This is a genomic window from Bacillus cereus group sp. N11, from assembly GCF_016483605.1.
GTDB classification, from domain to species: Bacteria; Bacillota; Bacilli; order Bacillales; family Bacillaceae_G; genus Bacillus_A; species Bacillus_A toyonensis.
Genome location: NZ_JAEHBN010000001.1, coordinates 288,358 through 345,418 on the forward strand (window position 1 = coordinate 288,358; position 57,061 = coordinate 345,418).

The window sequence follows — 57,061 nt, forward strand, 5'->3', positions numbered from 1 at the left end:
AAATAAACTGAATATTTAATATTATATTTAAAAAGCCTCGTACAATTTAGTACGAGGCTCATTTTACTTATTCAAATGATTATTAGATTGGTCATTCTGTTCTTTTCTTAGTTCTTGTTCTTCATCTTTTGGTAATTGCTTGTCATTATCTTTAATTGGATTCGTTTCTCTATTTTCAATCATATCATTCGGAACTTGTGGCATCACGCGGCCAACAATTGCTGCTAATTCATCCAGTATACCTTCGCCAGTTTTCCCTTTTTTAATTTGCTTTCCAATTTGTTTCAGCCGTTCATACGTATCAACATCAGCTACAACGACTGCATTCGCACCATCCGGATCGTTTTTTAAACTTTCTGCAACAGAGTACTTAATTGACTCAACACGAGTTCGGTCTAGTTTCGCTTTTACATCAATACCTACAATAGCATATTTTCCAACAACTACTGCTGTTGCATCATTCACACCTGGCACACTTGCCGCTAAAGATGCTAAATGATCCGCTGCTTTTTCATTTGGCTTATTTGATTTGTTTGTATAATTAACATTTTTCATTGAGACATTTTTTTGTTCTGGCTTTTCATTTGGATTGTCTTTTTTTCCAATACTGCATCCAGTTATAAAAAAGCAAAGCATCAACACATATATTAGAATTTTCATTCTTTTCACCACTTTACTATTAAGGTTTAATCATAAATTTTTTCAACAGCTTGCATTTTTTTCACTTTTTCTTCTGCTCCGCTATTCGCATTGATGAAAATTTGATACGTATCTTTCCCTAACGTTCCAACAAATTCATAGCAAAGTACTTCATTATGCAAATCATTTACTACGACTGCTTTTCGCTCTTCCATCACTTTCACATCAGGGTTAATTTTCTTCCTTGCTTCTGCTGCAGTTAGCTTGGCAGACGGAATTGTTCGTTTTTGATGTGATGCTAAATATTCTTTTGCAGAAAATCCAACGATAGATCCGTCGTCTAAAGCAATTTTCATTTGGATTGCTTCCGGATAGATCCGTACGCCATTCTCATTTACTACATAAGTAAACACGCCGATAGTATCATATTGGGAACTATCATAAAGCTCCATATTATTAAACTTATGATCCTTTAAAAACGTCAATCCTTTACTTCCTGCATCGTTTAAACTAATTTTCTGTTCTTTAATTTCTCGATTATTCATTACCCAAATTGGATATCCGCCTTTTCCGGTAATATCCATGTAAAACTCATTATTCGTTGCAGAGTCTTTAATCTTCACACTATAGAATGATTCTTTCGCACCTTTTCCACTTTTCTCTACATCGACTTTTTCATTTCCTTTTAAATTTAAAAATGATTTTGCGATTTTTGCTGCTTCATCTTTAGAAATTGCTTTTCCTTCTGCTTCAAATCCACCTTTTTTATTTTTTTGTGCACTTGTAAAGGTCGGTCCGAAGTTTGTAGAAGAGTATGATGTTACGTTTTTCTCTACAGTTTTTAATCCATCAATAATTGTGTTATCTGCTGGATCGCGATTTGATGCAAGTGCCATTTCAACATCCATCCAGCGTAAATTATTTTTCAAAACAAGATGTTGTACTTTCCTTAGTTCATCTTGTATATTTCCCGCATTTGAATATAAAGTTTGCAACGTTTTATATTCTTGTTCATTTAACGGCTCTTTTTCTAAATCACGAATGGCTGCACGGTAACTAAAATCACCGATATTTGCTAAAAACTCTTCCGTTTTATTAAACGGCATTAATGTTAACGGGAGTTGTCCTACATCTGAACGAGCTTCAGATGTTAAACGCCATACATCTGCTAATGCAGGTGATAAAGATGAGCGTGAATTCATCGCAAGTGTTGTACCAATTTTATCGTGTAATAAATCAACTTCGTATGCTAAATCATGGAATGCTCGTTGATAACTATTTTCCGCTCGAATTAAAACCGCATTTTTCTCTTGGTGCTCTTTATAGCCCCAATATCCTGTTCCAACTACACCAACTGTTAATAATACAATGATAATACCTCTTAACATTATCCCACCTCCGCTCTATTTACAGAAAATATGTTTACCAATTTTTTTAATTTGTGGACGAGTCCAAATCCATTTACTTGTCGCAGTATCTGGGTTGAAATAATATAAAGCATTTCCTGTTGGATCCCATCCGTTTATCGCATCTAAAACCGCTTTTTTTGCTGTTTCATTTGGCGTTAAATATATTTGTCCATCTGCTACCGCTGTAAATGCTCTAGGCTCAAAGATTACACCTGAAACAGTATTGGGGAATGACGCACTTGTAACACGATTTAAAATAACAGCAGCTACTGCAACTTGTCCTAAATACGGTTCACCACGTGATTCCCCGTATACTGCATTTGCCATAAGCTGAATATCATTTTGAGAATAACCGTTCGGAACATTTGTCCCTTTATTTTGAGATGGTTTATTCTCTTGTGCAGAGCCACCACTATTTCCTTTATTCGTTGTCGTCCCTTTATTAGCAGTTGACTTATCATACTTTGTTGCCTTTACGAGCATTTGCTTCGTTTTAGCTCCAGCTAAACCATCAACGGGTAATCCGAATTTCTCTTGAAAATTCCGAAGTGCCCAGTATGTACCCCATCCGAAAACACCATCCACTTTTCCCGTATAAAACCCGTTATATTTCAAACGAGATTGCAGTTCAATGACATCTTCGCCAGATGCTCCTCTTTGAATGACTTGATTAGAAAAAGCTTCTACATTCTTTAGTTGTATACTACTGACCATTAAAGACAGTCCTATGAACGCAAGTAAAACTGCTATTTTAAAAATAGCTTTTTGGCGCATAATTTTCCCTCCTTAATTACAGAAATGATTTCTTGGTTATGTTTTGTAAAAGCCTCGCTTTTATGTAAAGAAGACAAAAAAATCCAAACTTATATCGTTGAAAGAATATGTAAACAATATACAAAAAGGAGAAAAGGAGTTCATTATGAAGCAATTGTTAAAGCGTATCGCATTCGTCATTCTTTTATTAACAACATGTTTAAATATATATACCGGGTCATCGATTGTTCATGCACAACCGCCTTATGCAAAATGGGGTAAACTTGCTGTAGAAAAGACGAAAGAACAATATCCGAAAGCAGAGATTGTTGATTATCTTCATATAGGTAGAAAACCAAAAACGGTTCAAATAACTGTTGAAAAGTTTAAATTGTGGCTACGTGAAGATGGAAAAGAATATGGTGTTTTTGTTGATGTAGAATTTGAAACGAAGACAGAGAAATTTATAAAGTTGTCGTTTCAGAAGACGAGTAGATAAAGTAAAACTTTAATCAGTGGGGGGGTTGTTCATCTCCCACTGATTATTAGTTGAACCAATCGGGCTTTTACGGGCAGTTGATCCCCCATCTAACTTCTTTGCTTTCGCTGAATTTTGAGGTGGGGGTCTTACTGCCCCGTTAATGCGGGATAAAATGAAACCCCACTGTTAAAAACGGAAACAGTGGGGCTCCTTGCATTTCTAAAATTCTTTCCTAAAGTTTCGATTCCCTAAAAATCTTACCAATATACAAATAGCGCCAATTACAACCGCTATCCCTATACTGTATAAAAGTACTTTACCATACCCACCTATTCTTGGATCTAAAAACGGATATGGATACCAATTCACGATTGGGCCACGTATTAAGCTATATACAACGTAAAAAAACGGGAATAAAAGCCAACTTGCAGATTGTTTCCAAGTGATTTTCTTAATAGGTGGATTTAAAATCCAATCTAAAAGCATTGCAATCGGCATGATATAATGTAGCACTGTATTTACCCATGGTATTGCCGTTTGAAGTGACTCTTCTAATCCTCTTAATAGCAAAAAATAAATGAGTCCTGTCGTAAGTATGTATACCGTTGCCGCACCTCGAAGTATACTAAATTGTTCTGAGCGACCAAATGTAGCTGTTCCGATACTGCTTAAAAGGAGAATACATACAACTAAAATGTTACTTTCAATCGTAAAGAAACTAAAAAAATTAACTGGATTGAACGGTTTCAATTGTGCCCTGAGTATGAATTGCGTAATAATGGCACTACATGCTAGAAGACTTAAACATAGTCTAAATAAAGATAAAGTTTTTTCATCCCTCATACATTCCCTCCTTTTCTTATATATAATTGGAATTTCCCTGTACATGCTCAATAAATAATTTTAATGGAACGAGCCCACGTTTTGGCATATGACTACTTATAATAGCTACTACTTCTAACTGAGGAATGATAACGATGTATTGTCCGCCGTACCCCATAGCGAAATATATACAATACGATATGTGAAATCTTTCGTTATGTAATACCCACCAGTGATATCCATATGCGCCGACATGTTCATATGTTTCAAATTGCGCCCTACTTGACTCTTCTAACCATTTCGCTGATACAATTTCTTTCTCATTCCAATATCCATTTTGCAAACATAGTTTTCCTAATTTTAATAAATCGGTAGATTTCATTTTCATACCGAAGCCGCCGACATATATACCTTGCGGATCTTGTTGCCACTCATATTCGCTAATTTCTAATGGCTCAAATAAATATCTTTTCGCAAACTGCTCTGTCGACATCCCAGTAGCTTCTTGAATAATATAGCTAAGTAAATGTGAAGAACCTGAATTATAATTCATTTTTGTAGCAGGTTCTTCAATTATTGGCTTTTCTAATATGTACTGTACCCAGTTCTCTGATTCTACAAAGTCATTTGGGAATACTACTCCATTCCCAAACTCTTTCCAATCCTCACCAGTAGTCATTGTTAATAAGTGATACAGCGTTAAATCATGTTTTTCCCCAGGTACATTTTCAATCCACTCTGTAATCGGTGTATGTATATCATTTATATAGCCCTTATCAATTGCAATACCAATTAATAAAGATACGATACTTTTTGTAATCGAATTTATTTTATATAAGTTATTTGCACATTCGGGTGTTTTATAATACTCAGTTGTTAATTCCCCTTTTTGATAAATAAGAAATGTATTCACTTTTTTCTTTTCAAATTTATTTTGTAGTTGCTTAAAATCCAAAAATCTTACCTCCATTAAAATAGTTACTTCATTTATTATATCTTGTTCCTTTTATTAAAACATAATTGTGCTCAAATAAAAAAATAAGCTTATCAGCCATAATTAGCTGACAAGCTTATTCCTATAATTTCGTACGAACATTCCAAAGTTCAGGGAAGAACTGTTGATCAAGTACTCGTTTTAAATAAGATACACCTGAAGATCCGCCAGTTCCCATTTTATTTCCGATAATGCGTTCTACCGTTTTCATATGACGGAAACGCCATTGTTGTAGCCAATCTTCGATATCAATTAATTTTTCAGCAAGCTGATATAGATCCCAATATTTCTTCACGTCCGCATACACTTCTATCCAAGCCGCTTCTACAGTTGCATCTTCTTCGTAAGGCTGCGTAATATCACGATTCAACACATCTTTATGAATTGGGAAGCCTTCTTTAACAAGCGCCTGTATCGCAACATCATACAAACTTGGTGCGTGTAGCGCTTTATGAAGACTAGCGTGTAATTCTGGATCTTTTTCATAAATCTTTAATGCATGTGGTGTTTTATAACCAAGTGCGTACTCAATCATTCGATATTGATACGATTGAAAGCCTGAAGCTTGACCGAGTGAATCACGGAATTCAATATACTCAGATGGCGTTAATGTCGCAAGAATATCCCAAGATTGAATAATTTGCGATTGAATTTTTGATACACGTGCTAACATTTTAAATGCCGGTGCTAATTTATCGTTTTTAATCGATTCAATTGCTGCATTTAGTTCATGTAAAATAAGCTTCATCCAAAGCTCACTAGCTTGGTGAATAACGATAAATAACATTTCATCATGATGGTCTGATAATCTCTTTTGAGAAGATAGTAAACTATCTAATTGTAAATACTCACCATACGTCATATTTTCCTTAAAATCCGTGTGAATCCCTTTTTCCATAATTACCTTTTCGTTTTCTTTCATATTAGTCAAACACCCCTTTTATATGTTTCTACTTATATTGGTCTAATGACAGCTCGAACTGGACTTCCATCTGCATCTGTTAACGCTAGTGGTAATGCAATTAATTCGTAATCGCCGTCTGCTACATGATCTAGTACGACATTTTCTAAAATATGAATTCCATATTTAAACAATTGATGATGTGCTGCTAGTTCTTTATCATCTAACGGATCAACTGATGGTACATCCACTCCGATTAAACGAATTCCCTTATCAGAAAGAAACGGTGCAATATCAGCACGTAAATGCGGGATCACATCTGGGAATTCTTCTGCTTTACCATGTGAAGATGTACGTAATAATAGTCGTTCTACACCTTCTAAATGAAAACTTTCTAATTCTTTTTTTCCGATGCTTTCAAGGTTAGAAACGTCAATGATTCGCGTAGGTCCGACATAAACTTGAACATCTAAATCTATTACTTTCTTTCCGTCATTATCAAAATGAAAAGGCGCATCAATATGAGTACCTGTATGAATACTCATCGTTAACTTTCCGACGTTTACTGAACCGCTCTCTTCTTTTGACCATGAAACTTCATACGAGAACGGTGTATCTCCTGGCCAAGTTGCAATATCATTATTTAATGGCTGTGAAATATCAATCCACTTTGATGTTTGCATTCTTATGCCACAACCTCTCGTTTATTTTCAAATTGTTTATACTCTTTCTCTTTCATAACTTTCTTTAAAATTTGAACAGAATTCCATACTTCTTCATACGTATTGTATAAAGCTACTGGCGCAAGTCTTATCCCATTTGGTGCTCTGAAATCTGGAATTACTCCATTTGCCTTTAGTGCTTTACAGATACGCGCTGCTTCCGCATGCTCTAAATAAATATGTCCACCTCGTTTTTCATCCTCTAACGGGTTTCCAATTGTAAATCCGAAATCTTTTAATTCATGATCAATTAAATCCAGCATGTATCTCGTAATATGTAAAGATTTCTTACGTAAACGTTCCATACCAGCATCTTTGAAAATTTCAAGAGAACCAATTAATGGTGCTATACTTAATACGTGAGGTGTACCAATTTGATAAGCACCTGCATGATCAGCAGCTGTTAATGTATGCTCCATATCAAACTGTTTATCTTTTCTAGAACTAAACCATCCAGACAATCCTGGCAGTCTATTAAAATGTTTACTATTTACATAAAGGCCTGCAACACCACCCGGCCCTGCATTTAAATATTTATAATTGCACCATACAGCGAAATCAACATCCCACTCTTTAAAATGATGTGGAATAGAACCAATTGAATGACATAAATCAAATCCAATATGAATGCCGCGTTTATGAGCTTCCGCTGTTAAACGTTTCATATCAAGAATTTGACCACTTCTATATAAAACTGAAGGTAATAAAATTAAAGCGATATCATCTTCCATTGCCTGAATAATATCTTCTTCAGAAAGTGTTCGACCATCTTGGCTTTTCACTCTTACTAAATGCTCATCTGGCTCTAAGCCTTTTAAACGAATTTGACTTTGAAGTGCATAAATATCTGACGGGAAAGTTAATTCATCCGCAAGAATTTTTGTACGTATTCCTTTCGGCTCATAAAACGTCGCAATAACTTGGTGTATATTCGCAGTCGTAGAACCGGTTACAATAGTTTCTTCTGGTAAAGCTCCAATAAGAGGTGCCGTCAGTTCACCTAATTTCTCCGAAAGGAAAAACCATGGATGTTCGCCTTCTGTCCAGCCATCAATGCCATACTCTTTCCATGAATCTAGTAAAGTAAGTAACGATTTTTCTGCTCTTTTCGAAAGTAGTCCTAATGAGTTTCCATCTAAATATATAGTTCCTTCTTTTTTATAGAATTCAGTTTGAAAATCTTTCAGTTCATCATGTTTATCACACTCAAGCGCATACTCATAAGTTGGTTGAAATGGTTCTTTATACATGGTGTCACCTTCTCTTAATTTTCTTTTTATTCTAACTAATTGAAATATATCACCTTAGTTGATATAACGTCAATGATATTATGTCAGTTGACTTTACATACTATCTTCTTTTACAATACAATTATATTTTCAGATATTTCAGTATAAAGAGGTGATTCTTTGAAAAACACTACTCTTTCAACAAGAAAACACCGCTCCTTAGAAACAAAAAAGAAACTATTACATTCGGGTTACACTATTTTTATTACTAATGGATTTCAGAAAACGACAATCACGCAAATTATTAAACATGCAGAAACTGGTTATGGAACAGCATATGTATACTTTAAAAACAAAGATGATCTCCTTATCGTGTTAATGGAAGATGTTATGAATCGTTTTTATAATATTGCTGGACGCTCTTTCTTCCCTCAAACGAAAGCAGCAGCACGTGACTTGATTCAAAATCAAGTTAGAGCATTCCTACAATTAGCAGAAGAAGAACGAGCTATTTTGCAAGTTGTCGAAGAAGCAATCGGATTATCAAAAGAGATACGTCAAAAATGGGGTGAGATTCGCGAACGCTTTATAAAAAGTATTTCGCAGGATATTACTTACTCTCAAGAAAGTGGATTAGCGCATCCTGAATTAAATAAAGAGCTCGTGGCACGCGGTTGGTTCGCAATGAATGAAATGTTTCTTTGGACTATTGTACAAAATAACAAAGAAGTAAAACTAGAAGAAATAGTGTATACATTAACGGAGATGTATACAACGGGATTATATAAATAGCGCACTTCACATATTTAAAGTGTGCTATTTTTTCTTAAAATCATCATTCTAACTATAAATAGAATAGCCTATTATAATAATTGCGAGTATGTATGTGATTATTATAATCATAAAAATACAACCTGTTTTATTTTATTGTTTTAACCTACTCACAATTCCAATAATAAACTTATACTCAGCTCTACTTTTCCTTACTTTCTTAAAGCCCTCTTTCGTATCAAAAATAAAACACGTTTTCCGAAACCAAACACGGACATAAAATGATTCAAAATAAATAGGTCTCACAATTCCTTTTTCCTCAAATTCAGTACCGTCTGTATTTTCGGTCTCTGTTCGAACGAACCATCTATTCCCGATACCAATTTCAATATACTTCACATACTAACCTCCTTTAGGGAATTTCCCGTCTAACTATTTTATTATTTCCCTGGGAAGCGCACATTCCGACAGAACATGAGCTCAAAAAGAAAAAGCAGATTACAAAAATCTACTTTTATAGATTAAATTTTTGCATTCGTTTATAAAATGTACTACGGGGTACATCCAATAGTTTTGCGGCTAACGAAACATTTCCGTTCGTCTTTTGAAGCGCTTCAATCATACTATCATGCTGTATTCTTTCACGGAAACTTAATGTATGTTCTTCATTATTTTCTGTTTGCAACTGGGATTGTCTTTCACTTCCCATCATTGTTTGTATCAAAAAAGCGACTTGTTTTTCGCATATTTCCCGTCCTTGCGACAAAATGTAAATGCGTTCTAATACATTTACTAGTTCTCGAATATTTCCGGGCCATGTATGTTGTAAAAATTGATTGCAAATACTCTTTGGAAATACAACATTCCAATTCTTCCGTTCGCAAAAGTGTTGTATAAAATATGGAATATCCTCTTTTCTTTCTAGTAACGATGGAACATATAACGGATAAACGTGCAAACGATAATATAAATCTTGACGGAATTTCCCTTCTTCTACTAACCGTAGTAAATCTTTATGTGTGGCAGTAATAATACGAATATTTACTGGTACCTCTTTTGAACTTCCTATTGGAGTTATTGTGCGTTCTTGTAAAACACGCAATAAGGCTACTTGCATCTCTGATGGTACTTCACCAACTTCATCTAAAAACAATGTTCCTCCATTCGCTTGTTCAAATTTCCCTTTATATCCTTGACGTCGCGCACCTGTAAACGCACCTTCAGTATAACCGAACAATTCACTTTCCATTAATTCTTTAGGCAAAGAACCGCAGTTAACAGCTATAAAGGGCCCGTCTTTTCTTGGACTATTTTCATGAATCGCTCTCGCAACATATTCCTTTCCTACTCCTGTCTCGCCACATACATACACACTAGCATCAGTCGGTGAAACAAGCTTAATTTCTTCTAGTGTGTGTTGAAATGCTTTGCTTGTCCCGGTAACTCCTGAAAAAGTAATTCCTTTTATAAATGTGAAAGCAGAATATGTATTCATTTGTTTGTTTTCCTTTAAATACATACATTTCCCGATCATTCTTTCATTACTATATACTGGTATCTCTAATTTAGTTTCCAATCCATAGCGCATTAAATCTTCAAGTTTCATTCTTGACCAATTAGTTACTCGTTTCCGAACGCTCTTACTCGCAGAAACGATAACATCACGATGATTACAAATAACTACTTGTTCATCACTATCAATGACATCTAAAAAACGATGAATTAAGTGTAATTCATTTTGATGAACTCTTATGCTACATTCACGTTCTATCGCATGTGCAATTGAAGTTACCATACCGAGCATATATGGATGCGAAAATTCAATTGGACAGGAGAAATCTAGAACACCAATTAATTTCAAGTCATCGTTATGAATGGGAGCAGCCGCACAACTCCAGCTATGAGATGCCACGGAGTAATGTTCAGTACCACTTATCATAATAGCTTCTTCAATTTCTAATGCTGTTCCTATTGCGTTTGTCCCCACAGCTGCTTCCGTCCATTTTACACCTTCAATAAAATTAATATGTTTCGCTCGCTTTAACGTTTGTTTATTTCCACTTAAGGATAGAACATAACCATCTGGATCGATTAATAATGCCATCATTTGTAGTTCATCAATGATTTTTCTCATATTTTGTATTTGAGGTAATGCTATATCAAGGAAAATTTCACTCTTTTTCTTTTGTTCTTGAAAAATATTAGAAGACGAAATTTTCTGACCTTTATTCATATGAGGATTCACATTTGCTTGTTTACATCGATGCCATGACTCTGAAATTCTTTCGTTTATACGGTTCGAATCAAGGACTCCTTTATCAATAAACTTTTTCCATGTATGTAAGTAAAACGGTGAAGCTAACATTGTATCATCTCCCTTTTAATTGTTTTGGAGATTTATTCCGCATTAACGGGCAGTAAGACCCCCACCTCAAAATTCAGCTAGAGCAAAGAAGTTAGGTGGGGGTCAGGCTGCCCGTTAAAGCCTGATTGGTTTAACTAATAATTAGTGAGGGATGAATAACACCTCCACTGATTAAAGTTTCACTTTATAAAACATACTTTTATTATAAAACTGAATAAAAGCGTTTTCAATACAACTAGAAAGACGACACAAATATGTTAATAATTTGAATATTTTAATGCATTTCTTTATTCTTTTTTAGTAGCACTATATTTTGTATAATAGACGCAAAGAAAATACATAACCAAAACCATTTTTGTGGATTACCATTTATAAAGAAAACAATCACGGCTATTGCAAATAAAATAGCGGCTGATAAACTAATATATAATTTCGTTCTGACCTGCATTAGTCTTAACCCCCATTATTTTACAGTACATACTAACTCTTCATTTTTCATCTCTACTATGTACTCTTGTAAAACATATTCTTTCCCGCCATAGTTTTCATACCATTCATGTATTCTTCTAACATGCATCTCGTCACTTCTAATTTTCGATTCTATTTCTTTATACTGTTCATAACTATCATATTCCCATATGGCAAATACTTCAGACGTACCATTCTTATTATCTTTCATCCAGCGTCCTATTAGCCTAGAACCATGCTTTAATTGATTAGGTAAGTTTGTGTTATTGAAATGATCATTAAATACTTCTATGAATTCATTTTTCACTACATAGTACTTCCTTCTGTAAAACATACTTCTTCACCTCTTTTATGAAAAGTATCAGTAAACCTTCCCATCACTACCGTATTATAATACTTTCCATCCGATAGTCTTTTGTCATTTTTCAAAATGCCTTCTACTTCAAAACCTAATTTTTTATAAAGATGAATAGCTTTCTCGTTTGTCTCTAATACTTGTAAAGATATTTTATTTACTGCATTTTCGTCAGCCCATTTAATAGATTGTTGTAATAGGCTCTTACCCATTCTATATCCCCAAAACTCTTTTAAAATGCAAACACCAAACTCCACTTTATGAGATAATCTCTTAAAATTTGATCCTTCACACCTTGAAAATCCAACGATTCGATTGTGCACTTCTGCAACTAAAAAGAGATTCTTCGTCTCTTCACTATCTGTTTTTATTATTTTTTGAAACCCTAGGTCATCTATAAATCCCTCTCCAGCATCTCTATCCATATTTTCAGTTTCTCCATCAATCTGAACTCTAATTTTCGATAACTGGTCAGCATCTTTCTCAGCTGCAGAACGAATTGTATAAGTTAATCCATTTATATGAAACTCTTGCTCTTTTACAATCATGTCAAACTCCTTTCAAATGAATATAATGGCGCTATTACAACTTGTTTACCTTGTTTCTCAAAGTCCTGAACAGTTTCTTTACTAGCCTTTTCGTCAGTTATAATAAGGTCAATTTCTTTTAGAGACTCTCCTCTTATAAAACAATCTATTCCAAGTTTATTATGCGGAGCTAAACAAATATTTCTTCTAGCAATTTCACTTACTCTTTTACTAAAATAAGCAACTTCAGGTGTTGCAGTGCTAATACCTTGTAATGAAATGCCTCCACCTGTAGAGAAATAAAGATCAATAGAAAATCTACTTATCAATTCAGAGGCAAGTGTATCAGTAATATTTCCTGAAGGTTTTACTTTTCCGCCAATTAAATACGTATCAATATTCTTATATTCTCTTAGATGACCCGCTATTTCTATAGAATTCGTAATAACTGTAAATGATACTTCCGGTAAATATTTCAGCATAGCATTATGAATGGAAGTCCCACCAATAAAAATTGAATCACCTTCTTGTATATATAATGCCGCAACCTTTGCAATTGTGTCCTCATATATTGAGCTATCACTATAACGTTTAGCTGGTTCCGCAGCTAAGTTCCTCACTCGCGTAAGTTCAATTGCACCTCCGTGCGTTCTTTTTAATAAACCATCCTTTTCCATAATAGACAAATCTCTTCTTATAGAATCAATAGACATATCAAATCTTTCCGCAATATCCTTTGCGATTACTCTTCCATCTGTACTAAGTAGTTCTAAAATTTTCTCCCGACGTTCTTCAGTAAACATGTTATCACCACCGTTATTGAAGATTCAGAAATTTGAACTTTATGTTAATTATATGCACGTTTCTTCCGTTTCACAATATTTTCAATCCTTTTTCTTCCGTCTTTATGCAGGTTTTCTCTCTTTTTCTATTTTGTTAACTTTACATAAAATAAATGCACATTTGCATATTCTACTAAAAGACTTCTATTTATTTCCTTACTCATGTAAAATTATTCCTATGTTTTACTTTTTAATACAGAAAGGAATTACTATGAAATCTTTAATTAAAGTAACTTGTACAGCATTATTATTTACAGGAATATTAACAGGATGTAATAGCAATACTACACCAAAACAAGAAAAAAGCACTCTCGAAAAAAATGCAATGCACTATGGAGAAATAGTTAAAAACGAATACTATAGAGCAACAGTTGAAAATGCAAAATTTGAAAAAATAGACAAAGAGTGGCGCCTTACTACTCGTGTTATGATTAATAATGTTCGAGACGATGGACAAACTATTGATCTTTCGAAAATAAAATATTTCATACAAGATGAAAAAACTGGTCAGAAATATGAAGGTGAAGCTCATCCGATAGATGACGAGCACTATAAAAATGTTCCACACAAATTTTCTTTAACTACTGACGTTGTATTTGAAATGAAAACTTCTCCTAAAGACTTAAATAACATGTATTTGTATATTGATAGTAAAGTTGCTCCATTAACAAATACATATTGGAAGCTTGAGAATCTAGCATCAAAATAAAAAAAACAGTCTTTATTGACTGTTTTTTTATTGTTGAACTTGTAAATACCATCTAAAGGAACTCTCTTTATTATTAGTTAATATACATGTAACTTAATCATTTTTTCTCAAGGAATACATCTGCTGCACAAATCGTCACTTCTCTAAATGGATAGTCAAATAAAACACCTAGTTCAAAACCATCTTCAGTAAGAGCTATTTCATGATATAGCCACCAAGCACTTTCAAAGTTTTCTGGCATAGAACACTTTGTTACTCCTATAAAAGTCACTTCAAGTTTATCAAATTCACTAAAAGTACCACTGCAATCTAATACGATAGACAAAGTATCTTCTGATTTTCTCTTTACTACTTTAATGACACTATCATGTAGTGACATCTCATGTAGCTGAGCGACATGAGACGGAAGTTTTTTCTTAATGGAATTAAAATGTTTTAAGTATGATTGATCTAATTGTTCCATTCTTGCCTCATAATCTGCTGTCCACTCTAACAAAAGTTTCTTTAATTCATTAGGTAGATATACTGAATCAAACATGTTGTTATGAATGTATGGATGTAGTGTTTCAGGAAGATAGTGTAATAAATCTTCTTTCCTTTCTTCTACTTCGTCTTTCAAACTTTGTATATAATCGGGATCTATGTCTTTCCATTCTTCTATTGACTCTATGAAATGCACAAATCCTGAAATTTGCATTTCTTTATACCAATCTTTTGTGAAATATTTCAATTACATCTCTCCTAAAACATTTTATCATCCAAGAAAAGCAATGTATCCGCTTATTATATCATTCCAATAACCATTTTTTCTAAAGAAAAAATGTAAAAATGTAAATATTCCGCCTATTATTTCTAAAACTTCAGAATATTTACAAAAATAAGAAATTAGAATACATTTTAGTTGTACAAGATTCACCTGTACAAAAATCTAAACAAAAAGGGATGGTTATATGTTGAAGAAATTAGTAGCAGGAACATTAGTAGCGGGTTTTGCATTAACTGGCGGACTAGGCGTAGCAAGTGCTGAAGAAAAAGGTAACACAATTAAGTCATTTGATTATTTAAAAGTGGATGAACAGAATGTTACTTCATTTGCAAAATTAAGTGATCAGGATAAGAAAGACATCCAAATTACTATGGTATTACCAGAGCAAAATGAAAATGGAGATTGGCTAGCTTATGGTTTTACTAGTAGAGAAACATTGGATGCTTATATTGAAAAAGATAAAAAAGTACTTAAAAATAAAATTAATCCTTTAGGTAGTGGTGCTGGTAGTACTGATTTTTATGAACATAAAGATAAAGGTGGCCAATATATTTACTGGAGCAGCGGCTTTAAAAACTTACCATCTAGCTGGAACGACAGAATTTCTTCTGTAAGTACAGCGTCACCATCTGCAAGTTATTCAACGACACTTTGGGAGCATACTTCTACACAAGGATATGGAAAAGGTGTTTTATTTAAACACGCTGATTGGTATGGTAAAACTGCTAATTTAGCTGCTGATTGGAACGATATAACTTCAGCTATTGAAATTAAATAGTAAAAATTCAAACCACTATTCTCTCATTCATTTAGAGAATAGTGGTTTATTATATTTTCATTTAAACATGTACAGCATGTCCTACCGCCTGCAATAAAGCTTCATGAATTGCCTCAGATAAAGTTGGATGTGCTGCAATATAACCTCTCATAATATCAGCGGTAACTTCTGTATGAATCATTACGGTGCCTTGACCAATTAGTTCAGTTGCACGAGGACCGATAATAGAAATCCCTACAATTTCTTGATATTTAGGTTCCACAATGACTTTTACTTTCCCCATTTGTTCTCCTAAAATAAGAGCTTTTCCGTTCGCTGTAAAAGGAAATTCTCCGATAAGAATATCACCATATTGTTCTCTTGCACCTTTTTCACTTAAACCGACGCTAGCTATTTCTGGAGCTGTGTATATACAACGAGGCACAGCATGATAGTTTACTTTCACATCTTCTCCGCTCACATGTAATGCCGCTGTCGTTCCTTCATGAAAGGCTACGTGAGCAAGCTGTATTCCTCCAATAATATCACCGGCTGCGTAAATATGTGATACGTTCGTTTGCATATGCTCATTTACAGTAATCCCTTTATTTGAAAATTGAACTCCTGCTTTTTCTAATCCTAAATCTTGTACACGAGGTTTTCTACCAACAGAAACGAGAACAAATTCTGGAGTTACTTCATGCATACTTCCTTCGTATTCAAACGAAGCCTGTTTCTTATAATTGTTTAATCCCTTTAAAGCTGCTCCTGTGAAAATTTCTACACCATCATTTTCTAGTTTCTCTCTTAAAATGCTTGCGATATCTTCATCCTCACCAGGTAGTAATTGCGGTGCCATTTCAACAATCATTACTTTCGTTCCAAGACGACTATATATACTAGCAAATTCGCAACCTATTACGCCGCCCCCAACAATAAGTAATGAAGCTGGTATGTTTTCAAGAGACATCGCATGACTACTATTTAAAATCCATTCCCCGTCGAATGGAGCAAAAGGTAATTCAGTAGGTTCTGAACCTGCCGCAATAATGAATTGTTCTCCAACCACTATTGCTTCCTTATTCCCCTGCATAACTCGCAGACGATGATCCGTTTCAAATTTCCCTTTCCCCTTTATAACTTTAATTTTATTTTTCTTCATTAAATATTGTATTCCTTGTACGAGCTGCACAACAATTTGTGATTTTCTCGTCTGTATTTGATTCCAATCAATTGATATACTTCGTTTGTCTACTAATACACCAAAACGTTGCGCATGATTAACAATATTGTATACTTCAGCACTTTCTAACAAAGATTTCGTAGGCATGCACCCGACATTTAAACAAGTTCCACCAAGATCAGCTTCATCAATAAGAGTGACATCTTTCCCAGTTTGAGCTGCGGTAATTGCCGCCACATATCCAGCGGGTCCGCCTCCAATAACTACTAATTTATTCATTCTCTCACCTTCTCTTTATAAAAGAATTGTTACCGGTTCTTCTAAGTATTGTTTAATTGTGCGTAAAAATGCAGCTGCTGGTACACCGTCTAGTACACGATGATCAAATGTTAAACTTAAAGGTAACATACTACCTTTTTTTATTTTCTTTCCTTTATATACTGGAACATGTTCAATTGCACCTACACCTAAAATACCAGTTTCAGGTGTATTTAATACTGGCGTAAAATATTCGATACCAAAGCTTCCTAAATTACTAATTGTAAATGTCGTTCCTTTCATACCATCACTACTTAAACTACCTGTTCGTGCCTTTTGTGCCACATTTTTAATCTCTTTAGATAACTCTATTAAAGATAGATTATTTGCAAAGCGAATAGCCGGAACGACTAAGCCATTTTCTAACGCCACTGCCATACCTAAATGAACATGTTCAAATTGATGGATTGCATCATCTATATAAGTGCTGTTCATTTCCTTATGCTCCTGAAGCGCTAATACAACAGCACGAGAAACGAAATCAGTAATGGTTAGTTTGTTATCGTACCGTTTTTGTACAACTTCCGCTATTTCTTTATGTAAAGCAACTAAATCCGTAACATCTACTTTCATCGTTAATGTCAATTGTGCGCTATTTTGGAGGCTTGCTTGCATCCGATTTGCGATTGCTTTCCGCATACCGGTAATAGGGATTATTTTACTTTCTTCTTTTACAAACGTTTCTGGGGTAGCAACTTTTTCTTCAAGTACTTTTAATACATCTGCCTTTGTAATTCTCCCACCAGGACCTGTTCCTATTAATGTGGAAATTTCAAGATTTTCAACTGTTGCCATTTTCTTTGCTACAGGAGATATTTTTATTCTTTGTTTCTTTGATCTTTCTTCCGCGTACGGTTCAGGATGTTGTTCATTTTGAGGTTCTACTTTCGGTATTGATTCTTCTGTAGCATTTACGGTTTCATTTACCGATACCTGTTCATTTGGTTTTCCGATGTAACATATTACAGTACCAGGTGGAACTCCTTCATCTTCACTTACAGCTATATCCAGTACCGTTCCATCAGCGGGTGCTTCTATTTCTGTTTCGATTTTTTCAGAATTAATACTAGCAATTAATTCTCCTTTTGCTACATTATCACCCGCTTTAATATTCCAACTCGTAATAATACCTTCTTTCATCGCCATTCCTAATTTCGGCATTACAACTTCTACAGCCATATTTCTCTCTCCCTTCTCATCGTTTCATTACACATTCAATAAAGAACGGTCCCCAATCATTTCTGATACCGTTTCAATTACTTTCTCTGGCGTTGGTAAATATAGTTTTTCAAGTGGTGGTGAGAACGGAACTGGTGTATGTGGTGCTGTAATTCGTTTAATAGGTGCATCTAATAAATCGAACCCTTTATCCGCTACAATTGCTGCAATGTCTGTTGCGATACTACATCTTGGGTTTGCTTCATCAATAACGATAAGACGATTTGTTTTTTCAACAGATGCTAAAATTGTATCTTCGTCAAGCGGTGATAAAGAGCGTGGATCAATAATTTCTACCTCAAGTCCTTTTTTCGATAATTGCTCCGCAGCCGCAAGCGCAGTATGAACTTGCTTCCCAATTGCGACAATCGTTATATGAGAGCCTTCCCGTTTAATATCTGCTTTTCCTAAAGGAATTGTATAATATCCTTCTGGCACTTCACCTTTCATATTGTAAAGTGTTTTATCTTCAAAGAAGATTACTGGATCATCATCTTCAATTGCCGCTAATAATAAGCCTTTTGCATCATACGGGGTGGACGGAACGATAACTTTAATACCTGGAATGCTCGTAAATAACGCGTATAAACTTTGAGAATGCTGAGCTGCTGCGCTAAATCCAGCACCATGCATCGTACGAATTGTAACTGGTACTTTTGCTTTTCCACCAAACATGTAACGGAATTTTGCACCTTGGTTTAAAACTTGATCAAGACAACTACCGATAAAATCATTAAACATTAATTCAGCGATCGGACGTAATCCCGTTGCCGCCGCTGCCATCGCAGCTCCCATATAACCAGCTTCAGAAATTGGTGTATCTAAAATACGATTTCGGCCAAATTCTTGTACAAGCCCTTTCGTAACGCCAAGAACACCGCCCCACGCTTCATCATCTTGCAAATGATCAACTTGTGCACCACCCGCAACGTCTTCACCTATTAAAATTACATTTTCATCACGGTGCATTGATATTTTCATCGCTTCATTGATAGCAGTTGACATACTTACTGTTCTAGTCATTATTTTTCACCCTCCTCTTATTTGTAAGAAACGTATACATCTTTTAATAATTCTTCATCCTCTGGATATGGACTATTTTCACTAAAATCAATTGATCGTTGCACTGCTTCATCTACTGCTTTTTCCATATTAACAAGTTCAGATTCCGTTAATAAACCTTCATGAATTAAATGCTTACGGAAATTCACAATCGCATCTTTTTCATTTAAATGTTCTTCTTTTTCTTCTGAAGTTTTATACGTTTGTGCTTCTCCTTCGAAATGGCCGTAATTACGATATGTCATACATTCAATTAAAGTTGGGCCACCGCCATTACGTGCACGTTCAACAGCCTCTTCCGCTGCTTTATATACCGCTAGTAAATCTTTTCCATCTACTTGAACTCCCGGAATGTTATATGCTTTTGCACGATCAGCAATAGAATCACAACTTGAAGCATATTCAAATGTAGTTGCTTCACCGTAACCATTATTTTCAGCGATAAAAATAACTGGTAACTTCCAAATCGCCGCTAAATTAACCCCTTCATGGAATGTTCCTTCATTATTTGCTCCGTCACCGAAGAAGCAAACACTTACATCTTTCGTTCCTTTATATTTAGCTGTTAATGCTGAACCGCAAGCAAGTGGGAAACCCCCGCCTACAATGCCATTCGCACCAAGCATTCCTTTATCTAAATCGGCAATATGCATGGAACCGCCTTTACCTTTACATAATCCTGTCGCTTTCCCGAAAAGTTCAGCCATCATACCATTTAAATCACAACCTTTTGCAATACAATGTCCGTGACCTCTATGTGTACTTGTAATACTGTCACTATCCGTTAAGTGGGCACATACACCAACTGCTACCGCTTCTTCTCCAGCATATAAATGAACGAAACCTGGTAAAACACCTTGCGCGAACAATTCATGTACCTTATCTTCAAATTTACGAATCTCTAACATTTTTTCATACATCCAGCGAGCTTGTTCTTTCGTAATTTCATTCCCTTTACTTTCAGTTGTTTTTAACATGTCCAGCCCTCCTATTTTCTTGTTCATCTTTTATGTTGCAAGAAGCGTGCCAAATTCTAACCTTGATTTAATAGACTTTCTCTTCTTTTTAAAAATAAAAAAATGGACAAAGCGAGACAGCTGTCTCGTTTTGTCCACTTTTGTTCACCTTACTAGAGAATCATTCCCTTATTCACTATCAAAACTTTTTTGTAGTTTCCGGATGTAAATAATTTGACCAATATGATACGCATTATGAGTAGTTACATTACCTAGCACTTCCCACCACTTCGCGGATACAGGAAATCCAACTACATCACTTTCAACCTTGTCTTCATTAATGAGATTTTGCCATTGTAACAATTTCTCTAATAATTTTTCCCTTAACTCTTCAAATGTTTGATTATCTGATAGCATAAAGCTTTTGTTATTGTCACCAATAGCGGGTACCGCATTAACATTTGATTCTTTATACCTAGTTTGCCACGTTGAGTTCCAATACAGTAAATGTTGTACAATTTCTGCTATACTATTACTTTCTTCATTCGGTTTCCAGAAAGCTTCTCTCTCAGATAAATCCTTCACTGCATCTGAAAATGGCATATACCAACTAGGATCATTCGCATTTGCTAACAACTGATCTGCTAATACGTCTTTCACATGGACCATTTTTCTTCCCTCATTTCATTGGCTTATATAATACTTACTTCTCTATATACGCTGAGTCTACACAATTCCCTTTTTAAATCATTCCAATACATATATAAATGAAAAAACTAAAGCACTTTATCATATAATCTTATTAAAACAACATGTATCATTAATAGATTTTATTCCTATAACTCGTTATGATAAAAGAAAAAGAAAGCGAGCGACCAATGAATAAAAAAATCGCGGTTATTACAGGAGCATCAAGTGGATTCGGACTATTAACGACACTTGAACTAGCAAAAAAAGACTATATTGTCATTGCTACAATGCGAAACCTTGAAAAACAAGTAAACTTACTATCTCAAGCTACTAAACTAAACTTACAACAAAACATAAAAATTCAACAATTAGATGTAACAAATCAAAACTCTATACATAACTTCCAATTGTTTTTAAAAGAAATTAATAGAGTAGACCTCCTTATAAACAATGCAGGATATGCAAATGGAGGATTTGTAGAAGAAATTCTAGTAGAGGAATATCGTAAACAATTTGAAACGAATCTTTTTGGCGCTATATCAATCACTCAGCTTGTTTTACCATATATGAGAGAACAAAAAAGTGGAAAAATCATTAATATAAGCAGCATTAGCGGCCAAGTTGGATTCCCTGGTTTATCTCCTTATGTATCTTCAAAATATGCATTAGAAGGCTGGAGTGAATCCCTTCGCTTAGAAGTAAAACCTTTCGGAATTGATGTTGCTTTACTTGAACCAGGTTCTTATAACACAAACATATGGGAGGTTGGTAAACAACTAGCTGGAAACCAATCTGATACAACATCTCCTTACAAAGAATATATGGATAAAATACAAAAACATATTAATAGCGGTAGTGATACATTTGGTAATCCGATAGACGTTGCTAATAAAATCGTTGAAATTGCTGAAGCAAAGCGTACTAATTTACGATATCCAATTGGAAAAAGTGTGAAATTTATGATTTTTGCGAAGAAGATTCTTCCTTGGAGATTGTGGGAATTTCTTGTTTTGAGGAGTTTTAGGAAGATGTAAATAAAAAGAGTAACTATCAAGATAAATAATGGTGGCTACTCTTATTAAATATTCATCATTAAAAACCCAAACGATATCAATATGTAGAAAGAGGATCAAAATAAAACAACATTGAAACCATAAAAACAAATGCAAAGAATCCAATTATAGAAAGAATATATTCCTTTGTCTCTCTGTTATACTTCCATTCCATCCATACGCGTAATAAGGAAATTGCTCCAAAATAAATAAGTACAACAATTCCTATATTAGCATTTTCTGCTTTGAACAGATAAATAAAACTTAATATAAGATATACGATAAAAAGACCTATTTCTAATTTTACATGTAAACTATTTACATGCTTATATATCCAAACATTGCCCTTTGGCATATTTAATTTTCTTCTTAAAAACTTTTCTAAAAAATATCCTCCAATTATCATACTAATAACTATAATCCAAATAGTAGAGTTGCCCATTGCATTCCCTCCTATTAAATTAATTATATTTTTAATAAAGTAGACTATATAATTTTTCCATGTTTCGATAATGTTTTCATTTTCTTTATGCTTAAGTAGTAGTTTTATCAAGACATGTTTTATGTATTGTACAACAACAATCTATTTCTCATCCTTTTTGTTTCAGGATGTTTAACTTTTTTCTTGCTATTCTTTCATAAGCGAATATGGATAGTACCTATAAAATTAATAGAGCCATTTTTGTAATTGACGGACCCCCCTCCTTTTATTTTCTTACTTTCATTTTCTCCGGCTGATCACTCGGATACGTAGCATTCTTTTTATTTTCAACATCCCAACTAATAATTGTTGCACTATCTCGCCCCAATTGATGATGCACGTGTTCTAAAACATTTTGAACATTTTCTTTAAGCTCTATCTTATTTTCATTCATATCGTTATACAGATTTAATGGCGTTTCATAACGACGTTCCCCACATTCTAATACCCCATCTGTCACCATTACAATTCGATTGTTGCCAGTACGTAATTCACGAATTCCTGATGAATAGCAAGGTACAGGTAATTCAAATGTATTTACATTGCCAATCCATTCGTAAAAATGACGTTGATTTAGTGCGTATTGCCCTAATTTATGTAATTCATCATGAAATACATAAACGAGACAGTCTCCAATAGATAGCCACCATATATAGTTTTCTTTTCTTACACATAGTAAAAAAGCTGTTTCACCTTTAACTCTTTTGCACTTTTCTTTAAATGAGGAGGATTGAAAAATTGTAAGTATATGATTTGCAACTGATTGAAAAACTGTTTCAATTCGTTCATTCATCATTATTTTTATATTTTCATATTCTTTTTCGATTGTATGTATAACTAAATCAACACTTTCTGCGCTATTATGCCCGTCTAAAATAGCTGCAAATTCCCAATCATCATTTGACCAAACTAACGTACCGTCTTCATTCTTTTTTGCTCCGGCACTTATATTCCCACCGTATTTACCAAGTACAATGTCATCATATTGCTTAACTGAGATTTCCCCTAAACACATTTCCGTATTTCCAACCCATGAATATTGGTTATTATTTGTTGTATGCATACTCATTTACCATATACTTTCGTATTCTTTCACATAGTTTTTTAATTTCTTCAGAACCTCCATATGGTGCACCAGTCCAATTTGCTACTTCAGTAGGCGACCAAAATTCTCTTGGTGTATCCGGATAACGGGGAATAATATGCATATGCAAATGCGGTACACCATTACCCGAAACAAACGTGTAAATATGTTCTGCACCTTCGTTTTCTGTTAGCGCTTTACTTATTCTACTTGTTATAAGTCCAAATGCTTTCGCCTCATCTTCATTTAATTCAGCAAGACCAGGTACATGCCTTTTTATATCAATCATTACGTAACCAAGATATGTTTCTTCTGTATCCCAATGGACATGTCCAACGTATATAAGATCGTCTTCATAAATAGCGCCACCTGGAACTATAATGTTTCCTTTATGTTTTTCACAAATGAAGCAGTTTTGTTCTGCTGGATTGTTTATTGACATATCCATCACCATCCTTTTTATATATAATATCATAAAAAAAGGAAAAATAGGTTTTTTATTCCGAAAATTCAATCTTTTTAATTAGGAATTTTTACATTATTTCATTTTAATAATTTGCACCTCATTCCTTCTTCAAAACCGCAATCCCCATTCCAATTACAATCCCAATCGCAATTCCAATTACTACATTATCAGTAAATAAGCCAGGTACTACGCCGATTACAACGCCTATAGCGACACCAATTGTCATCGCATTATTTCTTTTTTTATTATTAGCCAAAATAGCATCTCCTCTCATCATTTCTCCCAATATAATATTTACATGATTGTTGCTATTTCCTAATATATTTTCTATCCCACTTGAAAATTTCCAAAAAATGTACTTTATTACTTTTCCATTCCCCCTATTTAATCCTCTTTATATGAAAGAATTTTCAAGTCACCATTACCTCTACATAGGCATTTACTATAAGAAAGATCAGTTATTCATTGAAGGAGGAACGATTCAAATGTATCCTCATTGGAATCCAAATATAAATCAACAATATGCTTACTCCCCCCATTCCGTAAGAAATACACTGCATCACGATTCTCAATATATGATGCAGCGCATCGCTAGCCTTGAAAGTCAGTTAGCTAAATTAATCTCATTAATCGAAGAAAATAATCAATTAATAAAATCAATGGAACAAGAAAAAAATCAAGTTTGCGCACCAGCTGGCGGTTCTGTTATTGTTCGTATGTAATCTTTTCGAACAAAAAAACACACTTTGTATAATAAAGTGTGTTTTTTTGTTATTTTCTTTTTTGATGAAATCCTTGTGTAATGCGGTCTAATATAATCGCGATGACAACAATGGCTAGTCCCGCTTCAAATCCCATTCCGATATTAACTTGTGTTACAGAACGGTACACATCTACTCCTAGTCCTGGTGCTCCTACAAGTGACGCTGTTACAACCATCGATAACGAAAGCATAATACTTTGATTCACTCCGGCCATGATCGTCCCAGTTGCGAGTGGTAATTGTACTTTAAATAGTTTTTGTGATGCTGTGGATCCAAATGCATTCGCTGCTTCAATTAAATCTTCCGGAACTTGTCTAATTCCTAAGTCTGTAAATCTGATTGTTGGTGGCATCGCAAAGATTACTGATGCAATTATGCCAGGTACTACACCTACTCCGAAAAATGTAATCGCTGGTATGAGATATACGAATGCGGGCATTGTTTGCATAAAATCTAATGTTGGTTTTAAAAACTTTGAGAAACGCTCATTTTGAGATGCTAAAATACCGATTGGAATTCCGACAATAATCGAAATAATAACAGACGTAAGTACGAGTGCTAATGTTTGCATCGTTTGTGCCCAATAGTTAATATTTAAAATAAATAACAATCCGATGAGTGTAAAAATAACTAAAGATAATTTTCTCGTTGTGTACCAAATGAAGAAACATAGGATAATAATCATCAATATGGCTGGTATTATTGTTAAAAAATTAGTGAGTAAATCAACGAATCCTCCGATAATATACGAGAATCCTCGGAACAAACCTTCAAAGTTCTCATATAAACTTGCAACAAACGAGTCGACCCATTCCCCTAATGGAATACGCGGTATACTATTCATCGTCTTTCACCTCTTCCTCAATGTTACCTGCAAGAGCTTGAATGACACTTTCACGTTTAATAATTCCTCTTAACCTTTTCTTCTCATCAATAACGGGTAACGGATATTTCATCTCTGCCATTTTTGCATACGTCTCTTCAAGTAAAGTATCTAAATAAACGTGCGGAATATCATTAAGTAATAAATCAGCAATCGGCCACTGTTTTTGTACTGCTTTACTTGCATCATCTGCGGTTAATATACCTAAAAACTCATACTTTTTATTTACAACATATACTGTAGAAACGCCCGCATTCCTCATAATTTGTAGTGCCACACGAGGTCCACGGTCAATTAATAAAGTCTCCGGTCGTTTTAATATAGACTCCGCCGTAATTACTTTTCCTAAATTCACATCCGCAACGAATTTCTCTACAAATTCATTAGCAGGGCTCATCATAATTTCTTCCGGCGTTCCAATTTGAACAATTTCTCCATCTTTCATTAATGCAATACGATCTCCAATTCGAAGTGCTTCATCTAAATCATGAGTAATAAATATTATTGTTTTCTCCATTTTATCTTGTAGCTCTAACAATTCATCTTGCATTTCTTTTCGAATAAGCGGATCCAATGCACTAAATGATTCATCCATAAGTAAAACATCCGGATCATTCGTAAGCGCTCTCGCAATACCAACTCGCTGTTGCATCCCACCACTAAGTTGACTTGGATAATTGTCTTTATGATGATCGAGTCCCACTAACTTAAGTGACTCTAACGCTTTTTTCTCTCGTTCCTCTACTGGAACTCCTTGTATTTCTAATCCGTATGCAACATTTTGTAAAACAGTACGATGCGGAAATAGAGCAAACTTCTGAAACACCATACTCATTTTCGTTCTTCTCACTCTTCGTAACTCTTCTTTTCCCATCGTTGCAATGTCTTCACCATCTATGTATATATGCCCCGCTGTCGGTTTGATTAATTGATTTAGCATTCGAACTAGCGTTGATTTCCCGCTACCGGATAAACCCATAATAACGAAAATTTCTCCGGTGTATACTTCAAACGTTGCCTTTTTCACACCAACGTTCATTCCTGTCTCTTTTAAAATTTCGGATTTGCTTTTTCCTTCTTTTAATAAGGTAAGCGCTCTTTGCGGATGTTTCCCAAATACTTTTGTTACGTTTTCAACACGCACCTTTGTATTATCCATGTCACTACTCCTTTTCTACCCATCTATTTACATAGTGTTGCGATTTTACAAAGAAATATTACATAAAAATGACATTCATAAGCTTTCTTTTAAAATTCTCATTTCCGTTCATAATAAGAATGCTTACTTATACATTTATTTAAAAAGGCAAACGTTACTTAGGAGGTTTTCGATGCGAAAGAAAATATGGCTTATATGCCTTGCATTATTTATTACTATGATTTTCACCTCATGTAATGCAACAAATGCAAATTCGAAAGGAAAAATTAAACTTGGTGTAACAAGTTGGAAAGAAAATATTGCAACTGCAAACATGTGGAAAGTGTTATTAGAACAAAAAGGCTACAAAGTTGAACTCATGTATTTAGAAAAAGCTGCAATTTGGACTGGTGTCGCTCGTGGTGATGTTGATGCAAATTTAGAAGTATGGCTGCCTGTTACGGATAAACCATTAAATGATCGATATAAAAATGACATTGTCTTAAAATCAAAATGGTATGAAGGTACAGGGCTTGGCCTTGTCGTTCCTTCTTATTTGAAAAACATAAACAGTATCGAGGATTTAAATGCACATAAAGATGAACTAGATAACAAAATTGTCGGAATCGAACCTGGCAGCAGCCTAATGAATTTAACAAATAAGGCGATGAAGGAATATGATATTAAACTAAAACTTGTCCAATCTTCAGAAGCTGCGATGATGAGTGAATTAAAAAAGGCATATACGAAAAAGAAACCAATCGCTGTTACGCTTTGGAATCCTCATTGGGGTTTTTCAGAATTTGATTTAAAATATTTAAAAGACCCTAAGAAAGTATATGGTGAAAAAGATGACATTTATTACTCCGTTCGTAAAGGTTTCGAAAAAGATCATCCGGATATTGTGAAATACTTTGATAAATGGAAAATGAACGATGAGCAGCTTGGTACGTTAATGGTCATGCTAAATAAAACGAAAGATCCAGAAGAAGCAGCACGAAAATGGATTGAAAAGAATCAATCGTTAGTTGATGAATGGATAAAAGATTAATAAAACAGGCTAGAGAATTCGCATATTCTCTAGCCTGTTTTATCTTATTTTTTCGTAACAACATCATCTACAATCCCATATTCCTTCGCTTCTTCTGCAGTCATAAAATAATCTCTTTCTGTATCATGTGCTACCCTTTCAATCGGTTGCCCTGTTTTTTCTGCAATCATTTTATTAATATCATGCTTTAGCTTTAAAATTCTTTTTGCTGTTATTTCGATTTCAGTTGCCTGCCCTTGCGCACCACCAAGCGGTTGATGAATCATAATTTCACTGTTAGGCAATGCAAATCGTTTTCCTTTTGCACCTGATAAGAGTAACAACGCACCAAATGATGCTGCAAATCCCATACAAAGTGTTTGCACGTCTGGTTTAATTAAGTTCATTGTATCTAATATTGCAAAACCTGCTGTCGTTGATCCGCCTGGGCTATTAATGTATAAATATATATCTTTCTCTGCATCTTCCGCTTCTAGAAATAATAATTGAGCTACAACACTACTCGCTACTTGATCGTTAATTTCTGAACCGATAATAATAATTCTGTCTTTTAATAACCTTGAATATATATCATAGGAACGTTCTCCTAATTTCGTTTGCTCTACTACATATGGAATTGCATTCATTTTAAATCCCTCCAATAATTGTTATGCCGCACAAAGCATACAACTGTAGGAAGAAGAGTTTTTCGCACTGAGTAATAAGACAGGTTGTTTAGTTGGTAACTTCGTAAAATCTATTGTTGGAAGAAGCTTAGTTAACAATTCCGGCCTTTCTTCACGAATAGACGTTACAACAATATCAATATCTTCTGTGAATTCAACGATTTCAAGCCCTTCTTCACTTACAGTTTTCAGCCTATTTCTACTCCGAAATAAAGAAGCTTTCACTGCTCCTTCCGATACAGAACATACTTTAGCGATATCAGCAATACTATATTGAAAAACATCCTTTAATAATAAAATTGTGGATTGTTGTACATTTAATGAAGATAATACTTTCCCTACCATTTCATGCAAATCTGCAATTTTTTCATGTGGTTCTTCGAAAGTAATTTGTTCCCTTATTTTTTCATGAACTGATTTTGACTTTATCTGGTCTAACCAACGATTTCTAGCTATTTTATATACAAGTGTCATGCAAATATCTTTATTACTATATTTTTGAAGAACTTTACAAACTGTTTCTTGGGCAAGATCTTCCCCATCCCATCTGTTTTTCGTTAAAAATGTACAATACCTTTTTAACTCTGCATAATTTTCAATCAAAAAATTTATATTTGAATGATTCATATCGATATGTTTCTTAAACAATTGCGTTACTTTTGTGCACAAAATAACCACTCCTTTTCAGCGCTTACTTAATAAACGATTGATGAAACGAAAAAGTTACGGGACTTATAAAAAAATAATGTTTATGTTCAATAATTCGCGGTCATAAATATGTTATGTACAATTTTACGTGAGGAGGAACAAATTTGCCAAAATTAACAATTGAAGGTGCTGGCACTTTTGATGTGAAAGAAGGAACAAAGTTAGTATTAGCAATTGAAGATAACGGTGTAAACATTCTTCATCGTTGTGGTGGAAATGCACGTTGCACAACTTGTAGAGTAGAAATTATAGCGGGTGATTTCTGTGAAGCGAGTGCGAATGAAAAAAATGCGATGACAGAAAAAGGGATTGAAGATCATTTACGATTATCTTGTCAAATGCGTGTACATAAAGATATAGTCGTTCGTCCGGTACTTACAGTTGAAAATTCAGGATTAGCTGCCGGTCCACGCCCAGCGGAGTAAAATGATGAATTTAAAACAACTTGTTGGCGAATATGCTGCTAACTTTGTAAAAGATGGAATGAACATTGGACTAGGCACAGGATCTACCGTATATTGGACGATACAAAAATTAGGTCAACTTGTACAAGAAGGACTATACTTTCAAGCTGTTCCAACATCAAAGGAAACTGAAGCTTTAGCAAAGCAACTAAACATCCCGCTGATTTCTTTAAATGACGTACAAAGTCTTGATCTTACAATTGATGGAGCGGATGAAATTGATTCCGATTTACAGCTTATAAAAGGCGGCGGTGGCGCATTACTTCGTGAGAAAATTGTTGCCTCCTCCTCTAAAGAACTCATTATTATTGCTGATGAATCAAAACTTGTGGCTCGTTTAGGTAATTTCCCATTGCCTGTTGAAATTATCCCTTTTTCATGGAAACAAACCGAAAGTAAAATTCAATCTTTAGGGTGTCAAACAACGTTACGTATAAAAAATAATGAAACCTTTATTACCGATAATAATAACATGATTATCGATTGTATATTTCCTAATCATATATCTAATCCTGCTAATTTACACGAACAATTAAAAATGATTACTGGTGTAGTTGATTCAGGATTGTTTATAAATATGACAAGGAAAGCCATTATCGGTACTAAAAACGGGATAAAGGAACTATAATGAAAGCTGACTTTTTAAAGTCGGCTTTTTATTATTTTCTTCTTCTCTTTATAGCTATTTATTATGATATACTATGAAAACAAAAACTGATTACACTAGAAAGGGCTGAACAATTTGCAATCCAAACTCATAACAAAACTTACAGATTTAGAAACTGCCTTTCACATTCGAAAAGAAGTATTTGTAAAAGAACAAGGTGTTCCTCTTGAAGATGAATTCGATATATTTGATGAAATCGGTGAAGAATGTAAACATATTTTAGTTTATTATAATGAGCTTCCTGTAGGTACAGGTCGTATACGATTTGTTGATGGTGCCGGAAAACTAGAACGCATTTGTATTTTAAAAGATTATCGTACATACGGATTAGGTAAAGTAATTATTCAAACGTTAGAAGAAATTGCCCGTAGCAAAAAAGCTACAAAAGTGAAACTACACGGGCAAACACAAGCTGAAGGATTTTATAAAAAATTAGACTATCAAACTTCTTCCAATGTATTTATGGAAGATAGCATTCCACATATACTTATGACGAAAGTATTATCATAATAGAAAGGTTACTATATGAATTTACATGAAGTATTCTTATAGTAACCTTTTTTGTATCTTATTCGTTTTGAATTATTTTTGGTGGATATTCTAATATCATATCTATAAACTTTCAATTTGCTGGCAGTATAATGTTCCTACCGCTTTCGAGTTATTAAAAACAACGACCCGCAAGATGAAATTTTTGTACAAAAAATTTAATCCCCATGTATTGAGAGTCATACATTCATGTACCTAATAGTGACTTCTATATAAAATTTAAAATTGATACTATTACACCTACCCCTGTATTGCTAGCCAATTTCAAAATTTTTCAAGAGGACTATTTATATAGGTTTTATAATATATAACCTTTACAATTATTTAGATTGCATGATTTGGAATGCGGTATGCTATATTTTTTTCTTTAATGGTATTTGAACCCTCTGAATAAAGATCTATATCCCGTCAATATTCTCCTGTTTTCTCTTTAAAAACCTACCAAGTAGTTTGCTAATTCGGCTAGCTGCTTTTTTCTATATAAAATTAAAAATTATCCGTAATAGTAACACTTCTGCACTTTGTACTATAAATTTTCATATATTGTATTATGCTTGTCCAAAACGTGAGATTATTACTTACGTTATCTAAATGAAAGAAAGGAGTGAAAATATGCTCTCATCTAGTCGTAAATTCACGCACTTTAATTGTGGTGCACAAGCCCCTAGTACACTACCTGCCCTTGGTTTTGCTTTCAATGCTACTTCACCTCAATTTGCAACATTATTCACCCCACTACTATTACCTAGTACAGGGCCAAATCCTAATATTACCGTTCCCGTAATAAATGATACAATTAGTATTGGAACTGGTATTAGAATTCAAATAGCTGGTATATATCAAATTAGTTATACACTAACAATTAGCCTTGATAATGTTCCCGTAGCACCGGAAGCAGCACGATTTTTCTTGACACTAAACTCATCAACTAATATTATTGCAGGATCTGGAACCGCAGTCCGTTCTAATATTTTTGGCACTGGTGAAGTTGATGTATCCAGTGGTGTCATTCTCATTAACTTAAACCCTGGTGATTTAATTCAAATTGTACCCGTTGAAGTAATTGGTACTGTAGACATTCGTTCGGCAGCGTTAACGGTTGCACAAATTCGGTAATAAAAACGCAATGTGAGCCGAAATATATTATTATAGATTCGACACACATTTATATTAAATAAGCATATTTTATTGTATGGTGACTATTTAGTCATACAAATTTAAAGCTTTCATAGGAGCACACTTTAATGTGTGCTTTATTTTTACTTAAAAACTAAAACATTCTCAAATTATATACATATCAAATAGCGTTTTCAATTATTTACGATAGCGGATGTTAACCTTTTGTACAAGCACTTTTTCCTTTTGTTTAATAATATATATTGATATCTCAAAGAAAGGAGAGTAACATAAGTATGGCAAATTATTTTTATAAAGATGGTAAAAAATATTATAAAAAACAATCACATTCGGACGATCAAAAAAATAACTGTTTTATTGAAACCCATACAATTGCTGGTTCTGCAGAAAATGCAAATGGAAATATACCTGTATCTGTTTTCCTTGAAACCACTGCTCCACAAACTGTATTCGAGGATTTTACAAACAATCATAATAAAACATTAATTCAGTTATTCGTCGTCGGCATGAGTGCACCCGTTCAAGTAACTATTCTCACAAGAAAATCTAGCCGCCCAATTACTACAACATTACAACCTGTTCAAACAAAAATATTTCAAGTTGAAGATTTTCAAAGTCTTACTCTTACAAAACAGGAAGGTTCTACTAGTATAGTTAGTTTATTTGTCCAAAAAACATTTTGTATTTGCTGTAACGAGAATAACGATTCATGTGATGAATATTATCAAGATTGCAATTAATAGATTCACTCACCAGAAGAACCCCTTTTATAAAGGGTTCTTTTTTTCACTCACCACATTTTTAAAAACATTTTAGAATCATACTCAACGATTTTTCTATACATTTCTCATTTCTCCTTTTTTATTATATTAACGCTTTTGTTTAATTACGGGACTTATCATCATTTAATGGAGGAAAGTAAAATTTATAAAAAAGACGACGCTGAATACGTCGTCTTTTTTATAAGCAGAAAAGTGAATTCTCAAGCTTCCTTTTTTTGCATCAAAGCCCATTATCTTTTATTTCATTTTGAGGTAAAACTTACACTGCTCTCCATAAGGATAAAGCATAAATCCAGTTTGGATCCCCATTTCCTTGATGATTTTGTACGGCTTCATACACTTTTCCTTCGTATAGGACTCTATCACCCTTTTTATACGCTTTCTTTGCATCCCACTCTCCATATGAAACGCTTTCAGTTTTTGTAGTAATTGTGAATATATCACTTTGTACGGATTCATTTCCAGCTACATCAACAGCTTTCACTACATATTTATAAGTCTTATTAGCGAGTAAATTATTATCCATATAAGAAGTCGTATTAGATGTTGCGATTTTTTTCATTGTTCCTTCTATTTCTCTATAAATATCGTAATGGTCTACACCAACATTATCGTCAGATGGACTCCACATTAGGTCCACACTTGACGCTGTCGTTCCCATACTATGTAATCCTTTTGGTTGTGTTGGTGCTTCTGTATCAGGAGCCTCAACTGTTGTTTTTGCTGTAAGCGCTGTACTTTCTTTCGATACATTGCCAGCTGCGTCAATTGCTTTTACAGTATAAGAGTATTCTGTACTTGGTTGTAATTTCTTATCAATAAAATGAGTGCCTGGTACGGTGTCAATCATCTCTCCGTTACGGAAGATTTGATACCCTTTTACTCCTACATTATCCGTAGAAGTGTTCCATGTTAGTTCTATACTATTCGCTGTTACTTTTTGTGTCTGAATTCCATTTGGAATACTTGGCGCTTCTGTGTCTGGTTTCACATTATTGATGAGATTTACATCAATTACATTATAGAACGCATTTGCTGTATCAGCTACATCCCATACAGCTAAAATCACATGGTAGCCACTACGATCCGTAGGTACATTGATTTTGTGTGCTACATTATTTGAAGCTGCGGAACCATCATGTTGTACAGTTCCAATTGGCTCAAAGTCTGCTCTTGTTAGTGCTTTATTTGGATTCCAGCCTATTTTAGTAATGTAGTAGTGCCATTTGCTTGTTAAATGTGGCGCTGTAAACTTCCAAGTAAACGTATTTTCTCCGCCAGTGATTGTATTTTTAAACCAACGATCCGCTGTTTGTTGATCCAAAATACCACCAAATTTTCCGCCTGCAGAAGCGATTTGTCCATCAACTGGACCAGCTTGCGGGAATCCTTTTGGTGCTTCTAAGCTTTGTGGTTCATACATAACACTTCCGCAGTTTACATTTAGTGCACCATAAGTTGGACTACATAAAGCGGAACGGCTACCAGGCTTTTCAACAAAACCATGCGCGTAAGCATTTTGAGGAATAAGTGTCGTGCCGATAATTCCCGCTGTTAATGCAACAGCTCCTAGACTTTTTTTGTTCATTTTCATGTTCTGTAGATGTTTTAAAATTCGATTATTCATGTTCATGTCCCCTTCTTGTTATACTTCGTAGTGTAATGTGGGCTTTGATGTAAAAGAATAACACGAGACAATATTGTAGTGATGTATGCGTAATTTATGCATACACCGTAGTAAAGAAATATTTCATTCCATGTGATATATTTCACTTACTGAATATATCATGACATAGAAATTACCTAAACACGTGCAGAAATTGTGCAGAAACAGTGAAATTATTACTAACATATAAAACTACATCTTAAAATTATAAAGTAAAAGTGCACAATAGCAATTATAAATCTTGTAAAAAAAGGCCAGATAAAAGCATTTTGTATAAGCGGATGGATTGCACCAAGTCTTCTCGAAATATTTCTTAATCAACTTGATATGCATAGTAATGTGAGATTAAATTTTTTGAAACACCCTTCCATTTCCATATTCAATATATATCTCTATTGGATACGTGAAATTACTTATGTATTGCGAATAATCCTTAATGTTTCAAAATAGTCTCATAAAACTTGTCATACTCTTCATAGTATTGGATTTTTAATTTTTCTATTAAACTTGTATCTGGTGAAATAATGTCAATTACGTCTGTACATATATACAGCAAATAAGTATCGTTATAAAAAGAAATATACGCTTGCTGACCACCATTAACGACATACTTGCAATATTTATATACTTCATCTTCATTGACACCTTTAATCGTAGTAAATATGATTGTACTTTCAAGATCATCAACGTCTACTTGCGTTTCTGTCCAATTTTTAATCTTCATGAACCTTCCAATTTTTGTTTTCTCATTTACTCTCTTACTTTTACCATATGTTATATAACCGGAAGTAAATGAAACGTCAATTGTATCGGGGCTTTTAAAAAGTTCAGTCAGTAGTCCTCTTAATTTTCTCAAATTCCCCTCAAATAATTCTATATCGAATCTAATTCTATTTTTTGCCTCCACTTGAAAAAATGGTGTAGCTGTCATATCTTCAAAATTCACATTTAATACTTTCATTCTTTCCATATAATTAATTCCTCGCTTCATATAACATAAAAGTGTCTACATCACTTAATATAGACACCCTTTCACATATATAGTTTTAATACCGGCCAGTAAATTTAAAAATTTCATCAACTGCTTGCGTATACCCACCTGATTTTCGGAGAGACTCCTTCAAATTCAAAGCAGCTTCTTTATATGATGGATTACTTAATACTTTTTCTACACTTTTACTAAGTTGATTCGCAGTTAATCCTTGCATTTGCAATTTAACTCCTGCTCCGAGACTCTCCACTTGCTTTGCGATTACTGGCTGATCTGCACTTTGCGGAATTACAACGAGTGGAACCCCGTTATATAGCCCTTCATGCATACTGTTCATCCCGCCATGTGTAATAAATAATTTTGTATATGTAAGTAGTTCAGTTTGCGGTACATAGTTTTTCATAATGAAGTTTTTAGGAATATCACCTAAATCACTTATTTTCGTTTTACTACCAATAGACATAACAATTGTATGTTTACTATTTTCGAATGCCTTCATACAAAGTTTATAAAAATTAATTGCTTCATTAAAAACAGTACCTAGTGAAATGTAAATCAGGCTTTGTTCTTCAATTGAAGTATAATCAAAATCTTCATTTTCCCCTTGTGCAGAAATAGATGGACCTACAAATTTAAATGTTTCATTAAACGTATTACCAAAAGGTTGGAACTCCTTAATCGTATACACAATAGTAAGCGGTGCTGGATTATAGAAAACTTCATACGGTGAATTTATTTCAACACCATATTTCCCTGCAATTTCTCTAGTTAAGTTTTGAAAATCATTATATATTCTATTCTGCACTTCCACTGGGATATTTTTAGAAAGATGGTCTAACATTTGTTTAAATGATTTTTCATCCTGCGCAAAAGATGTACAGGAATTTATGGCCGGAAGATTAAGAATTTGGGCAATTAAATGACCACAGCCAAACATAGAATCGTGGATCATGTAATCAAAATATTCTCCTTCAATTTGCTCTAAAACACTAGGTATTACAATATCTGCTGTATGTAGAAGGCCGTTTATTCTTTCCTGTAAATAATTTCGACCACCGGAAAGAAATGCTTGTATAAATTTTTGATCATCTATCGTTCGTACAGTAGCACCTGTCTTCTCAATACGCTCCCTGAAAGCCTCTATTGAAAAATAAACGACCTCTTCACCGCGAGAAATCAGTTCTTCTACAACTTGTAATGTTGGATTTATATGTCCTTCTGATCCAGCGTTAATGAATAAAATACGTGCCATTCAAAATACTCCTTACATTTTAAAATTTCTATGTTGTAAAGAGTATGGATATTTTCCATACTCTTCACGGTATTTTATGTATCATTTTCCTGCTTAATTGACCTAGCAAGCCTAAAACCGAGATCGTCTATATGAAATGTAGGATGGCTACGACGGCGACAAGTCGCGCCGCAGCCTCTAGCTGCTTCAGCCCAACTACCACCACGAAAAATTCGGTACGATCCGTACACTTTTTCATCATACAAGTCATAGCACCATTCCCAAACGTTTCCTAACATATCATAAAGTCCCCATGCATTCGGCTCTTTTTTACCGACGTCATGAATTTGTCCAATTGAATTTTCATTATACCACGCTATTTTCTGAAGTTCCCCATATGTATATCCCGTCGTACCTGCTTTACATGCGTATTGCCACTCTGCCTCAGATGGCAATCGGTAGCCGTCAGATTCTATATTACAACTAACCTTTTTTCCATCATCACTAATAGAATAATACGCTGTTAATCCCGCTTGTTTAGAAAGTAAATTACAAAAAGCAATTGTATCATTCCATGAAATATTTACAATTGGTTTATTACTATCTTTATCATTATTTAATGTAGGATTTGTAATGGCATTATATATTTCCATTGTTACAGCATACTTTGCAAGAAGAAATGGTTTTATTTGAACTTGCCATTCTTTTTTTATTCGATCATCTCTTAATACTACCTCTCCTGCTGGAATTTCCATCATATTAGAATCAATCGAGCGAATGAATGTATTCAATAGTATCCCCCCATATTACTTCTTTTTAAAATCTAACTACTTATCTTATCGTACTTCTTCAAAAACCGTTTCACTTCATTTGGAGATTTTAAAATAATCACTTCTTTTCCTTTACTTAATTGATCTAGTCTTTTTAAAATGGCAGGTTTTTTCTTATTCGGATACTCCCATATCCATTTAAAGAATTGTAAATCTAGTCTTTCTTCACATCCGGCACCCATATCCGGTCTTGTTTTATTTCGATATTGTACAATTCTTTTAAAAGCACGATAAACACAAATCGTTCTATGAATATCAAGAAAGATAATTGTATCCGCTGCATTCAGTCTTAAATCCATCGTCCCGCCATAATTCCCATCAATAATCCACTCTTCTTCTTTAATTAAGTTTTTTTGAACTTTTCTTTGTTCTTCTCGAGGAACACCTTCCCAGTTCGCTTTCCAAAACAATGCATCAAGATGATGCACCTTAATATTTAGTTTATTTCCTAACTGCTTTGCTAATGTAGATTTTCCTGAACCACCAGAACCAATTAATATGATTTTTTTCATATTCATACGGTCCTTACTATAGATTCTTCAATATCTTCCTTATTTGCAAAAATCCAGAAGAACATCTCTTCATTCAACTTTAATAAATTTGGTAACTGAACAAAATAAGTAATAAAGATAACTTGAATAGAAAGCATGACATACCAAATAGATTGTAGTTCTTCTCTCGTTAAAATGCTTTGTTTATAATATCCTTCAAAGATTTTGCTGACAATATGTAACCATTTCCCTCTTCCTGTTTCATCACTAAATAGCTCACTTAATATACTTGTACAGCAGTAGCATAAATCGAATACTCTTACATTGCTTTCTAAAAGTTCAAAATCTATAAATCCTTGAAATTCATTGTCATGAAAAATCACATTCGATAAGTGCATATCACGATGAATAATTTGTTTTGGTAGTGGGTGAACCGTTTCCTTCAAAACTGTACGTATTTGATCCATTTTTCGAACGACATTCCGATGGACAGATGCATTCTTTTCTAAAATTGGTAAGGCCCATTTGTATACCACTTTATACAATTCTCTTTTTATTAACTCGTTAGCACTATTCACTGAATGTAGTGCTTGATGTAAATTAGCTACCTTCTCTCCAATTGTACTTCCTAGCTCTTTTAGCTTTTCTGTATCTTTTATTTCTAGTACACTTCCACCAATATATTCGTACAAACTATAATACTTCTCTTTATAAAATACGTACCTTTCATCATTTCTCATTTTTACTATTTTTTTACTTTAACTCCTTTTTCATCAAGCTGTTCTAATACATTTAGTTCAACTAGAAAATGTTTTATCGATCCCTTTTCCTTTAAAATATACGCTTTATTATTACAGTAAATCTTCGTTACGTTTGGTTGAACTTCAATAGTTGTGATATCTTCATCTTCAAACCAAAACTTTGCAATTTCTAATATATCCTCCATATACAAATACCCCTTTTAAAATTCACTTATTTCTTCCGTAACATAAACTCACAAAGCATTCCTATCCCAACACCAATTGTATAAGCAACTACATCGCTCCACAAAAATCCGTAACCTAAAACGAGTCCCCCTATAGTCGTTGCACGAATATTATCAATCCAAGGTGCATGGTACAATTGGCTAATTTCAATCCCGTAACAAAATATTAAACTCATAAAAGCTAATTTCTTCGTTTCTATTTTAGGAAACAAAAATCCGAATCCAACGAAAATCATTAATGCCCATAAAGCATCACCTAAGTAATCATTTAATAAATGAGGTAACGCAAAAGCAAACTTTCTAGAACTAAGACCTAACATAATAACAACTATAGTAAACATTACATATAGTAATTGATTTCGTTTTATATTCATTTCAAAAGCTCCTAATTCATCATGTAAAACTGCAAATAGCTAGTAAAATACAATCATTTTACTAGCTATTTATTACTTGCTTTCATAATAAGAAAATGTGGATTTGTACTTAAATAATGATATGATTTTCTGTCTACTTCTCTCATCTTTTCAATCGGCTTCGGTTCCACTATTTTTTCTAATACAAAATAGTTTGTTGTTTCATTGATTATGTCTTGGAGCGACCTCCTAAAAAAACTAACTTCTATTGTAATATTTGGTTTAACCCAAGTATCTACTAATAATTGTTTTTCAAAATAATCTTCACATGTAAACTTTGTGAAATCCATAAAAGGATGATGAACGGAATATATAAGTTCTCCACCCGGCTTCAATACGCGCTGAAACTCTTGAAATACTTGCGTCCAATTTTCTAAGTAATGAAGAGTTAACGAACTTACAATGATATCATACGTATTATTTTCAAATGGCAATGTTTCTTGCAAATCGTGACAAAGGAACGTTGCTTTTTCTACCATACTTTCTTTTACGGCTTTTACCATTTCAGGACTTATGTCAATTGCTGTAACGTTAGCCCCTCTTCCTACGAATTGAGAAGTATACCATCCAGCGGCACATCCAGCATCTAGTATTCTCTTCCCTTCTAGTTCCCTTGGAATAATCTCCATCATCGCAGGTCTTTCATAATAACTATTATATGGATTTGCCAAATCTATATTTTCTTTATATGTACTCGCTAATTTATCATACGTATCTTTGACTGCGTCTTTCATTATATCCACCCCTAATACATATTAATCTATTAACTCTTGCTGCTTTTTCTTTGAAAATGATTGTAGTACTAACTCATACGACCAATCGATCATTTTATTAATTTGCTCCTGTTCTACTCCCTTATGTATATACACTGTATTCCAATGTTTCTTATTCATATGATACCCTGGAATTATTGTGTCTGGATAATCTTCTCTTATTCGTAAAGCGAGCTCAGGATCACATTTTAATGTAATCGCAGCTTTTTCACCTTCTTCATGGTTCACTATCGCAAATATTTTATTATTGAGTCTCATACATGTTGCACTCCAGCCATCTGGAGAATCCTCTGTCGCTTTTCTTTTTGATAAACAATATGCTCTCGTTGCATTCATTTTAAATGGCACCTCTTATTCTTTCACTATTTGTTTACGATGCATCACAATTTGCTTCGTCGCTTTAAATTGCTGTTCCCCATAAAACTTTATGAGTTTCTCTCCGCAAAATAGACTAACAATATCAATATGAGATATCTCTTCCAGTAACATTGTAAGCATATTCTCTCCAATACCTTTATTTCTTACACTTTCATGTACGACAACATCTTCTATGTACGCTCGAAAAACACCATCTGAAACGACTCTAGCAAACCCAATTAACTCATTTTCTTTCCATACCCCAATTGCTATGCTATTCTTTAACATTTTTTCAATATCGATTTCTTTTCTTTCTGGCCACCAACCGACAGAGTCGTAAAGCTTCTTTATTTTCTCTGCACAAATTGGTCGTTCATGTTGTAATTTATACGTGTACATATTCTTTCTCCCATCAACTAGTATACATAATATTATTATAATCTCTTTTCCAAAAAGTGTTGACTATACCCTTTCGGATGATCTTCAACGACACCATATTCTCGGTAGCCGTGCTTTTTATAAAATTCCGGTGCTTGGAAACTAAATGAATCTAGTAATATGAGTCTACATCCTTTTTCCTTCGCAATGTCTTCGATTTTATGTATCAGTTGACTTCCATAACCATCATGACGAACGGATTCATCAACCCATAAAAAATCGATATGAAGATGATAAAAATACATCGTTCCTGTTACGCCGCCAAAGATTTTCCCTTCCTCATCTTTCACTACAAGGCTTACTTGTTCCATCGGATGCTTTACTTCATCTGTTAAGATGGACATATTATATTGAATGACTTTATTTCTAATGTATTCTCCTTCATTACGAGTACCATTCTCTATGTGTTTCATATATATTTCTTCCTTTCAACTTAGTAAATTACATCTAATTTTTATTTCGCCTTTTTAAAATACTAATGAATACAAATCCACCATATGTAACAAAACACGAAAAACCAATTATCCCAGGTACAGAGACATAGCCTGTTCGTACATAACTTATAACTGCAAAACTAATAATTAACATTATTATAGATGGCCAAAATATTAGAGCCGTTTTTCTTCGTCTCTGTTTCGATGTACGTTCTTTCTCTTCAGAAACACGTGTACCAAAAAGCGATACAATACAAATAAGAATCGCTGCAAAGTAAATGGTATCTAATGATAAATTGTGATCATATAGTGCGATTCCAACTTCAAGAGCAATAATCGTTACAATTAAAATAATAATTGTTGAAGTCTTTAAGTTTCGTTTCAATCGCTCACTCCTAGCATGCTTTCACTATATGCTTTGTAAATGTATTTCAAAGCTGTTGCAATAGTTTCATCAACCTCTATATTATGAACTCGCTCGGGTAAATCTTTTCCCCCAATTACATAAAGAAATGGGAATTCGTTAAACATTCCCATTATACCAATATTTATTGTAGCCGTGGGCAATCCACCTGTCATATGAGCTAAATGAAAATACGGTATACTTTCATAGCCCCCTTGTTGTCTTACCATTCCATTGATAATTGGTTCCCATACTGCTGGTTCTACTTTGTAGCCTTGAAAAATATGTACTAAAAGCGAAAGAACTTGATTTAATTCTCCAACATTTTTCTCATCTCTAGCATTCTCTTGTATATAAATTTTTGAAAAATACGTTTGGGCATTTATTTTCACAGCATCCCATCCACCGCAGTGCTTTACAACCGAGTGAGCAATATAACTGTCGTGACAAGCTATCATCACTTCTACTGCTTTACTAAGTGTTAAAGTACTTCTTCCTTGTAGATGCGGATATAACTGTGCACTATCTTCATGTGGATGAAATTTAATGTGATGAAGTATATCATTCCAATTACGTTTATTTTCCTTCACCATTTGTGCTGCTACAAATCCAATTACTACTTTTGCTGCCGATGCTAATGGAATATATAATTCACTATTATATGAAGTAATTATACATTCGTTTTTTGTAGAATAAATAGCTACTCCTACATGACCAACTTGTATCTCTTTCATTTTTTGAATGACAGTTTCCATTTCCATTCCTCTTTTCACATCGTTATATCACCTTCTAATAATTCAATATGGAATATAAAAAACCTTTTTTGACAGGTTATATTTGTAATGACAATTAGAAAAAGGTAGCATGAATTACTCCTTGCTACCTAAAACATTCATTTTCACGAAAAACTTCTAATCTTCTATAGGATTTTCAGGCCCGTTAAGCTCCAATTGATAAAAGGTTAAATCTAGCCATCTATTAAACTTATAACCAGCTTTTTGTATTGTTCCGGCATGAACAAATCCATAATTTTGATGCAAGGCTATACTTTTCTCGTTTTCCGCATCGATTCCAGCAATTAAGGTCATATATTCTCTTTCTTTTGCGGTTGCGATTAATTTTTCCATCAAAGAGGATCCAATGCCATTTTTTCTATATTCCTTATCAACATACACAGAATGTTCAATTGAATATTTGTAAGCAGGCCACGCTCTAAATGGGCCGAATGTCGCAAATCCCACTACTTTATTATCTAGTTCGTATACGAAAATTGGATAGCCATCAGCTTTTTTTTGTTCAAACCATTCTATTCTATTTTCAAGGGTTACAGGTTTATACGCATATACAGCTGTTGTATAAAGTATCGCATCATTATAAATGTCTAAAATATATGCTACATCTCTTTTCGTTGCTTCCCTGATCATCGTTTTCTTCCTTCCCTAATGCTTATCTTCTTTCACTATATTTTTAATAATTTTATTTTACCGAAATTTCTGTTTTATTTCCACATACGAATACTTGATTTTCGGAAACCATCAAATATATTAATCGCAGCGGACAACGTATAAATGATAATTCCACCGCCAACTAACCTCGTTTTAAATCCTTCTAGGGAAATAGTAAACACATTTGCCAAATACGTAATAAATCCTTCGTTAAATATATGTGGATTTACTACAATTACAATGAATACTATCGTTCCGACTACTTGAAGAATACCATTTCCGATTGCCAATCTTTTCGTCCATTGTCCTTGTACTAACTTATAAAGAGATATAGCTACTTCAAAAACGATCATAACCAAAATAATTGGCCAATATTGAAGTAAAACATCTTGATTAAACGTTGGCGCGATAAACTTCAGTCCGTTTTCCGTACCATTATATACGCCTACAAGATGGTTTGCATAAAAGTAAAGGGTAGCCCATATTGCTGTCCACATTAAACCTCCAAAAACTTCAAACTTTGAGATTGCCTTTTTCTTCGGGATATACGAGATATTTTTCAAATCATCTGGCGTCCATTTTTTTAAACTTGTTGTTAATGGGTGTGGATCCTTTTCTTTATCAGTTCTTTCTAAAACAGCAAAAACAAGTGTCAACCAGAAAAACACATGGAGGCCTACTTCAACAATTTCCCCAATGCCTTTACCTATCAATTTTAAAATAACATCTAATACTGCTTGATCACCAGTATAGCCTATAAAATTTTCTGCAACCATTGCAATGAGTGCGATAACAGCTGCAATTGGTATAATCATTTTTAATAACGTCGTATATACATCAAAATAACGTGGTCCAATTAAATGCATCGGTCTATCCAAATACCCATTAGCCAATGAAACCGGACTTCCCAATTTTTCGAGAACGCTCTTCACATCATCCTCATTATAATCGTCATAATCGTCTGGTAACATATCCTCTATTGTCGACCGTAGCTCAAGCGTAATATCTTCACGATTTTTTTCAGGTAATCTCTTCGCCACTTCTTGGACGTACATATCAATCAAACTCATTCTCGTCCTCCTCCTTTAATAGGTTATAAAGTTCTTTCGAATCCTTTATCCACTCCTTTTTCAATTGTAAAAATATCTCTAGTCCATATTCACTTAAAACATAATACTTACGAGGTCTACTCTCCGTTTTATCCCAACTACTCGTAACTAGTTTCTGCTTTTCTAATCGACGAAGTAGTGGATATAAAGTACTTTGATCAATTGTAATCCCTGATTGCTCCAATAATTGGACAAGTGAATATCCATACTGCGGCGTTCTTAATTGGCTTAAAACCGCTAATGTCAATGTCCCTCTTCTTAACTCAGTAATTAATGAATTTAATAAAGTATCCATTCACCCACCTCATTTTTATTACTATATGTCATACAGTATGTGTTTTATACTATGTATCGTACAGTATTCGTGTGACAAAAACAATCATCATTTACCAAAAAACGGATAAAAAAAGCACAAACTATACGATTTGTGCTTTTCTAGCTAACTTATATATTTATAACACGCTTAACTTTGTACCTCTGGTAATATAAACTCTCCTTTTTCTTTAGGAAATGGGATAACCCCTACAATCGACTCAACATTGATTACTCCATATACATGCGGGTATTCTTGACCATTTGAAGCAAGTTCATATTTTATTTCTGCTTTTACCAAGGATGGATTTATTGTAAGTAATAAAACCTCTTTTTCATGAAAGAAATGTTTTTCTGCAACCTTTAAAGCTTGTTCAAATAATGAACAATGAATAAACCCCTCTTTTATAAATGACTCTTCATGAATTTCTCCAGTTGTTTTTGCGATTTCCCATTTTCTTTTTGTTATTACTTTTGTAATCATAGCTTTTCCCCTTTTTTAATATATGTAATGATATAATAACACTAAAATTTCCAACAAATGATTAGTTGATTGGAGAATCTTAATGGATAAAAAATTAGAAGAGATCATTGTAAAATCATTTTTTACTAAGCGCCTTCAAAATAGAGTACTATTTGAGCTTTCTTCTTCAAAAAAACGTAAAGATGCGATCGGTCGACTTTGCCATAATTACAGAACTACGTTACGTGAAGAATATATGATTGAAATTCCTAAGCCTAATTCTTGTCCAATTGATATAGGAGATCTGTTAAAAAAACATGGGGCTGTTGATTCTTGTTACGCCATATCATGGGACACAAAAATCGATGGAAAAACACTCCCTTTGCTGGACGCATTAGAGGCTGCTGTTGGAATGGGAATGCCTTCTATTCTATACTCAATTACAAATCAAGTTGCGTATTTTGAAGCAGAACAAGAAACACTTCCATCACCAAGATTTATACTTAAACGCACATATTAATGCATATAACTCCATTGCACTTTTTTTACTTTATAATATTATTTAAATAACCGCTCAGGTCGTTAATTCATCTAGCTTTTAAATATAAAAAAGAGGATTTTCATACCCTACTAGAAAATCCTCTTTTTACATTTATTTTAATCCTTTAATTAAAGGCGACGCTTCACCGCTATGGAAAATCCATAAATCATGCAGTGATCTCGTACATGCGACATACAGTAACTTCGCATCATGCTTTGTATTTTTATAATGTTCTTCATCAACATCCATTAGAATTACAGCGTCAAATTCTAAACCTTTCGCTAAATATACAGGTACTACTGAAATACCACCTTCATATTTACTTTGATTTGCTTCAATGACATTTACCGTCAATCCTGCATTCGTTAATTTCTCATACATACCGCGGCATTCATCATCTGTTCTACCTATTACCGCAATTGTTTTCACATCTTCATTTTGCAAATGCTTTATTGTCTTCAAAACTTCAGTGAATTGATCTTCTGCATGGATTACTTTTACGTCTTCACCGCTACGGAAAACTGGTGTTGCGAGCCCCACTGGTATTTCTGCATTTTTAATAATTTCATTTGCGAATTCAATAATTTCTTTTGTAGAACGATAACTTCTAGTCAATTCAAAATAACCTGTTTCTTGGAATACTTCCTTAAATGCGTTCCAATCTTCAATTCCTTGGTAATCATAAATCGCTTGCGATAAATCACCTAATATAGTGAAAGAATTACCTAGTGTAATTTCTTTTAATACATACACTTGAAATGGCGAAAAATCTTGCGCTTCATCAATAACGACATGATGAAACTTCTGACCGATTTCAATACCTGTTATGCGATGATGGATGTAAATTAAGGCAGGTAAATCTTCTACATACACTTCTTTTTTACGACAACTCTTTTCTGTTTCTTTAACAAGTTCTTCAGGTAAAACTTCGAGTATTTCTTTACTTTTCAATATTGAACCATACAGTGAAAGAGCACTCATTTTTGACCAAAACTTCATATATGTGTTCAATCTCTTAGTCGCTTCTTTTTTGAGCAATTTTTTCTCGTTCGTTTCCCCAAACTTTTTAAGTTCAATTTCAATCCAGCGCTTCATGCGGCCTACTAAACGTTCTCTTCTTTTCTTTAGTGGATAATGTTTATATTCAACTTGCATCCATTTTTTAATGTCTTCCACTGGAATAATCGCTTTATCCCACGCCTCAAAATCGTTTGTCGGAACTAAGTCATTTTCAAATTGAATCATTCTCTCTTCAATAAACGCCTTAAATTCCAGTGTACCCTTTAATTTACCGAGCATTACCTTACTTTCATCACGATTAATTGAAAATGCTTCTTTCAATTTCTCTTCTGTTTGCTTTAGTTTCACTGAATCATCTAACGTACGCAATGCCCAATCTGGAAACGTTGTTTGACTAATATTCCCTACCCCTAATTCAGGCAGTACACTCGAAATATAATCTAAAAACAAGCTGTTCGGAGCAAATACAATCATTCTTTCTGCCTCTAACTGTTCACGGTATTCATAAATTAAAAAAGCAAGGCGATGTAAAGCGATTGTTGTCTTTCCGCTCCCTGCAACCCCTTGAATAAGTAATGGTAAATTTCTTTCCGCTCGAATAATATCATTTTGTTCCGATTGAATCGTTGAAACAATATCCTTTAGTTTATTATCTTTATTCTCACCTAATCGATATAGAAGAAAATCATCGGCATGCGATACATCTTCATTTCCTTTCACATATGTATCAACAACACGTTCAAGTTCTCTTTTACGAATGGAAATGTTTCGTTTTAAATACACATCACCTTCAACTAACCCATCTGGTGATTGATAAAACGCTAGTTCTTCTCCACCGGTAAATGAATAAAACATACTTGCGACAGGCGCTCGCCAATCGATAACAATTGGTTTCATCGTGTCCTTATCTGAAACACCTACTTTACCGATATAAATCGGCATAACTTGTTCTTTTCCATCCTCTTGAAAGTCTAGTCTTCCAAAATACGGCTCTTCCACACCGATACGTAAGTTCTGTCTATTTGACTCCCTCATGCTTTCAAGAATTTGCTCTTTAAAATCTTCTCCATAATAAACCGGGATTTTTTCAAGCTGTTCTAATTGATCATCCATCGTATGTAAAGTATCCCTCATTTTTTGTAACTCATCTTCAAATATGTTGCTCATTTCGACGATTCCCTCCTGTCCGTTCTAATTTTTCAGTCGAAATACAATTGTATTAAAAATCCATTCGCAAAGTCAATAGTTCTAGTGAGAATTTTCTAAAATATAAAAGAGTAACTATTAATTCCTACTCTGCTTTGCTTTAATTCGATATAACATATTTAAAACATTCTTTATTAATTTGAGAAGTTCAATTAAAAGAAACAATAAAAAGCAGATAATGAAATATTTCATTATCTGCTTTCCAATTTTATATAGTTACTTCTATTATACTTTTTGATATAAAAGCCAATCCCCAGAATCAATCACTTTCTTTAACATCTTTTTATCCTGAGCAATATACACATACGCATGTATTTCCGTATCAGCAACATACACTGTTTGCGTTATTCGGTCATATAAATCAGTCTCTGCATTACCTGTATATTCTTCTAGTTCATCTAACTTATGCAAAACATCATCATTTACTTCATAAACTTCCCCATATACCTTTACTTCATTAGAACAAATCATGGCCGGATATCCTTCGTTTGTATCAAATAATTCCCCATACGTCCATGCTCCGTCTGCGATGCATGTTGCACCTTGCATATAATGAGCATTCGTTTGCCCTCTTCTTAACGTGCCATAAACGAAAACATGATACATAAATCCCTATCCCCTTTATATGTCTCTACATTCTTATTTGTAAATAAGCACGGATCATAAAGTAACTCACTTCATTTGGAAGCTGTTCTTTAATAGATTTCAAACCACCTTCTGCATTTTGTACAGCAGTTTCTATAAGAGATTCATACTCTTTTGGTACAAAACTTTGCCAATCTACTTCCATCCCATCCTCAAAAGAGCGAATTAAATGGTTTTCAATTGTTTGTCTTGATAGATCACGTTCTTTTGCAATCTCATTTAGGTCAATTCCTTGTTTATACATTTCATACGTTTCCAAATGAGAATTCGCTGAAGCTTTTCCTGATTTTTTACGCTCAGAAACAACTTCTGTCTTAATTGTTTCTGCATAGTTTGGATTTTCATCAATAAAATGCTGAACTGCTTGTAAGAAGTGCGAGCCATACTTCACAAGTTTGTGTTCTCCAATACCTTTTACTGTTAACAGTTCGGAATCATTTCGCGGCATTTTTGCACACATATCTTTTAATGTTTGGTCAGAGAAAATAACGAACGGAGGTACACCTTCTCCTTGTGCGATTTCTTTACGTACTTCACGCAACACTTCAAATAAAGGATGATCTTGGACGATTTGTCTCGTCTCTACTCGTTCTTTTCGTAGAACATTCTCATTACCAAGTAATACTTCTTTCCCTTTTTCCGTTACTTTTAATGTCGGATACGTACCATGTTCAACTGCAATTAACTCATCTGAAATTAAAAACTCTATAAAGTCACTCACTTCTTTTACACTACGGTTTGATAAAAGGCCATACGTTGGTAAAGTATGAAAATTAAATTCAATAACTTTCTTATTTTTCGATCCAGTTAATACTTGTGCAATCATTTGTTTTCCAAATCGTTGGTTCGTTCTAATCATACAGGATAAAACCATTTGTGATTCTCTCGTCACATCGATGCTCTCACGGTCGTCCGTACAATTACCGCAGCGTCCACAATCTTCTTTCGGTTCTTCTCCAAAGTATTGCAAAATGAATGATTGTAAACATTGTTCTGTATGACAGTAATCAGTCATATTTTGCAATTTTTCAAGTTCATTCGAAAAACGTGATTCTCCTGTTGATTGATCAATTAAAAAGCGTTGTACTTGCACATCTTGAGAAGAATATAACAAAATACATTCACTATCTAATCCGTCACGACCAGCACGTCCTGCTTCTTGATAGTAACTTTCCATATTTTTTGGCAGCTGATAATGAATAACGTAACGAATATTCGATTTATCAATACCCATTCCAAATGCAGATGTCGCTATCATTACACTTACTTCATCTCGTAAAAAGAGTTCTTGTTGCTCATTTCGATCATGATCACTCATACCAGCGTGATATTTTGATACCGAAACTCCCGCTTTCATTAAATCTTCATACAACTGATCAACTACTTTTCTAGTAGCTGCATATATAATCCCTGATTCCTTTTGATTTTGACGAATATAATCTGCTAAATAAGCATTACGATCCTGTCCTTTAATGACAGAAAATGATAAGTTCTCACGCTCAAAAGTTGTCATAATTGTATTTTCTTGATTAATTTCAAGCGTTTTGCAAATATCATCACGTACTTGCGGAGTTGCTGTCGCTGTTAACGCTAATACGAGCGGTTTTTCTGGGAGATAATCTAGTATACGATGTATATGTAAATAACTTGGACGGAAATCATGTCCCCACTGCGAAATACAGTGCGCCTCATCAATCGCAATCATCGGGATTTTCATATCGATAAGTTGATCAACAAACTCCATTGAATCAAGACGCTCAGGAGCGACATAAAGTAACTTATAATGCCCTTGTTTCGCTAATTGAATTCTATGATTAGCTTCTGTCATTGAAATAGAACTATTAATATACGTAGCGGATATACCGTTTTGTATTAGTGTATCTACTTGGTCTTTCATAAGTGAAATCAAAGGTGATATTACTAACGTCGTTCCTTCGAATACTAATGCGGGAATTTGATAACAAATTGACTTACCTCCGCCCGTAGGCATAATGCAAACTGTATCTTTCCCCTCTAATACATTTTTAATTGTTTCATCTTGCCCTCTTCGGAATGACGAATAACCGAAATAAGACGCTAAAAGTTCTTGTGCTTTTGTAAACAAAAAAGATTCACCTGCTTTTCTTTATCTTTCATCTACTTCTATTATATCATCACTTATGCGACTTGAAAGCGATGAATAAATGCTTATTGTTTTTTCATTATTCTATATTTCTCCTCGTATTTAATATTAATTAGCATCGGTGTTTTGTATGTTTCACAACATTTAAAACATACATCCATTACACATGAAGAAAGCATTTCAATTTTAATATTCATTTTATTGCCCTTTCTTGAATACTACTAATCGTATACATATAAATGCAGGAGGTTACTATATGAAGCATCGTAATATGGGTTCCATCAAAGCAAAAACAAAACAACTCCAATTCTCTAATAATGATGCGTGGAAATATGAATCATATTATAAGTACCAGCCATTATTTTCTTATAGAAATTTTTTGAATTTTCTTTCTCAACTTTTTAGACGTTAATATATGCGCAAAAAATAGATCATTCACAGAAGTTTTCTCAATATGAAACGTATAGACTTACTACAATTCAGTTGCTACCATATATAATAATCTGTTGGATAAACCCCTTAAGTTGACCTGCTCATATTAGCAGGTCTTTTTCATGATTACATATTTCTGTGCACTTCAATTTCACTTCCAAGTCTTTTCTCCATTTTATAACCAGATTTAAATCCCAACAATTCATGATAATCATAAAAAGTAAAATATAAATTGTTCACATGTAATTATGCAATTCTTTTTTCTCAATACACAAAACGCATTTTACTTGTTACTATAAAAGTACTCTAGATGAGTTTTTGCTCATCTACATTATCTAGTTAATGGGGCCTGCCGCGGGAAGCAGGTCCCTTTGACTTTATTAAAGTTCCATTTTCATTTGGACACATTTACCAGGTTTTTTTAAAAGAATTTTATGATAATATTACGTAGTCGAGTCCGACATCTCGGCAATACCCTTTAGAGGCTCTGCAACTTCCCTTGCAGAGCCTCTTTTACTTCATATTCAATTTATTTATATATATCACAATATCATTCATTGAATTTCTCCGTTTCAAATTACCTGAAAATTATCTAGGACACGTAACTAAAAATAAATCTTTATCATACTTTGAGTTATACATGTTCAAAGGAGTGTTACTTTTTATGTATTCTTATTGGCAATCGTATTACTCCCCCTATCATAACCTTTATGTAAACTATGATTTATCCGTACGTAACTACCGAATAAGTAAAAACGAGAATTTTTTAAAAGGATATATGCGTTCTTTATGGGAACAACATGTCGCTTGGACGAGATTGGCTATTATAAGTATTGTCTTTAATTTACCAGATGTTAACGTTACTGTTGGACGGCTTCTACAAAACGCAACACATATGGGACTATCACTTGAGCCCTTCTATGGCGAGGATGCAGTAAAGAAATATAGTGCATTAATTAAAGATCATTTAGTAATTGCAGCCGATCTTGTGAAAGCCGCAAAAGCTGGTGATCAAAATGCAGCTGCCGCTATAGAGAAGAAATGGTACGCTAATGGTGATGAAATTATTGAATTTCTTCACAGTATCAATCCATATATAGATAAAGAGGAATTTAGAAAAATGTTTTATGAACATTTAGCACTAACGAAAGCAGAAGCGCTTGCCTTCCTAAATAAAGATTATGAAGCAGGAGTAAAACTTTACGATAAAATTGAAAAAGAAGCATTAGAAATGGCCGACATGATAACAAACGCAATCGTAAAACAATTCCCGCAAGTATTTCAATAAACTGAGACGTTAACCAGTGATGGGTTTGTACATCCCCACCGATTACTAACCCAGACCAATCAGGGTTTCACGAGCATTTTATCTCCCGCCTAACTTCTCTACTTAAGCTGAATTTCAAGGTGTGATTCTTACTTCTCGTCAAATGCGGGATAAAAATAAGCATAAGCCGATTTCAAAAAAAAATCGGCTTATTTAGCTTTCTCTCAATGTTATTTCGCCTCTCCTCTTTACATTTAACGTATATCGATATATTTTATTTATATCCGTTTTTTATAGGAGGAAATAGTTTGATTAACGCCATTGGTCTCGTATTTATACTCACAAATAAACACGAGAAAAAGAAGAAAGTGTATTTGAATGAAAAATTTGCATTAATAGACATTATTGATTCTAAAGAGGTAATTGATGATGAAGGTAACTCATTAGTAGAACTCACTTGTAAATACAGTATATATTTAGATGAAAAATACTACTGTAAATCTCTCGATGATTATACTGGACAAGTATTCCCCTTTTTAAGCGCTAAAATAGGAAAAGGACTTCTTAGAAATTTAAATTATTACTTTTCTTACGTTGATGCCTATGATAAAAAACCACCTGTTAAAGAAATAAGACCGCTTATGAAACAAGTAACGAACAGATAACAATAATCATTCAAAAAGAAAGCATCTAACTTCTGATGTTTTCTTTTTTGAATCAACAACTTGTTGCCTTCCATCCTCTTCTAAATGTATGTATCCAGGCATACTTTAAATTAAAAACATTGGAGGATTAGACTGAATGAAATACTCAGAAACAATTGTTAGTAAAAGACTTCGAACACTAAAAATGTCTAGTATGTTTATCATACTAGTTTTAATCGCCTGGCTTGGATATACAAAATTACTTTATGAAAATGGATTTCTTCAAGAAAAAAAGAATTCAGTAGAAGTAATGAATACTAGCATTACAGGAGAAATTGAACAGATTTTCCATGTGAATTTACAAGGTTATCGTAAAACAAACATTGATGCCGTTATAGCTGAAAGTAAAACCGACCCGAGCGAACTATCCTTACTTGAGCTCGTTAATACATCTTGTTCACGAGATTGCATAAGTGAACCAATAACATACGTAAACGCAAACAATGGCTATATTTTTTATAAAGAATCTGGCGGAACTAATGTAACTATAAAAATTAAAAAGCGAGATACATGGGAAATTGAAAAAAAATTAGTTCAAGTTGGAATATAAAAGGTTCATACACAAAAAGAGTACTTACTTTAAAGTAAGTACTCTTTCAAAAAAATTACCACTTGCGGCATTTATCGTCATCATCGTCACGCTTACGATTGCAACGGCAATCATCACAATCACAATGACGTTTACGTCTACAGCAGCAATCGTCACAATCTCTACGTCTGCATCTTCCAAACATTAGATCATCCCAAAATCTATTACAATCCCCGAACTGTCTACAACGACAATTGTTTCCCATGAATATGACTCTCCCTTCAATGGCATTTATCATATTCTATGTTTGAAAGTATAAAAAGGCTTGTTTACTAGTCTATTTTATATGTATTATAAATAGTTTCATTCATATAACTTTGTATTACAAATCATTTTCAGCGCCTTTTTTCTAAGGCTATACTTCTTTCTGCGCTTCCACAGCCCCCTTCAACCTCTGCAGCATATACCCAATCCCTTTACATCCTTCTAACGGATATGTAATGATTTCTTCTGGATATAACTTTGTGACTACTTTTTTATGCTTCTTTCCCGCAAGCAAAACAATTTCGTCAAACTGTATTAAACCTTTATCAATCATCTGTTTTTGTAGTTGCTCTATACTAATAACTTCATCACTCTTCGAATCAAATGCAAGATCATAGTTTTCTTGTACAATATCATTCGGCTTTAAAAATCCATGCTTTGCTGATAAAATAACCCAATCATCAAAAAACTCAGTTGCGTACGCCTGACATGCTTTCCCGAAAGGACTAATATATACATTCTTCGCCTCAGTAGGTCCATAATCTACATACTTATCCCAGATTTTCTTCTTTCCACATGGGATTATACATAATCTTTTCATCTATATTTCTTACCTCTTTTCTTCCTTATGTTAAATCAATTATTTCATACATTTCCCTCGCAAAATACTATATAATAATTCCAAACGTCACAATTGAATATTTTACCATATTTATATCGATTTCCACTCATATTTCACTTCTTTTCAGAAGCATAGTCCAATTTTTTTCGTTCTACATCTACGTAGTACACTGCACTCTTTACAAATATAATACTACTTCATAAACATTTTGTGAGCTTAATCTTTAAAACGAATCATATAAATTGTAATACATTAATATATTTATTTTATTGTTTTTTTAAAGGAGGTGAACAATAATGAAAAATATTATCCCTGCACTATTCGTCTATTTTATCGTTTGTGTTATTGTTATGATTGTTCCAGCATCTGAAGGCTATAATTCTATTAGTTGGAAGTTGTTTGTTGGGCAAGCGTACGCAATACCCATTTTCCTCATTACTGCTGTTATTACATTTTATATAAACAGGAAAAAGTCTTACGAATAAAGTGAAACTTTAATCCGTGAGGGTTTTCTTCATCCCCCACGGATTATTGGCCTTCACCAATCGGGCTCTTACGGACAGTTGATCCCTCACCTAACTTCTTTACTTTCGCTGAACTTTGAGGTAATGCTCTTACTGTCCGTTAATGCGGAATAAACAGTTATAAGGATAGCTAATGCTGTCCTTATTTTCATACCAGTATCCTATGTAACAAATAAAAAAGACAAGTAGCCATCCGACTACTTGTCCTTTTTGTTAATCAGTACTGAATAGTATTAAGCTTGGAATGCTTCAGTTAATACTGGTACGATTTGTTTTTTACGAGATACAACACCTTTTAATGTAGCTGTATTGTTTTCTAGAGATACGTTGTATGCTTTCTCAACAACGTTTGCTGCTTTACCGATCGCAAGACCGACAGAATCGTTAGTTAAGATATCAGTTACAACGAATAAGAATAGGTCTAAACCTTTTTCTTCTACTACTGCAGAGATAACTTTTTCAAGTTCCGCTTGGTGTACAAGAACGTCGTTAGTATCAACAGCGTTTACTTGTGCAATTTCAACTTTCGCGTTAGCCATTTGGAATTCTTTAGCATCAAGAGAGATTAATTGCTCCATTGTTTTTCCGCTTAAGTCAGCACCAGCTTTTAACATTTCTAAGCCATAGCTATCTGCATCTACACCAGCGATTTCCGCTAATTCACGAGCTGCTGCTACGTCTTGTTCTGTGCAAGTTGGAGATTTGAATAATAAAGAATCTGAAATGATTGCAGATAACATTAAACCTGCAACTTCTTTACGAATTATAACGCCATTTTCTTTGTACATTTTGTTTAAGATTGTAGCTGTACATCCAACTGGCTCACAACGGTAGTAAATAGGATCGCTTGTTTCAAAGTTAGCAATACGGTGATGATCGATTACTTCTAACACACGAACAGATTCGATATCGTTAGCACTTTGTTGACGCTCGTTATGGTCAACTAAAATAACGTTGTCCACTTCGCTTGCAACTGTCTCAACAAAACGCGGTCCTTCTACTTTAAAATAGTCTAACGCAAATTGAGTTTCACCGCTGATTTCGCCTAAACGTACAGGCTTAGCATTCATTCCTAATTCTTTTTTCAATTCTGCATAAGCAATTGCAGAACAAATTGCATCTGTATCTGGGTTTTTATGCCCGAAAACTAGTACTTTTTCCATGTTTTCCACCTCTTCATGAAAAGGATATCTTAAAGAAGCAAATATGACAATATTTAAAGCCGAATTTTTTATAAATAATTGTACTTTCCTCTATATTTTTCATAAAAAAGATCATCTAAAATGAATTAGATGATCAAAATGTATATTTAATTTAAAATAGTGTAGGAACTTGCACTGCATTGTTAAACGCAAAATTGGAATTTAAACCATTATTCACAAGGTTCACATCAATAACTTGATAAAATGCATTTCCAGTGTCCGCAATCTCCCAAACAGCTAAAATAAGATGGTAGCCACTACGATCAGTTGGTACATTTGCTTCATGCGTTACTGTTGTCCCCGGTCTAACTCCGCCATCATTTTTCACATAGAACGGCACTACATCTAAACTAGACCTTGTTAAAGGCATATTTGGATTCCAATCCTTCTTTGTAATGTAGTATTTCCATTCTTTCGTACTATGAGGAGCCGTTAGTTTCCACTTGAATGTATTCGTCCCGCCGTTTAACGTAACTTTCTTCCACCTATCCACTGATTGAGCGTCTAAAGCAGGAAAATGACCAGCACCTGCAATTTGTCCATCAGAAGGTCCTAATTGCGGAAAGCCGCCTATTCCTTCTACACTTTGTGGTTCATATTGAACTGGACCGCAATTTACATTTACCCCTTGCTTACATAAATAAGATCGGCTCGCTGGTGATTCTACATACCCATGAGCTGAAGCCTTTTCTGAAAATCCAAATGTTAATAATCCCGTAAGTAATATCCCACCACTTAACATAACCTTTTTCATCTTTTGTAAACTTGTCTTTTTCATTCTTTCATCCCCTTCCCAAAAATGAAACGAAAATAA

General features: G+C 33.9%; 68 protein-coding genes and 1 pseudogene. 17 read left to right on the plus strand and 52 right to left on the minus strand.

Features of this window, described 5'->3' with window-relative positions; all coding sequences use genetic code 11:
- Positions 1-63: 63 nt before the first annotated feature.
- The 3 genes from JDS98_RS01465 to sleB are packed head-to-tail and all read right to left on the minus strand — an operon-like array spanning position 64 to position 2,822.
- On the minus strand, positions 64-660 hold the full coding sequence (locus tag JDS98_RS01465) for a YhcN/YlaJ family sporulation lipoprotein (RefSeq protein ID WP_000698005.1): 597 nt from the start codon (positions 658-660) through the stop codon (positions 64-66).
- Positions 661-686: 26 nt separating this feature from the next.
- Complete coding sequence (ypeB, locus tag JDS98_RS01470; RefSeq protein ID WP_000943731.1) at positions 687-2,027, minus strand: germination protein YpeB; 1,341 nt, start codon at positions 2,025-2,027, stop codon at positions 687-689.
- A gap of 15 nt (positions 2,028-2,042) precedes the next feature.
- Positions 2,043-2,822, minus strand: coding sequence for a spore cortex-lytic enzyme (gene sleB / locus JDS98_RS01475; protein ID WP_001249051.1), 780 nt, complete (start codon positions 2,820-2,822; stop codon positions 2,043-2,045).
- Between the two features lie 145 nt (positions 2,823-2,967).
- Here sleB and JDS98_RS01480 point away from each other — a divergent pair, with 145 nt between their 5' ends.
- Positions 2,968-3,300 carry a YqzG/YhdC family protein gene (locus tag JDS98_RS01480; protein WP_000811610.1) on the plus strand — a complete coding sequence of 111 codons (333 nt, stop codon included), beginning with the start codon at positions 2,968-2,970 and terminating at the stop codon, positions 3,298-3,300.
- Between the two features lie 201 nt (positions 3,301-3,501).
- Here JDS98_RS01480 and JDS98_RS01485 read toward each other — a convergent pair whose 3' ends face one another.
- The 5 genes from JDS98_RS01485 to kynU form a co-directional block, all read right to left on the minus strand.
- Entirely contained in the window at positions 3,502-4,125 is a 624-nt protein-coding gene (locus tag JDS98_RS01485) for a Pr6Pr family membrane protein (RefSeq protein WP_087969269.1), read from the minus strand.
- A gap of 16 nt (positions 4,126-4,141) precedes the next feature.
- Entirely contained in the window at positions 4,142-5,059 is a 918-nt protein-coding gene (locus tag JDS98_RS01490; protein ID WP_097958954.1) for a serine hydrolase domain-containing protein, read from the minus strand.
- A 121-nt stretch (positions 5,060-5,180) separates the two neighbouring features.
- Positions 5,181-6,020 (minus strand): tryptophan 2,3-dioxygenase, encoded by an 840-nt coding sequence (gene kynA, locus JDS98_RS01495; RefSeq protein ID WP_097958955.1) that lies wholly within the window; start codon positions 6,018-6,020, stop codon positions 5,181-5,183.
- Positions 6,021-6,052: 32 nt separating this feature from the next.
- Positions 6,053-6,682: an arylformamidase gene (gene kynB / locus JDS98_RS01500; RefSeq protein WP_001194976.1), complete on the minus strand. Its 630-nt coding sequence runs from the start codon at positions 6,680-6,682 to the stop codon at positions 6,053-6,055.
- 2 nt (positions 6,683-6,684) lie between these two features.
- Entirely contained in the window at positions 6,685-7,971 is a 1,287-nt protein-coding gene (gene kynU / locus JDS98_RS01505) for a kynureninase (RefSeq protein WP_097958958.1), read from the minus strand.
- Positions 7,972-8,130: 159 nt separating this feature from the next.
- Here kynU and JDS98_RS01510 point away from each other — a divergent pair, with 159 nt between their 5' ends.
- Positions 8,131-8,742, plus strand: a complete 612-nt coding sequence (locus tag JDS98_RS01510; RefSeq protein WP_000799616.1) for a TetR/AcrR family transcriptional regulator — start codon at positions 8,131-8,133, stop codon at positions 8,740-8,742.
- Positions 8,743-8,874: 132 nt separating this feature from the next.
- Here JDS98_RS01510 and JDS98_RS01515 read toward each other — a convergent pair whose 3' ends face one another.
- From JDS98_RS01515 to JDS98_RS01540, 6 genes are all read right to left on the minus strand, one after another.
- A complete protein-coding gene (locus JDS98_RS01515) occupies positions 8,875-9,120 on the minus strand; it encodes a DUF3977 family protein (protein ID WP_000873854.1) in 246 nt (81 codons plus the stop codon).
- 115 nt (positions 9,121-9,235) lie between these two features.
- Positions 9,236-11,086, minus strand: coding sequence for a sigma-54-dependent Fis family transcriptional regulator (locus JDS98_RS01520; protein ID WP_199633470.1), 1,851 nt, complete (start codon positions 11,084-11,086; stop codon positions 9,236-9,238).
- Positions 11,087-11,360: 274 nt separating this feature from the next.
- The gene (locus JDS98_RS01525; RefSeq protein WP_001198096.1) at positions 11,361-11,534 is read right to left on the minus strand and encodes a hypothetical protein; all 174 of its coding nucleotides are present in this window, start codon (positions 11,532-11,534) and stop codon (positions 11,361-11,363) included.
- Positions 11,535-11,549: 15 nt separating this feature from the next.
- Positions 11,550-11,888, minus strand: a complete 339-nt coding sequence (locus JDS98_RS01530; RefSeq protein ID WP_000499989.1) for an NIPSNAP family protein — start codon at positions 11,886-11,888, stop codon at positions 11,550-11,552.
- Positions 11,861-12,457: a GNAT family N-acetyltransferase gene (locus JDS98_RS01535; protein ID WP_000635670.1), complete on the minus strand. Its 597-nt coding sequence runs from the start codon at positions 12,455-12,457 to the stop codon at positions 11,861-11,863. Before JDS98_RS01535 ends, JDS98_RS01530 begins: the two co-directional genes overlap by 28 nt.
- Complete coding sequence (locus JDS98_RS01540) at positions 12,454-13,239, minus strand: DeoR/GlpR family DNA-binding transcription regulator (RefSeq protein WP_000493647.1); 786 nt, start codon at positions 13,237-13,239, stop codon at positions 12,454-12,456. Before JDS98_RS01540 ends, JDS98_RS01535 begins: the two co-directional genes overlap by 4 nt.
- A 250-nt stretch (positions 13,240-13,489) precedes the next feature.
- On the opposite strand from JDS98_RS01540, the gene JDS98_RS01545 reads away from it, so the two are divergent.
- Positions 13,490-13,987, plus strand: a complete 498-nt coding sequence (locus JDS98_RS01545) for a hypothetical protein (RefSeq protein WP_087969368.1) — start codon at positions 13,490-13,492, stop codon at positions 13,985-13,987.
- A 97-nt stretch (positions 13,988-14,084) separates the two neighbouring features.
- Here the strand turns inward: JDS98_RS01545 and JDS98_RS01550 are convergent, their stop codons facing one another.
- Positions 14,085-14,717, minus strand: coding sequence for a DUF4085 family protein (locus tag JDS98_RS01550; RefSeq protein ID WP_199633471.1), 633 nt, complete (start codon positions 14,715-14,717; stop codon positions 14,085-14,087).
- A gap of 220 nt (positions 14,718-14,937) precedes the next feature.
- On the opposite strand from JDS98_RS01550, the gene JDS98_RS01555 reads away from it, so the two are divergent.
- On the plus strand, positions 14,938-15,531 hold the full coding sequence (locus JDS98_RS01555) for a hypothetical protein (RefSeq protein WP_000914451.1): 594 nt from the start codon (positions 14,938-14,940) through the stop codon (positions 15,529-15,531).
- Positions 15,532-15,592: 61 nt separating this feature from the next.
- On the opposite strand, the gene lpdA is transcribed toward JDS98_RS01555, so the two are convergent.
- The 5 genes from lpdA to JDS98_RS01580 form a co-directional block, all read right to left on the minus strand.
- A complete protein-coding gene (gene lpdA / locus JDS98_RS01560; protein WP_199633472.1) occupies positions 15,593-16,972 on the minus strand; it encodes a dihydrolipoyl dehydrogenase in 1,380 nt (459 codons plus the stop codon).
- Between the two features lie 15 nt (positions 16,973-16,987).
- Entirely contained in the window at positions 16,988-18,190 is a 1,203-nt protein-coding gene (locus JDS98_RS01565; RefSeq protein ID WP_199633473.1) for a dihydrolipoamide acetyltransferase family protein, read from the minus strand.
- 27 nt (positions 18,191-18,217) lie between these two features.
- Complete coding sequence (gene acoB, locus JDS98_RS01570) at positions 18,218-19,252, minus strand: acetoin:2,6-dichlorophenolindophenol oxidoreductase subunit beta (protein ID WP_000198876.1); 1,035 nt, start codon at positions 19,250-19,252, stop codon at positions 18,218-18,220.
- Between the two features lie 17 nt (positions 19,253-19,269).
- Complete coding sequence (gene acoA / locus JDS98_RS01575; RefSeq protein ID WP_199633474.1) at positions 19,270-20,268, minus strand: acetoin:2,6-dichlorophenolindophenol oxidoreductase subunit alpha; 999 nt, start codon at positions 20,266-20,268, stop codon at positions 19,270-19,272.
- A gap of 168 nt (positions 20,269-20,436) precedes the next feature.
- Positions 20,437-20,916: a DinB family protein gene (locus tag JDS98_RS01580; protein ID WP_000233795.1), complete on the minus strand. Its 480-nt coding sequence runs from the start codon at positions 20,914-20,916 to the stop codon at positions 20,437-20,439.
- 209 nt (positions 20,917-21,125) lie between these two features.
- On the opposite strand from JDS98_RS01580, the gene JDS98_RS01585 reads away from it, so the two are divergent.
- Positions 21,126-21,971 carry an oxidoreductase gene (locus tag JDS98_RS01585; RefSeq protein WP_206772960.1) on the plus strand — a complete coding sequence of 282 codons (846 nt, stop codon included), beginning with the start codon at positions 21,126-21,128 and terminating at the stop codon, positions 21,969-21,971.
- Positions 21,972-22,047: 76 nt separating this feature from the next.
- Here JDS98_RS01585 and JDS98_RS01590 read toward each other — a convergent pair whose 3' ends face one another.
- From JDS98_RS01590 to JDS98_RS01605, 4 genes are all read right to left on the minus strand, one after another.
- Positions 22,048-22,431 (minus strand): DUF4181 domain-containing protein, encoded by a 384-nt coding sequence (locus JDS98_RS01590; protein ID WP_000528453.1) that lies wholly within the window; start codon positions 22,429-22,431, stop codon positions 22,048-22,050.
- A gap of 265 nt (positions 22,432-22,696) precedes the next feature.
- Complete coding sequence (locus JDS98_RS01595) at positions 22,697-23,539, minus strand: PP2C family serine/threonine-protein phosphatase (protein ID WP_199633475.1); 843 nt, start codon at positions 23,537-23,539, stop codon at positions 22,697-22,699.
- A complete protein-coding gene (locus JDS98_RS01600) occupies positions 23,517-24,002 on the minus strand; it encodes an HIT family protein (protein ID WP_098144842.1) in 486 nt (161 codons plus the stop codon). The genes JDS98_RS01595 and JDS98_RS01600 overlap by 23 nt, the downstream gene beginning before the upstream one ends.
- Before the next feature lie 115 nt (positions 24,003-24,117).
- Complete coding sequence (locus JDS98_RS01605; protein WP_001213777.1) at positions 24,118-24,294, minus strand: glycine zipper domain-containing protein; 177 nt, start codon at positions 24,292-24,294, stop codon at positions 24,118-24,120.
- A gap of 211 nt (positions 24,295-24,505) precedes the next feature.
- On the opposite strand from JDS98_RS01605, the gene JDS98_RS01610 reads away from it, so the two are divergent.
- Positions 24,506-24,742 (plus strand): hypothetical protein, encoded by a 237-nt coding sequence (locus tag JDS98_RS01610; RefSeq protein WP_142345907.1) that lies wholly within the window; start codon positions 24,506-24,508, stop codon positions 24,740-24,742.
- A 49-nt stretch (positions 24,743-24,791) separates the two neighbouring features.
- Here the strand turns inward: JDS98_RS01610 and JDS98_RS01615 are convergent, their stop codons facing one another.
- Positions 24,792-25,628, minus strand: coding sequence for an ABC transporter permease (locus tag JDS98_RS01615; RefSeq protein WP_001084771.1), 837 nt, complete (start codon positions 25,626-25,628; stop codon positions 24,792-24,794).
- Complete coding sequence (locus JDS98_RS01620) at positions 25,621-26,826, minus strand: quaternary amine ABC transporter ATP-binding protein (protein WP_098911909.1); 1,206 nt, start codon at positions 26,824-26,826, stop codon at positions 25,621-25,623. The genes JDS98_RS01615 and JDS98_RS01620 overlap by 8 nt, the downstream gene beginning before the upstream one ends.
- 172 nt (positions 26,827-26,998) lie before the next feature.
- Here JDS98_RS01620 and JDS98_RS01625 point away from each other — a divergent pair, with 172 nt between their 5' ends.
- Positions 26,999-27,856, plus strand: a complete 858-nt coding sequence (locus JDS98_RS01625; protein ID WP_001227651.1) for a glycine betaine ABC transporter substrate-binding protein — start codon at positions 26,999-27,001, stop codon at positions 27,854-27,856.
- A 44-nt stretch (positions 27,857-27,900) separates the two neighbouring features.
- Here the strand turns inward: JDS98_RS01625 and clpP are convergent, their stop codons facing one another.
- The gene (clpP, locus tag JDS98_RS01630; RefSeq protein ID WP_000991620.1) at positions 27,901-28,482 is read right to left on the minus strand and encodes an ATP-dependent Clp endopeptidase proteolytic subunit ClpP; all 582 of its coding nucleotides are present in this window, start codon (positions 28,480-28,482) and stop codon (positions 27,901-27,903) included.
- A gap of 21 nt (positions 28,483-28,503) precedes the next feature.
- Positions 28,504-29,190, minus strand: coding sequence for an RNA polymerase subunit sigma-70 (locus JDS98_RS01635; protein ID WP_000337531.1), 687 nt, complete (start codon positions 29,188-29,190; stop codon positions 28,504-28,506).
- A gap of 143 nt (positions 29,191-29,333) precedes the next feature.
- On the opposite strand from JDS98_RS01635, the gene JDS98_RS01640 reads away from it, so the two are divergent.
- From JDS98_RS01640 to JDS98_RS01660, 5 genes are all read left to right on the plus strand, one after another.
- Positions 29,334-29,654 carry a 2Fe-2S iron-sulfur cluster-binding protein gene (locus tag JDS98_RS01640; RefSeq protein WP_001125383.1) on the plus strand — a complete coding sequence of 107 codons (321 nt, stop codon included), beginning with the start codon at positions 29,334-29,336 and terminating at the stop codon, positions 29,652-29,654.
- Positions 29,655-29,658: 4 nt separating this feature from the next.
- Complete coding sequence (gene rpiA / locus JDS98_RS01645) at positions 29,659-30,321, plus strand: ribose 5-phosphate isomerase A (protein WP_001050007.1); 663 nt, start codon at positions 29,659-29,661, stop codon at positions 30,319-30,321.
- 114 nt (positions 30,322-30,435) lie between these two features.
- Entirely contained in the window at positions 30,436-30,870 is a 435-nt protein-coding gene (locus tag JDS98_RS01650) for a GNAT family N-acetyltransferase (protein ID WP_199633476.1), read from the plus strand.
- Positions 30,871-31,521: 651 nt separating this feature from the next.
- Positions 31,522-32,025: an exosporium protein ExsF gene (exsF, locus tag JDS98_RS01655; RefSeq protein ID WP_000953228.1), complete on the plus strand. Its 504-nt coding sequence runs from the start codon at positions 31,522-31,524 to the stop codon at positions 32,023-32,025.
- Positions 32,026-32,321: 296 nt separating this feature from the next.
- Positions 32,322-32,786 (plus strand): hypothetical protein, encoded by a 465-nt coding sequence (locus JDS98_RS01660; protein WP_000024959.1) that lies wholly within the window; start codon positions 32,322-32,324, stop codon positions 32,784-32,786.
- A gap of 301 nt (positions 32,787-33,087) precedes the next feature.
- On the opposite strand, the gene JDS98_RS01665 is transcribed toward JDS98_RS01660, so the two are convergent.
- The 17 genes and pseudogenes from JDS98_RS01665 to JDS98_RS01745 all read right to left on the minus strand — a co-directional run bounded on the left by JDS98_RS01665 (position 33,088) and on the right by JDS98_RS01745 (position 45,190).
- Positions 33,088-34,455 (minus strand): lytic polysaccharide monooxygenase, encoded by a 1,368-nt coding sequence (locus JDS98_RS01665; protein ID WP_001065212.1) that lies wholly within the window; start codon positions 34,453-34,455, stop codon positions 33,088-33,090.
- A gap of 472 nt (positions 34,456-34,927) precedes the next feature.
- Complete coding sequence (locus JDS98_RS01670; protein WP_098226786.1) at positions 34,928-35,464, minus strand: phosphatase; 537 nt, start codon at positions 35,462-35,464, stop codon at positions 34,928-34,930.
- Positions 35,465-35,540: 76 nt separating this feature from the next.
- Complete coding sequence (locus JDS98_RS01675; protein ID WP_199633477.1) at positions 35,541-36,737, minus strand: macrolide family glycosyltransferase; 1,197 nt, start codon at positions 36,735-36,737, stop codon at positions 35,541-35,543.
- 74 nt (positions 36,738-36,811) lie between these two features.
- Complete coding sequence (locus JDS98_RS01680) at positions 36,812-37,507, minus strand: formylglycine-generating enzyme family protein (RefSeq protein ID WP_106080550.1); 696 nt, start codon at positions 37,505-37,507, stop codon at positions 36,812-36,814.
- 32 nt (positions 37,508-37,539) lie between these two features.
- Positions 37,540-38,058 (minus strand): DNA topology modulation protein, encoded by a 519-nt coding sequence (locus JDS98_RS01685; protein WP_098711364.1) that lies wholly within the window; start codon positions 38,056-38,058, stop codon positions 37,540-37,542.
- A gap of 2 nt (positions 38,059-38,060) precedes the next feature.
- Positions 38,061-38,983, minus strand: a pseudogene (locus JDS98_RS01690) (phosphotransferase enzyme family protein).
- A gap of 26 nt (positions 38,984-39,009) precedes the next feature.
- Complete coding sequence (locus JDS98_RS01695; protein WP_001022591.1) at positions 39,010-39,396, minus strand: ribosomal maturation YjgA family protein; 387 nt, start codon at positions 39,394-39,396, stop codon at positions 39,010-39,012.
- A gap of 65 nt (positions 39,397-39,461) precedes the next feature.
- Positions 39,462-40,169, minus strand: coding sequence for a class I SAM-dependent methyltransferase (locus JDS98_RS01700; protein WP_087969250.1), 708 nt, complete (start codon positions 40,167-40,169; stop codon positions 39,462-39,464).
- Positions 40,170-40,190: 21 nt separating this feature from the next.
- Positions 40,191-40,544, minus strand: a complete 354-nt coding sequence (locus tag JDS98_RS01705) for an MmcQ/YjbR family DNA-binding protein (RefSeq protein ID WP_097957303.1) — start codon at positions 40,542-40,544, stop codon at positions 40,191-40,193.
- Positions 40,545-40,559: 15 nt separating this feature from the next.
- Complete coding sequence (locus JDS98_RS01710; RefSeq protein WP_087969248.1) at positions 40,560-40,964, minus strand: GNAT family N-acetyltransferase; 405 nt, start codon at positions 40,962-40,964, stop codon at positions 40,560-40,562.
- Positions 40,965-40,999: 35 nt separating this feature from the next.
- Positions 41,000-41,416 (minus strand): GNAT family N-acetyltransferase, encoded by a 417-nt coding sequence (locus JDS98_RS01715; RefSeq protein WP_087969247.1) that lies wholly within the window; start codon positions 41,414-41,416, stop codon positions 41,000-41,002.
- A gap of 34 nt (positions 41,417-41,450) precedes the next feature.
- A complete protein-coding gene (locus JDS98_RS01720) occupies positions 41,451-41,822 on the minus strand; it encodes a hypothetical protein (RefSeq protein ID WP_000828017.1) in 372 nt (123 codons plus the stop codon).
- A complete protein-coding gene (locus tag JDS98_RS01725; RefSeq protein WP_098711334.1) occupies positions 41,819-42,595 on the minus strand; it encodes a serine hydrolase in 777 nt (258 codons plus the stop codon). The genes JDS98_RS01720 and JDS98_RS01725 overlap by 4 nt, the downstream gene beginning before the upstream one ends.
- 156 nt (positions 42,596-42,751) lie before the next feature.
- The gene (locus tag JDS98_RS01730) at positions 42,752-43,264 is read right to left on the minus strand and encodes a GNAT family N-acetyltransferase (protein WP_098711335.1); all 513 of its coding nucleotides are present in this window, start codon (positions 43,262-43,264) and stop codon (positions 42,752-42,754) included.
- A gap of 74 nt (positions 43,265-43,338) precedes the next feature.
- Complete coding sequence (locus JDS98_RS01735) at positions 43,339-44,355, minus strand: HAAS signaling domain-containing protein (RefSeq protein WP_098711336.1); 1,017 nt, start codon at positions 44,353-44,355, stop codon at positions 43,339-43,341.
- Positions 44,342-44,689, minus strand: coding sequence for a PadR family transcriptional regulator (locus tag JDS98_RS01740; RefSeq protein WP_000380297.1), 348 nt, complete (start codon positions 44,687-44,689; stop codon positions 44,342-44,344). The genes JDS98_RS01735 and JDS98_RS01740 overlap by 14 nt, the downstream gene beginning before the upstream one ends.
- Before the next feature lie 168 nt (positions 44,690-44,857).
- Positions 44,858-45,190: a DUF952 domain-containing protein gene (locus tag JDS98_RS01745; protein WP_199633478.1), complete on the minus strand. Its 333-nt coding sequence runs from the start codon at positions 45,188-45,190 to the stop codon at positions 44,858-44,860.
- A gap of 82 nt (positions 45,191-45,272) precedes the next feature.
- Here JDS98_RS01745 and JDS98_RS01750 point away from each other — a divergent pair, with 82 nt between their 5' ends.
- Positions 45,273-45,689 carry a hypothetical protein gene (locus JDS98_RS01750; protein WP_098711338.1) on the plus strand — a complete coding sequence of 139 codons (417 nt, stop codon included), beginning with the start codon at positions 45,273-45,275 and terminating at the stop codon, positions 45,687-45,689.
- Between the two features lie 132 nt (positions 45,690-45,821).
- On the opposite strand, the gene JDS98_RS01755 is transcribed toward JDS98_RS01750, so the two are convergent.
- The 3 genes from JDS98_RS01755 to recQ form a co-directional block, all read right to left on the minus strand.
- Complete coding sequence (locus JDS98_RS01755; RefSeq protein WP_199633479.1) at positions 45,822-47,897, minus strand: HelD family protein; 2,076 nt, start codon at positions 47,895-47,897, stop codon at positions 45,822-45,824.
- Positions 47,898-48,161: 264 nt separating this feature from the next.
- A complete protein-coding gene (locus tag JDS98_RS01760) occupies positions 48,162-48,542 on the minus strand; it encodes a gamma-glutamylcyclotransferase family protein (RefSeq protein ID WP_000274911.1) in 381 nt (126 codons plus the stop codon).
- 25 nt (positions 48,543-48,567) lie between these two features.
- Positions 48,568-50,685 (minus strand): DNA helicase RecQ, encoded by a 2,118-nt coding sequence (gene recQ, locus JDS98_RS01765; protein ID WP_199633480.1) that lies wholly within the window; start codon positions 50,683-50,685, stop codon positions 48,568-48,570.
- A gap of 1,114 nt (positions 50,686-51,799) precedes the next feature.
- Between recQ and JDS98_RS01770 the strand changes: the two genes are divergently transcribed.
- The 3 genes from JDS98_RS01770 (at position 51,800) to JDS98_RS01780 (ending at position 53,656) form a co-directional block, all read left to right on the plus strand.
- Positions 51,800-52,423 carry an acetylglutamate kinase gene (locus tag JDS98_RS01770; RefSeq protein ID WP_140158513.1) on the plus strand — a complete coding sequence of 208 codons (624 nt, stop codon included), beginning with the start codon at positions 51,800-51,802 and terminating at the stop codon, positions 52,421-52,423.
- A 287-nt stretch (positions 52,424-52,710) separates the two neighbouring features.
- Positions 52,711-53,067 carry a hypothetical protein gene (locus tag JDS98_RS01775; protein ID WP_000606238.1) on the plus strand — a complete coding sequence of 119 codons (357 nt, stop codon included), beginning with the start codon at positions 52,711-52,713 and terminating at the stop codon, positions 53,065-53,067.
- 136 nt (positions 53,068-53,203) lie between these two features.
- Positions 53,204-53,656, plus strand: a complete 453-nt coding sequence (locus JDS98_RS01780; protein ID WP_098711341.1) for a hypothetical protein — start codon at positions 53,204-53,206, stop codon at positions 53,654-53,656.
- Between the two features lie 55 nt (positions 53,657-53,711).
- Here the strand turns inward: JDS98_RS01780 and JDS98_RS01785 are convergent, their stop codons facing one another.
- Together JDS98_RS01785 and JDS98_RS01790 are read right to left on the minus strand one after the other, a co-directional pair.
- Positions 53,712-53,900: a hypothetical protein gene (locus JDS98_RS01785; protein WP_098711342.1), complete on the minus strand. Its 189-nt coding sequence runs from the start codon at positions 53,898-53,900 to the stop codon at positions 53,712-53,714.
- 150 nt (positions 53,901-54,050) lie between these two features.
- Positions 54,051-54,500, minus strand: coding sequence for a DUF6884 domain-containing protein (locus JDS98_RS01790; RefSeq protein WP_097952465.1), 450 nt, complete (start codon positions 54,498-54,500; stop codon positions 54,051-54,053).
- A gap of 317 nt (positions 54,501-54,817) precedes the next feature.
- On the opposite strand from JDS98_RS01790, the gene JDS98_RS01795 reads away from it, so the two are divergent.
- Positions 54,818-55,006, plus strand: coding sequence for a DUF4017 family protein (locus JDS98_RS01795; RefSeq protein WP_000789481.1), 189 nt, complete (start codon positions 54,818-54,820; stop codon positions 55,004-55,006).
- Between the two features lie 272 nt (positions 55,007-55,278).
- On the opposite strand, the gene ppaC is transcribed toward JDS98_RS01795, so the two are convergent.
- Entirely contained in the window at positions 55,279-56,253 is a 975-nt protein-coding gene (gene ppaC, locus JDS98_RS01800) for a manganese-dependent inorganic pyrophosphatase (protein WP_374191384.1), read from the minus strand.
- A 106-nt stretch (positions 56,254-56,359) separates the two neighbouring features.
- Entirely contained in the window at positions 56,360-57,025 is a 666-nt protein-coding gene (locus JDS98_RS01805) for a lytic polysaccharide monooxygenase (protein ID WP_000753785.1), read from the minus strand.
- Between the last annotated feature and the right edge of the window lie 36 nt (positions 57,026-57,061).

What these genes read in the sequence shown, in the direction of transcription:
- JDS98_RS01465 (WP_000698005.1), bottom strand. Translation starts at nt 660, where the DNA reads ATGAAAATTCTAATATATGTGTTGATGCTTTGCTTTTTTATAACTGGA.
- ypeB (WP_000943731.1), bottom strand. Translation starts at nt 2,027, where the DNA reads ATGTTAAGAGGTATTATCATTGTATTATTAACAGTTGGTGTAGTTGGA.
- sleB (WP_001249051.1), bottom strand. Translation starts at nt 2,822, where the DNA reads ATGCGCCAAAAAGCTATTTTTAAAATAGCAGTTTTACTTGCGTTCATA.
- JDS98_RS01480 (WP_000811610.1), top strand. Translation starts at nt 2,968, where the DNA reads ATGAAGCAATTGTTAAAGCGTATCGCATTCGTCATTCTTTTATTAACA.
- JDS98_RS01485 (WP_087969269.1), bottom strand. Translation starts at nt 4,125, where the DNA reads ATGAGGGATGAAAAAACTTTATCTTTATTTAGACTATGTTTAAGTCTT.
- kynA (WP_097958955.1), bottom strand. Translation starts at nt 6,020, where the DNA reads ATGAAAGAAAACGAAAAGGTAATTATGGAAAAAGGGATTCACACGGAT.
- kynB (WP_001194976.1), bottom strand. Translation starts at nt 6,682, where the DNA reads ATGCAAACATCAAAGTGGATTGATATTTCACAGCCATTAAATAATGAT.
- kynU (WP_097958958.1), bottom strand. Translation starts at nt 7,971, where the DNA reads ATGTATAAAGAACCATTTCAACCAACTTATGAGTATGCGCTTGAGTGT.
- JDS98_RS01520 (WP_199633470.1), bottom strand. Translation starts at nt 11,086, where the DNA reads ATGTTAGCTTCACCGTTTTACTTACATACATGGAAAAAGTTTATTGAT.
- JDS98_RS01525 (WP_001198096.1), bottom strand. Translation starts at nt 11,534, where the DNA reads ATGCAGGTCAGAACGAAATTATATATTAGTTTATCAGCCGCTATTTTA.
- JDS98_RS01530 (WP_000499989.1), bottom strand. Translation starts at nt 11,888, where the DNA reads ATGTTTTACAGAAGGAAGTACTATGTAGTGAAAAATGAATTCATAGAA.
- JDS98_RS01535 (WP_000635670.1), bottom strand. Translation starts at nt 12,457, where the DNA reads ATGATTGTAAAAGAGCAAGAGTTTCATATAAATGGATTAACTTATACA.
- JDS98_RS01540 (WP_000493647.1), bottom strand. Translation starts at nt 13,239, where the DNA reads ATGTTTACTGAAGAACGTCGGGAGAAAATTTTAGAACTACTTAGTACA.
- JDS98_RS01545 (WP_087969368.1), top strand. Translation starts at nt 13,490, where the DNA reads ATGAAATCTTTAATTAAAGTAACTTGTACAGCATTATTATTTACAGGA.
- JDS98_RS01555 (WP_000914451.1), top strand. Translation starts at nt 14,938, where the DNA reads ATGTTGAAGAAATTAGTAGCAGGAACATTAGTAGCGGGTTTTGCATTA.
- lpdA (WP_199633472.1), bottom strand. Translation starts at nt 16,972, where the DNA reads ATGAATAAATTAGTAGTTATTGGAGGCGGACCCGCTGGATATGTGGCG.
- JDS98_RS01565 (WP_199633473.1), bottom strand. Translation starts at nt 18,190, where the DNA reads ATGGCTGTAGAAGTTGTAATGCCGAAATTAGGAATGGCGATGAAAGAA.
- acoB (WP_000198876.1), bottom strand. Translation starts at nt 19,252, where the DNA reads ATGACTAGAACAGTAAGTATGTCAACTGCTATCAATGAAGCGATGAAA.
- acoA (WP_199633474.1), bottom strand. Translation starts at nt 20,268, where the DNA reads ATGTTAAAAACAACTGAAAGTAAAGGGAATGAAATTACGAAAGAACAA.
- JDS98_RS01580 (WP_000233795.1), bottom strand. Translation starts at nt 20,916, where the DNA reads ATGGTCCATGTGAAAGACGTATTAGCAGATCAGTTGTTAGCAAATGCG.
- JDS98_RS01585 (WP_206772960.1), top strand. Translation starts at nt 21,126, where the DNA reads ATGAATAAAAAAATCGCGGTTATTACAGGAGCATCAAGTGGATTCGGA.
- JDS98_RS01590 (WP_000528453.1), bottom strand. Translation starts at nt 22,431, where the DNA reads ATGGGCAACTCTACTATTTGGATTATAGTTATTAGTATGATAATTGGA.
- JDS98_RS01595 (WP_199633475.1), bottom strand. Translation starts at nt 23,539, where the DNA reads ATGAGTATGCATACAACAAATAATAACCAATATTCATGGGTTGGAAAT.
- JDS98_RS01600 (WP_098144842.1), bottom strand. Translation starts at nt 24,002, where the DNA reads ATGGATATGTCAATAAACAATCCAGCAGAACAAAACTGCTTCATTTGT.
- JDS98_RS01605 (WP_001213777.1), bottom strand. Translation starts at nt 24,294, where the DNA reads ATGAGAGGAGATGCTATTTTGGCTAATAATAAAAAAAGAAATAATGCG.
- JDS98_RS01610 (WP_142345907.1), top strand. Translation starts at nt 24,506, where the DNA reads ATGTATCCTCATTGGAATCCAAATATAAATCAACAATATGCTTACTCC.
- JDS98_RS01615 (WP_001084771.1), bottom strand. Translation starts at nt 25,628, where the DNA reads ATGAATAGTATACCGCGTATTCCATTAGGGGAATGGGTCGACTCGTTT.
- JDS98_RS01620 (WP_098911909.1), bottom strand. Translation starts at nt 26,826, where the DNA reads ATGGATAATACAAAGGTGCGTGTTGAAAACGTAACAAAAGTATTTGGG.
- JDS98_RS01625 (WP_001227651.1), top strand. Translation starts at nt 26,999, where the DNA reads ATGCGAAAGAAAATATGGCTTATATGCCTTGCATTATTTATTACTATG.
- clpP (WP_000991620.1), bottom strand. Translation starts at nt 28,482, where the DNA reads ATGAATGCAATTCCATATGTAGTAGAGCAAACGAAATTAGGAGAACGT.
- rpiA (WP_001050007.1), top strand. Translation starts at nt 29,659, where the DNA reads ATGAATTTAAAACAACTTGTTGGCGAATATGCTGCTAACTTTGTAAAA.
- exsF (WP_000953228.1), top strand. Translation starts at nt 31,522, where the DNA reads ATGCTCTCATCTAGTCGTAAATTCACGCACTTTAATTGTGGTGCACAA.
- JDS98_RS01660 (WP_000024959.1), top strand. Translation starts at nt 32,322, where the DNA reads ATGGCAAATTATTTTTATAAAGATGGTAAAAAATATTATAAAAAACAA.
- JDS98_RS01665 (WP_001065212.1), bottom strand. Translation starts at nt 34,455, where the DNA reads ATGAATAATCGAATTTTAAAACATCTACAGAACATGAAAATGAACAAA.
- JDS98_RS01670 (WP_098226786.1), bottom strand. Translation starts at nt 35,464, where the DNA reads ATGGAAAGAATGAAAGTATTAAATGTGAATTTTGAAGATATGACAGCT.
- JDS98_RS01675 (WP_199633477.1), bottom strand. Translation starts at nt 36,737, where the DNA reads ATGGCACGTATTTTATTCATTAACGCTGGATCAGAAGGACATATAAAT.
- JDS98_RS01685 (WP_098711364.1), bottom strand. Translation starts at nt 38,058, where the DNA reads ATGAAAAAAATCATATTAATTGGTTCTGGTGGTTCAGGAAAATCTACA.
- JDS98_RS01695 (WP_001022591.1), bottom strand. Translation starts at nt 39,396, where the DNA reads ATGAATATAAAACGAAATCAATTACTATATGTAATGTTTACTATAGTT.
- JDS98_RS01700 (WP_087969250.1), bottom strand. Translation starts at nt 40,169, where the DNA reads ATGAAAGACGCAGTCAAAGATACGTATGATAAATTAGCGAGTACATAT.
- JDS98_RS01705 (WP_097957303.1), bottom strand. Translation starts at nt 40,544, where the DNA reads ATGAATGCAACGAGAGCATATTGTTTATCAAAAAGAAAAGCGACAGAG.
- JDS98_RS01710 (WP_087969248.1), bottom strand. Translation starts at nt 40,964, where the DNA reads ATGTACACGTATAAATTACAACATGAACGACCAATTTGTGCAGAGAAA.
- JDS98_RS01715 (WP_087969247.1), bottom strand. Translation starts at nt 41,416, where the DNA reads ATGAAACACATAGAGAATGGTACTCGTAATGAAGGAGAATACATTAGA.
- JDS98_RS01725 (WP_098711334.1), bottom strand. Translation starts at nt 42,595, where the DNA reads ATGGAAACTGTCATTCAAAAAATGAAAGAGATACAAGTTGGTCATGTA.
- JDS98_RS01730 (WP_098711335.1), bottom strand. Translation starts at nt 43,264, where the DNA reads ATGATCAGGGAAGCAACGAAAAGAGATGTAGCATATATTTTAGACATT.
- JDS98_RS01735 (WP_098711336.1), bottom strand. Translation starts at nt 44,355, where the DNA reads ATGAGTTTGATTGATATGTACGTCCAAGAAGTGGCGAAGAGATTACCT.
- JDS98_RS01740 (WP_000380297.1), bottom strand. Translation starts at nt 44,689, where the DNA reads ATGGATACTTTATTAAATTCATTAATTACTGAGTTAAGAAGAGGGACA.
- JDS98_RS01745 (WP_199633478.1), bottom strand. Translation starts at nt 45,190, where the DNA reads ATGATTACAAAAGTAATAACAAAAAGAAAATGGGAAATCGCAAAAACA.
- JDS98_RS01750 (WP_098711338.1), top strand. Translation starts at nt 45,273, where the DNA reads ATGGATAAAAAATTAGAAGAGATCATTGTAAAATCATTTTTTACTAAG.
- JDS98_RS01755 (WP_199633479.1), bottom strand. Translation starts at nt 47,897, where the DNA reads ATGAGCAACATATTTGAAGATGAGTTACAAAAAATGAGGGATACTTTA.
- JDS98_RS01760 (WP_000274911.1), bottom strand. Translation starts at nt 48,542, where the DNA reads ATGTATCATGTTTTCGTTTATGGCACGTTAAGAAGAGGGCAAACGAAT.
- JDS98_RS01770 (WP_140158513.1), top strand. Translation starts at nt 51,800, where the DNA reads ATGTATTCTTATTGGCAATCGTATTACTCCCCCTATCATAACCTTTAT.
- JDS98_RS01780 (WP_098711341.1), top strand. Translation starts at nt 53,204, where the DNA reads ATGAAATACTCAGAAACAATTGTTAGTAAAAGACTTCGAACACTAAAA.
- JDS98_RS01785 (WP_098711342.1), bottom strand. Translation starts at nt 53,900, where the DNA reads ATGGGAAACAATTGTCGTTGTAGACAGTTCGGGGATTGTAATAGATTT.
- JDS98_RS01790 (WP_097952465.1), bottom strand. Translation starts at nt 54,500, where the DNA reads ATGAAAAGATTATGTATAATCCCATGTGGAAAGAAGAAAATCTGGGAT.
- JDS98_RS01795 (WP_000789481.1), top strand. Translation starts at nt 54,818, where the DNA reads ATGAAAAATATTATCCCTGCACTATTCGTCTATTTTATCGTTTGTGTT.
- JDS98_RS01805 (WP_000753785.1), bottom strand. Translation starts at nt 57,025, where the DNA reads ATGAAAAAGACAAGTTTACAAAAGATGAAAAAGGTTATGTTAAGTGGT.